This is a genomic window from Sphingorhabdus sp., assembly GCF_046596595.1.
Taxonomy (GTDB): domain Bacteria; phylum Pseudomonadota; class Alphaproteobacteria; order Sphingomonadales; family Sphingomonadaceae; genus Sphingorhabdus_B.
In genome coordinates, this window is the sequence record NZ_JBKJMB010000122.1 from 1 (window position 1) to 57,671 (window position 57,671).

The 57,671-nt window shown below is 55.9% G+C and carries 42 protein-coding genes (1 of these 42 running past the window's edge); 12 read left to right on the plus strand and 30 right to left on the minus strand.

Annotation, left to right across the window (positions count from 1 at the left end):
- The 5 genes from ACLL9E_RS12070 to ACLL9E_RS12090 form a co-directional block, all read right to left on the minus strand.
- Positions 1–428 (minus strand): CoA transferase (locus ACLL9E_RS12070; protein ID WP_411291984.1); only part of this gene is annotated, 428 nt, incomplete at its 3' end.
- Positions 425–2,299 carry a hydantoinase B/oxoprolinase family protein gene (locus ACLL9E_RS12075; RefSeq protein WP_411291985.1) on the minus strand — a complete coding sequence of 625 codons (1,875 nt, stop codon included), beginning with the start codon at positions 2,297–2,299 and terminating at the stop codon, positions 425–427. The genes ACLL9E_RS12075 and ACLL9E_RS12070, both read right to left, overlap by 4 nt.
- 13 nt (positions 2,300–2,312) lie before the next feature.
- Positions 2,313–4,361 (minus strand): hydantoinase/oxoprolinase family protein, encoded by a 2,049-nt coding sequence (locus tag ACLL9E_RS12080; protein ID WP_411291986.1) that lies wholly within the window; start codon positions 4,359–4,361, stop codon positions 2,313–2,315.
- A gap of 10 nt (positions 4,362–4,371) precedes the next feature.
- Positions 4,372–5,301, minus strand: a complete 930-nt coding sequence (locus tag ACLL9E_RS12085; protein ID WP_411291987.1) for a hydroxymethylglutaryl-CoA lyase — start codon at positions 5,299–5,301, stop codon at positions 4,372–4,374.
- Positions 5,302–5,325: 24 nt separating this feature from the next.
- A complete protein-coding gene (locus tag ACLL9E_RS12090) occupies positions 5,326–6,000 on the minus strand; it encodes a GntR family transcriptional regulator (protein WP_411291988.1) in 675 nt (224 codons plus the stop codon).
- Between the two features lie 87 nt (positions 6,001–6,087).
- On the opposite strand from ACLL9E_RS12090, the gene ACLL9E_RS12095 reads away from it, so the two are divergent.
- From ACLL9E_RS12095 to ACLL9E_RS12115, 5 genes are all read left to right on the plus strand, one after another.
- On the plus strand, positions 6,088–8,601 hold the full coding sequence (locus tag ACLL9E_RS12095) for a TonB-dependent receptor (protein ID WP_411291989.1): 2,514 nt from the start codon (positions 6,088–6,090) through the stop codon (positions 8,599–8,601).
- Between the two features lie 133 nt (positions 8,602–8,734).
- Positions 8,735–10,513, plus strand: a complete 1,779-nt coding sequence (locus ACLL9E_RS12100) for a hypothetical protein (RefSeq protein WP_411291990.1) — start codon at positions 8,735–8,737, stop codon at positions 10,511–10,513.
- A 267-nt stretch (positions 10,514–10,780) separates the two neighbouring features.
- The gene (locus ACLL9E_RS12105) at positions 10,781–16,204 is read left to right on the plus strand and encodes an AMP-binding protein (protein WP_411291991.1); all 5,424 of its coding nucleotides are present in this window, start codon (positions 10,781–10,783) and stop codon (positions 16,202–16,204) included.
- A gap of 22 nt (positions 16,205–16,226) precedes the next feature.
- A complete protein-coding gene (locus ACLL9E_RS12110; protein ID WP_411291992.1) occupies positions 16,227–19,907 on the plus strand; it encodes an SDR family NAD(P)-dependent oxidoreductase in 3,681 nt (1,226 codons plus the stop codon).
- On the plus strand, positions 19,904–20,845 hold the full coding sequence (locus tag ACLL9E_RS12115; RefSeq protein WP_411291993.1) for an acetyl-CoA carboxylase carboxyltransferase subunit alpha: 942 nt from the start codon (positions 19,904–19,906) through the stop codon (positions 20,843–20,845). Before ACLL9E_RS12110 ends, ACLL9E_RS12115 begins: the two co-directional genes overlap by 4 nt.
- 61 nt (positions 20,846–20,906) lie before the next feature.
- Here ACLL9E_RS12115 and ACLL9E_RS12120 read toward each other — a convergent pair whose 3' ends face one another.
- From ACLL9E_RS12120 to ACLL9E_RS12165, 10 genes are all read right to left on the minus strand, one after another.
- The gene (locus tag ACLL9E_RS12120; protein ID WP_411291994.1) at positions 20,907–22,157 is read right to left on the minus strand and encodes an ABC transporter permease; all 1,251 of its coding nucleotides are present in this window, start codon (positions 22,155–22,157) and stop codon (positions 20,907–20,909) included.
- Positions 22,154–22,867, minus strand: a complete 714-nt coding sequence (locus ACLL9E_RS12125) for an ABC transporter ATP-binding protein (RefSeq protein ID WP_411291995.1) — start codon at positions 22,865–22,867, stop codon at positions 22,154–22,156. The genes ACLL9E_RS12120 and ACLL9E_RS12125 overlap by 4 nt, the downstream gene beginning before the upstream one ends.
- Positions 22,848–24,128 (minus strand): efflux RND transporter periplasmic adaptor subunit, encoded by a 1,281-nt coding sequence (locus tag ACLL9E_RS12130; protein ID WP_411291996.1) that lies wholly within the window; start codon positions 24,126–24,128, stop codon positions 22,848–22,850. The genes ACLL9E_RS12125 and ACLL9E_RS12130 overlap by 20 nt, the downstream gene beginning before the upstream one ends.
- A 135-nt stretch (positions 24,129–24,263) precedes the next feature.
- Positions 24,264–25,160, minus strand: coding sequence for an alpha/beta hydrolase (locus ACLL9E_RS12135; RefSeq protein ID WP_411291997.1), 897 nt, complete (start codon positions 25,158–25,160; stop codon positions 24,264–24,266).
- Between the two features lie 110 nt (positions 25,161–25,270).
- Positions 25,271–26,587, minus strand: coding sequence for a PQQ-dependent sugar dehydrogenase (locus ACLL9E_RS12140; RefSeq protein WP_411291998.1), 1,317 nt, complete (start codon positions 26,585–26,587; stop codon positions 25,271–25,273).
- Positions 26,584–27,015 (minus strand): DUF2231 domain-containing protein, encoded by a 432-nt coding sequence (locus ACLL9E_RS12145; protein ID WP_411291999.1) that lies wholly within the window; start codon positions 27,013–27,015, stop codon positions 26,584–26,586. Before ACLL9E_RS12145 ends, ACLL9E_RS12140 begins: the two co-directional genes overlap by 4 nt.
- A 178-nt stretch (positions 27,016–27,193) precedes the next feature.
- Positions 27,194–27,940, minus strand: a complete 747-nt coding sequence (locus tag ACLL9E_RS12150; protein ID WP_411292000.1) for a sulfite exporter TauE/SafE family protein — start codon at positions 27,938–27,940, stop codon at positions 27,194–27,196.
- 24 nt (positions 27,941–27,964) lie between these two features.
- Positions 27,965–30,694, minus strand: coding sequence for a preprotein translocase subunit SecA (secA, locus tag ACLL9E_RS12155; RefSeq protein WP_411292001.1), 2,730 nt, complete (start codon positions 30,692–30,694; stop codon positions 27,965–27,967).
- Between the two features lie 86 nt (positions 30,695–30,780).
- Positions 30,781–31,056 carry a hypothetical protein gene (locus ACLL9E_RS12160; protein ID WP_411292002.1) on the minus strand — a complete coding sequence of 92 codons (276 nt, stop codon included), beginning with the start codon at positions 31,054–31,056 and terminating at the stop codon, positions 30,781–30,783.
- A 71-nt stretch (positions 31,057–31,127) separates the two neighbouring features.
- A complete protein-coding gene (locus ACLL9E_RS12165) occupies positions 31,128–32,099 on the minus strand; it encodes an energy transducer TonB (protein WP_411292003.1) in 972 nt (323 codons plus the stop codon).
- 48 nt (positions 32,100–32,147) lie between these two features.
- Between ACLL9E_RS12165 and argJ the strand changes: the two genes are divergently transcribed.
- Positions 32,148–33,371, plus strand: a complete 1,224-nt coding sequence (argJ, locus tag ACLL9E_RS12170) for a bifunctional glutamate N-acetyltransferase/amino-acid acetyltransferase ArgJ (protein ID WP_411292004.1) — start codon at positions 32,148–32,150, stop codon at positions 33,369–33,371.
- Here the strand turns inward: argJ and trxA are convergent.
- The 9 genes from trxA to ACLL9E_RS12215 form a co-directional block, all read right to left on the minus strand.
- A complete protein-coding gene (gene trxA / locus ACLL9E_RS12175; protein WP_411292005.1) occupies positions 33,368–33,688 on the minus strand; it encodes a thioredoxin in 321 nt (106 codons plus the stop codon). The two genes, argJ and trxA, sit on opposite strands and share 4 nt — an antisense overlap.
- Before the next feature lie 81 nt (positions 33,689–33,769).
- Positions 33,770–37,198 carry a double-strand break repair helicase AddA gene (addA, locus tag ACLL9E_RS12180; RefSeq protein ID WP_411292006.1) on the minus strand — a complete coding sequence of 1,143 codons (3,429 nt, stop codon included), beginning with the start codon at positions 37,196–37,198 and terminating at the stop codon, positions 33,770–33,772.
- Entirely contained in the window at positions 37,195–40,173 is a 2,979-nt protein-coding gene (gene addB, locus ACLL9E_RS12185; RefSeq protein WP_411292007.1) for a double-strand break repair protein AddB, read from the minus strand. The genes addA and addB overlap by 4 nt, the downstream gene beginning before the upstream one ends.
- Complete coding sequence (locus ACLL9E_RS12190; protein ID WP_411292008.1) at positions 40,163–40,891, minus strand: nucleotidyltransferase family protein; 729 nt, start codon at positions 40,889–40,891, stop codon at positions 40,163–40,165. The genes addB and ACLL9E_RS12190 overlap by 11 nt, the downstream gene beginning before the upstream one ends.
- Positions 40,884–41,861, minus strand: coding sequence for an aminoglycoside phosphotransferase family protein (locus tag ACLL9E_RS12195; RefSeq protein WP_411292038.1), 978 nt, complete (start codon positions 41,859–41,861; stop codon positions 40,884–40,886). The genes ACLL9E_RS12190 and ACLL9E_RS12195 overlap by 8 nt, the downstream gene beginning before the upstream one ends.
- Position 41,862: 1 nt before the next feature.
- The gene (gene tsaE / locus ACLL9E_RS12200) at positions 41,863–42,294 is read right to left on the minus strand and encodes a tRNA (adenosine(37)-N6)-threonylcarbamoyltransferase complex ATPase subunit type 1 TsaE (RefSeq protein ID WP_411292009.1); all 432 of its coding nucleotides are present in this window, start codon (positions 42,292–42,294) and stop codon (positions 41,863–41,865) included.
- On the minus strand, positions 42,291–44,603 hold the full coding sequence (locus tag ACLL9E_RS12205) for a PAS-domain containing protein (protein ID WP_411292010.1): 2,313 nt from the start codon (positions 44,601–44,603) through the stop codon (positions 42,291–42,293). Before ACLL9E_RS12205 ends, tsaE begins: the two co-directional genes overlap by 4 nt.
- 162 nt (positions 44,604–44,765) lie before the next feature.
- Positions 44,766–46,160 carry an adenosylhomocysteinase gene (gene ahcY / locus ACLL9E_RS12210; RefSeq protein ID WP_411292011.1) on the minus strand — a complete coding sequence of 465 codons (1,395 nt, stop codon included), beginning with the start codon at positions 46,158–46,160 and terminating at the stop codon, positions 44,766–44,768.
- Between the two features lie 96 nt (positions 46,161–46,256).
- Positions 46,257–46,745 (minus strand): hypothetical protein, encoded by a 489-nt coding sequence (locus ACLL9E_RS12215; protein ID WP_411292012.1) that lies wholly within the window; start codon positions 46,743–46,745, stop codon positions 46,257–46,259.
- A gap of 217 nt (positions 46,746–46,962) precedes the next feature.
- Between ACLL9E_RS12215 and ACLL9E_RS12220 the strand changes: the two genes are divergently transcribed.
- The 3 genes from ACLL9E_RS12220 to ACLL9E_RS12230 all read left to right on the plus strand — a co-directional run bounded on the left by ACLL9E_RS12220 (position 46,963) and on the right by ACLL9E_RS12230 (position 49,527).
- A complete protein-coding gene (locus ACLL9E_RS12220) occupies positions 46,963–47,442 on the plus strand; it encodes a peroxiredoxin (protein WP_411292013.1) in 480 nt (159 codons plus the stop codon).
- A 94-nt stretch (positions 47,443–47,536) separates the two neighbouring features.
- Positions 47,537–48,982 carry an AMP nucleosidase gene (locus ACLL9E_RS12225; RefSeq protein ID WP_411292014.1) on the plus strand — a complete coding sequence of 482 codons (1,446 nt, stop codon included), beginning with the start codon at positions 47,537–47,539 and terminating at the stop codon, positions 48,980–48,982.
- 65 nt (positions 48,983–49,047) lie between these two features.
- The gene (locus ACLL9E_RS12230; protein WP_411292015.1) at positions 49,048–49,527 is read left to right on the plus strand and encodes a hypothetical protein; all 480 of its coding nucleotides are present in this window, start codon (positions 49,048–49,050) and stop codon (positions 49,525–49,527) included.
- 48 nt (positions 49,528–49,575) lie between these two features.
- On the opposite strand, the gene ACLL9E_RS12235 is transcribed toward ACLL9E_RS12230, so the two are convergent.
- The 4 genes from ACLL9E_RS12235 to ACLL9E_RS12250 are packed head-to-tail and all read right to left on the minus strand — an operon-like array spanning position 49,576 to position 53,371.
- On the minus strand, positions 49,576–51,462 hold the full coding sequence (locus ACLL9E_RS12235; RefSeq protein ID WP_411292016.1) for a M2 family metallopeptidase: 1,887 nt from the start codon (positions 51,460–51,462) through the stop codon (positions 49,576–49,578).
- Positions 51,463–51,516: 54 nt separating this feature from the next.
- Entirely contained in the window at positions 51,517–52,047 is a 531-nt protein-coding gene (locus tag ACLL9E_RS12240; protein ID WP_411292017.1) for a hypothetical protein, read from the minus strand.
- Between the two features lie 2 nt (positions 52,048–52,049).
- The gene (locus ACLL9E_RS12245; RefSeq protein WP_411292018.1) at positions 52,050–52,616 is read right to left on the minus strand and encodes a GNAT family N-acetyltransferase; all 567 of its coding nucleotides are present in this window, start codon (positions 52,614–52,616) and stop codon (positions 52,050–52,052) included.
- Complete coding sequence (locus ACLL9E_RS12250) at positions 52,613–53,371, minus strand: alpha/beta fold hydrolase (protein WP_411292019.1); 759 nt, start codon at positions 53,369–53,371, stop codon at positions 52,613–52,615. The genes ACLL9E_RS12245 and ACLL9E_RS12250 overlap by 4 nt, the downstream gene beginning before the upstream one ends.
- A gap of 138 nt (positions 53,372–53,509) precedes the next feature.
- Here ACLL9E_RS12250 and ACLL9E_RS12255 point away from each other — a divergent pair, with 138 nt between their 5' ends.
- From ACLL9E_RS12255 to ACLL9E_RS12265, 3 genes are read left to right on the plus strand one after another with little or no spacing between them, the layout of a single operon-like run.
- A complete protein-coding gene (locus tag ACLL9E_RS12255; protein WP_411292020.1) occupies positions 53,510–53,950 on the plus strand; it encodes a MarR family winged helix-turn-helix transcriptional regulator in 441 nt (146 codons plus the stop codon).
- The gene (locus tag ACLL9E_RS12260) at positions 53,943–54,989 is read left to right on the plus strand and encodes an HlyD family secretion protein (RefSeq protein ID WP_411292021.1); all 1,047 of its coding nucleotides are present in this window, start codon (positions 53,943–53,945) and stop codon (positions 54,987–54,989) included. The genes ACLL9E_RS12255 and ACLL9E_RS12260 overlap by 8 nt, the downstream gene beginning before the upstream one ends.
- A complete protein-coding gene (locus ACLL9E_RS12265) occupies positions 54,964–56,520 on the plus strand; it encodes a DHA2 family efflux MFS transporter permease subunit (protein WP_411292022.1) in 1,557 nt (518 codons plus the stop codon). Before ACLL9E_RS12260 ends, ACLL9E_RS12265 begins: the two co-directional genes overlap by 26 nt.
- Positions 56,521–56,523: 3 nt before the next feature.
- Here the strand turns inward: ACLL9E_RS12265 and ACLL9E_RS12270 are convergent, their stop codons facing one another.
- Together ACLL9E_RS12270 and ACLL9E_RS12275 are read right to left on the minus strand one after the other, a co-directional pair.
- The gene (locus ACLL9E_RS12270) at positions 56,524–57,177 is read right to left on the minus strand and encodes a 2-hydroxychromene-2-carboxylate isomerase (RefSeq protein WP_411292023.1); all 654 of its coding nucleotides are present in this window, start codon (positions 57,175–57,177) and stop codon (positions 56,524–56,526) included.
- 3 nt (positions 57,178–57,180) lie between these two features.
- Positions 57,181–57,671 carry the final stretch of an aspartate-semialdehyde dehydrogenase gene (locus tag ACLL9E_RS12275; RefSeq protein WP_411292024.1) on the minus strand. Its footprint extends 535 nt past the window's final position, so the window shows 491 of its 1,026 coding nt (coding positions 536–1,026); its start codon lies beyond the right edge, outside the window; the stop codon is at positions 57,181–57,183.

Here is a 57,671-nt window from a genome sequence, read left to right on the forward strand (position 1 = left end):
CCCATCGCTTCGCCGATCCCGCCAAAGCCCGCGCGGTCGGAATAAGGTCCAGTCTGGCCATAGCCTGACATGCGTGCAATGATCAGTCCGGGTTGTTCGGCAAGCAGGCTGTCGGGCGAGAGACCCCATTTTTCCATCGTCCCCGGCTTGAAATTCTCAACCAATATATCGGCGGTTGCGATTAGCTTGCGGACCAGCATTTGACCTTCTTTGATGCGCAAATTCGCCGAGACGGATTTCTTGTTTCGCGCAACAACTTCCCACTGGACCTTTTCTTCGCCTTGCCCCCACACGCGCATGGGGTCGCCCGCGCCGGGAGGTTCGACCTTGATGATCTCCGCACCCATATCACCAAGCAACTGGCCGCAGAACGGCCCGGCCAATAGCTGGCCGAGTTCAATCACCCGCAGACCTTTTAATGCACTCACTCTGCCGCCTCCAAATTCGTCCAAACAGGCTGGACTGGCGCTGCCAAGCCGGTTTCTGCTGCACAATTTGTGCGTAGATTTTCGATCGTCGGGCCATAGTTGAACAACGGCAATGTGCCCCTCTCCGCCCGCAATTTGGAACGCAGCATTTCACTAGCCGCCAGATCGACAACGCCGTTTTCACTTGCAATAACGCCATAATCCCGGGCGCCGGTGACGGTAACAAGTCCCTGAATGATTTCCTTGCCCACCAATGCCGGATCGCGCTCAAGCGGGTCGCCCCAGCCGCCGCCGCCCCATGTAATGAAATGCAATTGGTCACCTTCATCGACATGCACATCCTCGACCTTGTTGCCGATAATATGCGTCGTGCCATCGGCCTTTTCGAGCAGCTTGCGTGCACGTTTGCCAGGTTCCCCGCCATTCACACCCCATGGCGGCACGAACCAGCGATCATCATGTATCGAGATCGTCCCGGCCGCAAGAAACCGGTAAGTCATATGAATGCCATTGCCGCCACGGTGCAGACCAGCGCCGCCGCTGTCGGGTTCGGTTTCATAACGCTCAATGATCAACGGGAAATAGCGTTCCAGAAATTCATTCGGCACATTTGTGAAGCCTGGCCATAAGGAATGGCCATCGGGACCATCGCCCATTGGACGCCCGGGAATGCCACCAAAGCCAATTTGGAACAGCTGAAACCAGTCACCCTTTTTATCGTTGCCCGAATAAAAAAGGTGGGGACTGGATGAAAAACCGGCCGCATTTAAGAATTCCGGTGTTTTTTGGCCCAACAGCCCACCTAGAATATCGAAAATGCGGCCCAGCGCATGCGTGCGACCCGAAAGCGCTGCTGGAAATTTCGGCTTGAGAAGTGATCCGTCCGGAATGCGGACATCAATCAAATCATAAAAGCCATCGTTGAACAAAATTTGGGGGTCAAAGACCATGATCATGTAAATGCCGAAGAACATTTTGAACATGTTTTCATTGAGGAAAAAGTTAATCGACGCTTGGCTTTGCGGGTCGGTCCCGGCAAAATCGAGCACGACCTTTTCGCCCTCACGCCACATGGTGCATTTGATCTTATATGGGCCAGCGCCCATGCCATCGTCACAAATATAATCTTCAAAGCTGACCGGTTCTTCACCAATCGCCATCGCGATAAGCGCCTTCATCGCGCGGTGGTTGCGGGCCAGCAGCTCCTGCGTGGCAGAGATGTAGACATCGTCACCGAAGCGCCCGGCCATTTCGATGACCCGGCGTGCGGCAACCCGGCATGATGCGATGAGCGCATTCAAATCCGCCTGACACCAATCGGGCTTGCGTGTCTGATGCATGACGAGCTTCATCAGATCATCATTATATTCGCCCTTTTTCCAGATTTTAACTGGCGGAATGCGGACGCCTTCTTCGAATATCGAACGCGCGTTGATGGGCATCGAACCGACGACCTTGCCGCCAATGTCCGACTGGTGGCCAAACATCGATGTATAAGCGATGAGCCGCCCGTCCTTGAACACCGGCAGAAGTACCAACCAGTCGTTCGAGTGGCTAACGGCCCCGGCGCATGAATAAGGGTCGGAGAGGAAGATCATGTCCCCGTCTTCAAGCGTGCCATCGAAATTATCGAGAAAGCCGCCAATGAAGCTGCCGAACTGGCCAACGATCATTTTGCCGGTGTGATCTGCGATTAACGGGAACGCATCCCCTTGTTCGCGAATGCCGGGCGACATGGCGGTGCGGACCAACGTCGCGTCCATCTCGATGCGCGCGTTGCGCAGCGCGTTTTCAATGATGTCGAGCGTTACCGGATCGATGGCAATCTTGTTAAAGGGCGTGTGGTTCGTTTCGATGATTACCGCAGGCATGTCGTTCGCCTCCTCAAGCCAGATTGATCAGGATGTTGCCGACCTTGTCGACGGTCGCGACACAGCCGGTTTCGATAAGCGTGGTCGAGTCCATTTCGACGACAATAGCTGGCCCGATTATGACGTCGCTTTGTCTTAACTTGGACCGGTCATAGATCACGGCCGCTTGTTCCTTGCCGTCCATCCACAAAACATGGTCGCGCATTTTGGCAGCCGCGGGGTTGCCATCACCTTTGGGGAGTTCAGCAGCCGGCAAATCAAGCGCCTGACCCAAGGCGACCGCACGCAAGTTCACAATCTCGTGCGGCGTATCCATGTTGAACGTGAACAGCCGTAAATGCTCCTCATCGAAACGTTTCAGTATGCCTTCGACACCATCACGTTCGAGCACATCAGGCGTAATGGTCAGCGGCACTTCAAAGGCTTGCCCGGCATAGCGGACATCGATTTCGAACTCGCTGCTGATATCGGCGTCGTTAATGCCGTCCGACTGCAGCTGCGCCCGGGTCTGCTCCGCCATCTCTTTCAATATGGCAATCAACTCAGCTGCATCGGTGGTGGTCGCCAAACGCGAGAAGCTGCGCGCCGTTTCGGTCCGCATCCGCGTCGTGGCATCACCCAGCGCACATAAGACGCCGGGTGACATCGGGGATATTGCTGGCCAGCTCCCCATCAACCGCGCCACCGCATTGACATGCAGCGGCCCAGCGCCGCCAAAGCCCATCAATGCGAAATGGCGCGGGTCATATCCCTGCTGCACCGAGATCATCCGCAGCGCACCGAACATATTCTCGTTCACGATATCGATGATACCGCGCGCCGCCGCCATCAGGTCGATACCAAGCGCGTCTGCAATAGTCTGCACCGCCCGTTTCGCACCCTCGCGGTCAAGCTGGAATGTACCGCCCAACAGATTTTCGGGCAAATATCCAAGCACGACATTGGCATCGGTCACCGTTGGGGCCTCGCCGCCCTTGCCATAGGCCACCGGCCCGGGGACCGCTCCCGCCGATTGCGGACCAACGCGCAAAGCCTTGGTCAGTTCGGGCACATACGCAATCGAACCGCCACCAGCGCCAACGGTCTTCACATCCAATGACGACGCCCGCACGGCCAAATGGCCGACCTCGGTCGTGCGCACGCGCCGCGGCTCAAGATTTTCAATGAGCGCGACGTCGGTGGAGGTACCGCCGACATCAAGTGTCAGGATATTCTTGATACCAGCGTTTTTGCCGACCCATAATGCGCCGGTGACCCCACCGGCTGGCCCCGACATCAATATGTCGACGGGATGCTCCTGCGCCTTTTGCGCGGACATTAATCCGCCATCCGAGCGTAACAGCGACAATTTGCCATTGAAACCAGCATCTGCCAGCTTGCTGCGCAAATTGGCGATATACTTGCCGACAACAGGGCGCACGGCCGCGTTAGCAACCGTGGTCAGCGTCCTTTCATACTCCTGCATTTCAGGCAGCACTTCGTGGCTCAGCGATACCGGCACGTTCGGCATCAGTTCGCGCGCAAGTTCGCCGACGCGGCTCTCGTGCGCGCCGTTTGTGTATGCGTTCATGAAGCTCACGGTAATCGCCTCGACGCCCTGTCCCTGAAGATAGGCCAAAGCTGCTCTGGCGGATGCTTCGTCCAACGGACGAACCTCCTCGCCTTGCGCATTCATCCGCCCGCCAACAGTCACTGTGTCTTCAAGCGCCGCCAACGGCGTCGGCTTTGGCCAGATAATCCATGCTGCAAGACCGCCCGGGACATAAGACCGCGCAATCTGCATGATGTCGCGATAGCCCTCCGTCACTATCAAGCCGACCCGCGCGCCTTTGCCTTCAAGTACCGCATTGGTGGCGACCGTCGTTCCGTGCAGAAAATATTCAATGCCCGTCGCATCGACGCCAGCATGTGCGCAAATGGCATGTACGCCGGTTAAGATACCCTCGCTGCTATCATGCGGGGTGGATGGCGTCTTGTGCCTCCAGAATGCGCCTGTGTCCGCGTTGAATAGCAACAGGTCGGTGAAAGTCCCCCCGACATCAACGCCCAAACGATACCCCATTCAACTCTCCTCACGCAGCTTTGGGAAATGATGGCGCCTGCGCCACCATGCCGGGCAGCTTTCTGCCCATGATATCCGATAACCAATGGCTTGCCTGTATAAGGCTGTCCAAATTCATCCCTGTAGACACGCCTGCCCGCTCGAGCATGTAAACGACGTCCTCGCTTGGCACGTTGCCTGCCGCACCCGGCGCAAACGGGCATCCGCCGAGTCCACCAATCGAGGCATCCACGACAGTTGCACCCGCGGTTACCGCCGCCCAGACATTGGCAAGGCCGGTATTTCGGGTGTTATGAAAATGGACACGCACCGGCAATGGCCCCATCTCCTTATGAACAAGCGCGATCAATCGTGCCACATGGGCAGGATCTCCGACGCCAATTGTATCCGCCAGTGCAATTTCAACAGGGCCCGCTTCTGCAATGGCTAATGCCATTTCCAGCACGCGCCGGTCAGGGACTTCGCCTTCAAACGGACAACCGAAAGATGCTGCGATCGTGCATTGTGCGGTCCGTCCTTCGGCTTGCGCTAACGCAATGATTGCACGTGCCGCCTCGACCGATTCGTCGCTGCTCTGGCCCTGATTGGCCATCGCAAAGCTGTCGGTTGCCACTGCAACAGCGCCAAGCTGATCAATTTTATTGGTTGCGATTGCCCGCTCCGCGCCCCGCTGGTTCATGACTAGACCAATATATGTGACGTCGTCGCGATCGGGCAGATTAGCACATACTGCCTCAGCATCTGCCATTTGCGGCACGCGCTTGGGATTAACAAAACTCGTCACTTCAATGCGGCGCGCACCTGCATCAATCGCGCGATTGATCAACGCATTTTTGTCGTCAGTGGAGATGAGCACAACCTCGTTTTGCAGGCCGTCGCGCGGGCCCACTTCAACAAATTCAATATGCTTCGGAATACTCATCGCTGACGGTGATGGCATAATTGTATACAAAATAAAACAGGATTATGCCGCCAAATTTGATTGTCCGATCCGTGTGTCGGTCGAATGTGCTTCGGCATAAGCATGAAAAGCGCGCCTGATATGTGCGGTCATAACCGCCGCAGCCCAGTCACCATCGCGATTTTCGAAGGCGATGAGCAGTTCGTCATGCTCGTGATGCGAACGTCGAAGATTTTCGAGGTCATATTGCCGCGCCGTGCGCAATATGACTGGCTGTTCAGTGACCTGAACAAGCATGTTAAATAGCCGCTCGGAGTTTGCCGCTTCAAGTATGATCGCGTGAAACTGGCGGTTGTGGTCCAGAAATCTCGGAACATCAGGGCTTTCAGCATCAATAGCCTGTTTCAATTGCGAATTGTGCATCCGCATGTGCGCGAGTTGTTCGCGGGTAATCCGCGCGGCTGCCCGCTTGGCAGCGTGCGATTCCAACATGCAACGTAACTGGAAGGCATCTTCAAGATCATCCAGCGACCAGTCTGCCACAAAACTGCGCTGTGAATCGTTGCGCCGAACGAACATTTCCGCCTCAAGCCGCCGAAGCGAATCGCGAACCGGTGTGCGCGACACACCACATAATTCCGCCAGCGCTTCTTCGCGAATTTGAGAGCCGGGCTGCAACTCTCCCGATAGGATCATGTTGCGAATGTGATGATATGCACGATCTGACGCCCGCGACATGACTTCAACGCTCCTCTTGACGGATGGTATTTGTATACAATAAGCTGTATACAAGGCAAGGTTGGGGTTAATTAGGGGGTAAGTTACATGCGTATTGGGAAAAGTGCACTCCTCTCATCGATTGCAGTCAGCGTTTTGTTGCCCACGACGGCGTTCGCTCAGACTGCTGATGAGGGCGCAGAGGGTGAAGAAATCATCGTAACCGCTCGCCGTCAGAATGAACGGCTGGTTGATGTTCCTGCCTCGGTATCGGTCATTGATGCGGACACACTTGCCAAGACAGGCGCTGATAACGCGCAAGGTTTTGCGCAACTTACCCCGGGTGTCACAATTGTCACTGGCACTGCGGAAGCAGGCGATACGCAAATTAACATCCGCGGCATTAACGGTGCCCGCGATGCGGAAAGCTCGGTCGCGTTGGTCGTCGATGGCATATTGAAGACCAACACAGCACAACTGAACCAAACGCAGGGTACGTTGCGTCAAATCGAAATCCTGAAAGGTCCTCAAGGCGCAATTTACGGCCGCAATGCGGCGGCTGGTGCAATTGTTATCTCTACGGTCAAGCCTGGCGATACGCTTGAGGGCGCGGTCAAATTAAGTTACGCCAATGAAAAGACAATCGAAGGGTCGGCCTATATTGCATCTCCCTTGGGCGACAATGCCGGGTTCGTCCTGTCGGGCAACTACCGCACCACTGACGGTTTTTACCGCAACCTGTTCCTTGACCGTAAAGTCGTCGATGATCAGGAAGTATATTCGATCGACGGCCGCTTCATGGCGCAACTGGGCGATGCTACAGACCTCGACGTCAAAGCCCGCTATTCAAAGCTGTCCGGTGCCTCGATCAACTTCAACTCGGTGTTTCATATTGAGGCTTTTGGTGGCGCATTCTTCGAAGACGTCGATGCCCATGAATTGCGCTACTACGGCAATATTCGGCCAACAAATGACCAACGCACTATCGATTTTTCGGCCAAGATTGATCATGATTTCGGTTCAACCCGCCTGACGGCTTGGGCATTATATTCTGATGTCGATCAAAGCTTGACTGCAGACGGGACATCCGCCGATTTCGCGCGTTATATATCGCCAGCTTTGGGTGCCCCGGCCAACGCAACAAATCTGGCTGTGCTAAACAAATGCTTTGCGACAACCGCTGCCTTGACTGGCTTTCCGGTAAATGCGCCGGGTTTTATCGGGCAAATTCCCGTTCCTTTCATTTTCGCCCCGGCAACGGGTTCAACTTTCGGTGCCTATAGCCCAACCACCTGCGACGGCACGCAACTGCAAATTCGCAATCAAAAGGATATCAGCGGCGAAATCCGCTTGGCCTCGAACGGTGATTCACCGCTCAATTGGCAGTTAGGCGTGTACGGTCTGCACATCGACCGGACGGTTGGCGTTAGCCTTGGCGCAGACTTGGGCCAAGGGGTAAGTGGTGCATTGTATAACGCGCCGGGCAGCAGCAACCCAACCTCGCAGCTTTTCAACGATAATTTCAAAACCGACGTTTACGCCGCCTTCGGCTCAGTCGACTATAAAATGTCTGATATGTTCAAGGCGGGTGTTGCCTTGCGCTATGACGTTGAAGACCGGACAACATCGAACCTAGTGCCAAACGTGTCCGACCCAATCACTGACGCAAAGATTAACCCGGGCCTGCCAGCGACAGGCGCGATTGCGGATAAATCTGCAAGCTTCAAACAGTTCCAGCCCAAGGTGACATTGAGTTTTACGCCAAACAGTTCGACGAACATCTACGCCAACTGGGGTATCGGATTTAAGTCGGGCGGCTTCAACAACACCGGTTCTTCGGCCCTCGTGAATGCCAACTTCAACATTCCGGCGATTGGTGCAGGCGTAACAATCAACGATCAATTCCGCAAGGAACGGTCAAGTTCGTTTGAAGCGGGGATCAAGGGATCATTGTTCGACAATCGCGTGACCTTTGACCTTGCCGGCTATTACACAAAAATTACCGACATGCAGTTTTTCGAATTCTTCGTAGGCTCCTTTGGATTGCTTCGGGTCGTATCGAACATCGACAAGGTCGACGTCAAAGGTGTTGAATTGAATACAACAGCGCGCATAGTCGATGGCTGGAAGATTTTTGGTTCGGTCAATGTCACCGACAGCGAAATCAAGAAAAATGCGTCGCGGCCTTACACCGTTGGTAACAAATCGCCGTACACGGCAGACTATACCATCAACTTGGGCAGCCAGATGGACGCGCCGCTGAATGACAGCATCGATCTGGTGATGCGCGCCGATTACCGCATTACTGGAGCAACATGGTTCCACACGGTTCAGGACCAGACCAGAGCGACAATCTTTAGCCAGTTGCTGCCGATTTCGGCTCTGGCTCTGCCCGGATTCGTCGGCAACGCAAACTACCGCGTCGCCAAACGTGACCCGTTCGGTGTTCTGAATTTGCGCTTTGGACTTGAAGGTGAGAGCTGGAACCTGACCGCTTTCGCAGACAATCTACTCGACCGCAAATATATCAACGAAGCCATTCCAGCTATCGAGTTTGGCGGATCATTCATCTCGCCGGGCGCACGACGCCTGATAGGCGTCGAGCTAGGCTATAAATTCTAGGCACGGACAGGGGCGGGGCGACCACATTTGAGAGGGCGCCCCGTTCTTTCAATCGATTGCGTTCTGGGCCTGCAAATGATAGAAAGTACATAATAACTGGGTCGCTACACCGCTGCGGATGGAGGAGAGCCCGATGTATTTGGTTTCACGCACGCTGTTGCTTACGGGAATGTCCGCTGCAATTTTGGGTTTGTCGCATTCGGCCAAGTCGGCTGACACCCCGTCGTTTCAAACAATCCGAATACCCGGATTTATTTGCGGCCAAGTTCCATCGCGTAGCATGGCCTTACCCAACCAATTGCTGATGGCTGCTATGAGCATGAAAACGGATTCGATTCCGGCGAATAATGGCGCTGTTCCGTTGATCGCGGGACTGAAAAACGTCGGCATGTCAGTCACGACATCCAGCACCAAAGCACAACAATATTTCAATCAGGGTCTAGCCCTGTCTTACGGCTTCAATCATGATGGCGCAATTCGCTCATTCCGCGCTGCGCAGGCCTTGGACCCCGAATGTGCGATGTGCTTTTGGGGAGAAGCGCTCGCCCATGGACCGAATATCAACGCGCCAATGGACCCTACAGCAAACGCCAAAGCCGTTGCGGCGGCCAGCCGCGCAATGACGCTGCGCAATAAGGCCTCGCCGTGGGAACGTGATCTGATCGGCGCGATTGCTGTGCGCTATAGCGATACCGACGCCGACCGGCCCACACTCGACCTTGGTTATGCCAATGCCATGCAACGGGTTGCAGCCGCTCACCCCGACAATAATGACGTGGCCGTGCTCGCCGCTGAAGCCATTATGGACACGCGTCCATGGGATTATTGGGAAGCGGACCGGCAGACACCTAAAGGTCAGATCGGCACGGCTGTGAAAATGGTAGAGGGTGTTCTGTCGCGTACGCCCTACCATCCGCAAGCCATCCATCTCTACATCCATTTAATGGAAGCCTCGGCAACACCTCAAAAGGCCGAAGCTCCGGCTGACAGGCTGGCAAAACCACTTATGCCGGGGGCCGGTCATCTCGTGCACATGCCGGCGCATCTTTATCATGTGCTCGGGCGTTACCGCGATTCAATGAAAGCCAATATTGCCGCAGCCAAAGCAGATGAGGCTTGGCTATCGCAATCCGATGAGGCGGGCGTCTACCGATACGGCTATTATCCGCACAATGTGCATTTCATTGTTACCGCAGCGCAGCTTGGCGGTGACAAGGCAACCGCTCTCGATCAATCAGCGAGGCTTCAACGCATTCTGGGCGTAGATGTTGCGACCGCATTGCCATGGGTTCAGGTCATCTATGCTGCACCCTATTTTGCGCATGCCCAATTTAGTTCTCCAGCCGAGATATTGGCGCAACCCGCTCCCGACCAACGACTGCCATATGCAACAGGCATGTGGCACTACTCCCGCGCGGTTGCCGCTGCATTGAAAAACGACGCGGCCGGTACCGAGCGGGAAATCTCGGCGCTGCACAAGCTGCGCACGGAAACTGATTTCAAGTCTATGGTCGATGCGGGTGTTCCAGCCACTGACCTGCTTGAACTCGCCGAGGAGGTTGCATTCGGACGGATAGCTTATGCACAGAACCGTTATAGCGACGCAGCCGAACATTTTACGCGAGCCGCTGCTATCGAAGATCGTATCCCATATATGGAACCATCTTTTTGGTACTATCCTGTGCGCCAGTCACTTGGAGCTGCTCAACTGGCGATGGGCCAGCCCGATGCCGCGCGGCAGAACTTTATGGCAGCACTTGCGCGCACGCCAAACAACGGCTGGGCTCTATATGGGCTAGCAGAATCTCAACGGCAGATGAAAGACCGCTCGGCATTACGAAGTACAATGGCGGCCCTAGAGCGGGCATGGCTTGGTGACGATCGTAGCGCACTTAAACTTACCCGTCTGTAAAAGACGCGATAACATTCTGAGCTTATCCCCGCGACGCAAATCGCGGTAATGTGCGGCCATTCGTGTGTTCAACTGGGCGTTTGCACATGATGTGGCATCACAAACGCGCCCTGCATGTTTTATTGTTGCGCTCAGGCATAATTTGCACTTTATATCTGTCTTGGAGAGTCCGTTAAAAGACCAAAAATAAAACGGCAGAGGTGTCTATACTTGGTTCAGCCTGAAAATTTAAATGTCGCGCCTGCGGATACTCCTTTGGCAAACCCTGTGAAGTCCGCTGAGGATTGGCATGCGATGCGTAATGCGTGCGTCGATGATCCCGGCACTTTCCATGGAGAAATCGCAAGCAGGACCATTCACTGGTTCGTCCCTGACGTGGGAACAGATGGTGCGTGGCTGATTTGTGGCGAAGACGGCATATGGAGCGGTTGGGATGCCGCGACTGGCGAAACTGTTTTGCCGGAGCTGCCGAAGGGCTTCACGCCTTGGACCCGGGCGTTCGACGCCGATGACGCGCCGCATTGGCGTTGGTTTACAGGTGCCAGAACCAACGCGGCCTTCAATGAAATCGATCGCCATGTTCTGGCCGGACATGGCGCCGAGGCAGCGTTTATTTTCGAGGGCGACCGTTGGGACATGTCGTCCAATGGCGGGCTTGGTGCGCCAGTCGACTGCTTTACGGTTTCGCGCAAGCAATTGCTGCTTGAGACAGCAAAATGCGCGGTGGCGCTCAAAAATCTCGGGTTGAAAGCTGGCGACCGGATCGCGCTTAATATGCCGAGCATCATGGGACAGATTTACTGGACCGAAGCGGCAAAGCGCCTTGGCATAGTCTACACGGCGGTGTTCGGCGGCTTTAGCGACAAGACATTATCCGACCGTATTGCCGATGCAGGCGCGAGAGTGATTGTCACATCAGACGGCAGCTATCGCAATGCGCAGGTTGCAGCATTTAAAACCGCGTATACCGACCCTGCGCTCGATAATTATGTGCCCGTTCAGGTGGCACTGGCGACCATTGCCGCGACCGACCTCGGGATCGACGCAAGCGCCGCGGAAACCATTCACCTAACCGTTGCGCAGTCGCTAGCGGGTGAAGTGACCGTCGAGCGGTCTGACGTCATGCGCGGCGTTGGGCGAGCGTTAAGCTTGCTTGGAAGCGAAGGGCGTCTTGACCCAGCAGATGCCGCGCGCGTTCGTGTTGCCATCGCCTCTAGCCTGGTCAACGTGCCGCCACGGGTCGATACCGTCATTGTCGTTAAACATACCGGCCAGCCCGATATCGTCTGGCGGCCAGAGCGTGACCGGTGGAGCCACGACCTTACCGATGCGGCACTTGCCTCCATATTGGAAGCCGCGGGCCTTGCATCGGAAGCCGAGCTCATGGCACTCCCGGATGAAGCCTTCGTTCGGGCGATCTGGGCGTCCTCCGCGCCGCTTCCCGTTGACGCCGAATATCCGATGTTTTTCATCTACACATCGGGGTCGACGGGCAAACCCAAGGGTATTGTTCATGTGCATGGCGGCTATACCGCCGGCATAGCGCACACCATGAAAGTGTCGTTCGACGCGCGACCGGGCGATGTCATGTATGTCGTGGCCGACCCCGGCTGGATCACCGGACAAAGCTATCTGATTTCGGCTGCATTGCTTAGCCGGGTGACGAGCGTGATCGCGGAAGGCTCGCCTGTCTTCCCGCATGCGGGCCGGTTCGCTTCAATGATCGAGCGGCACAATGTGTCGATTTTCAAAGCTGGCGTGACCTTTTTGAAATCAGTTATGGCGGACCCGTCCAACCTTGCCGATGTCGAGAGATATGATATCTCGAGCCTGCGCGTTGCGACATTCTGCGCAGAACCAACATCTCCATCAGTCCAGCAATTCGGCATGGACCATGTCACGCCGCAATATATCAACAGTTATTGGGCGACCGAGCATGGCGGCATCGCGTGGACCCATTTCTATGGCAATACAGACTTTCCGCTGAAGGCAGATGCGCACGCGTATCCTCTGCCGTGGATCGTTGGCGAAGTTTGGGTCGAGGACGCCGACGCGGCCCCGAGCCTAGCACCCTTTGTGCGCACGGACACGGGGGGCCTCGGCTGGCGCCGTGCCGAACCAGGCGAAAAGGGGGAAATCGTCATCGCCGCGCCTTACCCTTATCTCGCGCGGACGATCTGGGGCGATGTCGAAAATTTCAAAGTCGAACATGGTAGCGTTGCGACAAATTGGCGCGGGGACTCTGACCGCTGGATCAACGGCTACTGGACGCGCTGGCGCGGCGTTTGGGGATACACCCAAGGCGACTTTGCGATCTGCCATGAAGACAGCTCCTTTTCGTTTCATGGTCGAAGCGACGATGTCATCAACGTCTCCGGTCACCGCATGGGGACTGAGGAAATCGAAGGCGCGATATTGCGCGATAAGGCGCTTGATCCGGACTCGCCCGTTGGCAATGTTCTGGTCGTCGGCGCACCGCATCGTGAAAAGGGTCTCACCCCGCTTGCCCTTGTTGTGCCGGTTGCCGGACGGAAACTCACGCAGGATGACCGCCGCCGATTATTAGAACTTGTGCGCACCGAAAAAGGCGCGGTCGCTGTCCCGGCGGATTTTATCGAAGTTACGCAATTCCCGGAAACACGCAGCGGCAAATATATGCGGCGCATGGTGCGCGCTTTAGTCGAGGGCGGCGATCTTGGCGATGTCACGACCTTGCGCAACCCGGAGTCCTTGACAGAGCTCAAGACGGTTATCGACGACTGGCAACGCAAACAGCGGCTATCAGAAGCCCAGTCGCTGTTCGACCGCTATCGATATTTCCTCGTCCAATATAACACTGTCGCACCCGGCAAGCGCGTCGCCACGGTGACAGTTACCAATCCGCCCGTAAATGCTTTGAACGAGCGCGCAATCGACGAACTTGTGATCGTTGTCGATCACCTGTCGCGCAAGGACGATGTGGTGGCCGTGGTCTTTACTGGGCAAGGCACGTCATCCTTTGTGGCAGGCGCTGATATCCGGCAAATGCTCGAGGAAATCCACAGCCTTGACGAAGCCATGGTGCTTCCAAACAACGCGCAACTTGCGTTCCGAAAAATTGAAAATATGGGCAAGCCATGCATCGCCGCGGTTCAGGGTGTTGCCCTTGGCGGCGGGATGGAATTCGCGCTTGCCTGCCATCACCGAATTGCCGAACCGACAGCGCGGTTTGGCCAGCCTGAAATCCGCCTCCGATTGTTGCCGGGCTATGGCGGCACGCAACGCTTGCCGCGTTTGCTGGCAGATAAAAACGGTGCGGTCGGGGTCCGCGATGCGCTCGATCTGATTTTGGGTGGGCGTTCGATTGATAGCGCGGCTGCACTCGAAATTGGTCTCGTTGATGCCGTTATCGGTTCTGGGGATGCAGAGGGCGGTGATGTCCTGTCGGCTGCGCATGCAATGGTCCGCGCCTTTGTGCGCGACGGCGAAAGCAGCCCGCTTGGCCAAGCATGGGCAAAGCGCCAGCGTATAACGCAGGAATGGGAGCAGCCATCCGCTGTTGATCTGGACTCGGTTATGGCCGACGATTTCCTCCAGCGGATTTTAAAACAGCTCGAATGGGCTGGACGCAAGGTCGCAGGAGAGCGTGCGCTTGATGCCATCCGCACTGGTTTGGAGCAGGGAATGTCTGCTGGCATGGAGCGCGAGGCAGCGGTGTTTGCGCAGGCTATCGTCGATCCCGAAGGCGGCAAGACCGGCATTCGGCAGTTTATGGACAAGACGAGTCCCCCCCTTCCCGTTCGCCGCAATGGCGTTTGGATTGATGACGAGCACGCACCGCGCGCGCGATTCTTGGAAGCGTCTGGCGACTTGCTGCCGCTTGGCGCACCTTTTTTCCCGGGCGTTACCGCGATTCCGCCCTATCAATATGCTTATGGCATTGCCCGCGACCCAGACACCGGTGCGCCGCGTTTCGGCCCGCCAGCGACGCATGAACGCGAATTGATCGTTGAGGTGCCCGCGCCAGCGCCCAATGAAGCTTTGGTCTACATGTTGACGTCCGAGGTCAACTTTAACGACATCTGGGCGCTAACGGGCATTCCAGTGTCGCCGTTCGATGGCCATGAAGAAGATGTGCAAATTACCGGCTCGGGCGGCATTGCGCTTATCGCGGCTTTGGGAAGCGAAGCCAGAGCGCAGGGCCGCCTGAAGGTGGGCGACATGGTCGCGGTATATTCGGGCACCAATGACCTGCTTAGCCCACAAGTTGGCAATGACCCGATGTATGCCGGCTTTGCCATTCAGGGATATGAAACCGAAACCGGAAGCCATGCGCAGTTTTTGATCACGCAGGCACCGCAATTGCATTCGATCCCGGGCGACCTGACACTTGAGCAAGCCGGAAGCTATGTCCTGAACCTGGGCACAATCAGCCGCTGCCTGTTCACGACGCTGCAAATCGCGCCCGGCCGAACCTTGTTCGTCGAAGGCGCTGCAACGGGCACGGGGCTTGATGCGCTTCGCTCGTCGGTCCGTACGGGGCTTCAAGTGACTGGATTGGTTTCAAGCCAAACGCGCGCCGAATTCATTATCAATCAAGGCGCGGTCGGTGCGTTGGACCGAAAAGATCCGCGCTTTGCTAACTTGTTCAGCATCGTCCCCGATGACCCCAACGAAGCGCGTGCATGGGAAGTCTCTGGGCAACCGCTGATTGAGGCTTACAAGGCGCTGAATAACGGCAAAGGCGCCGACTATATCGTGAGCCATGCGGGCGAAACAGCCTTCCCGCGCAGCTTTCAGCTTTTGGCCGAGGGCGGGACGCTTGCTTTTTACGGCGCGTCCTCAGGCTATCATTTTAGCTTCATGGGCAAGCCTGGATATGCCAATCCGCAGACTATGCTGCGCAAAGCGGCGCTCAACGGGGGCGAGGCTGTCCTTATCTATTATGGCCCACGGTCCGCCGATTTGCTTGATGAAGCAGGGCTCGAGATGATTGAGGCAGCGCGGCAATTCAATGCCCGCACGGTGGTGGCCACAACCACCGATGGCCAGCGCGAGTTCCTGCAATCGCTTGGACTGGAGGATGCAATTGCGGGCATTGTGAGCCTTGAGAGCATTCGCCGCCGCGAGGGTGATAATTTCGACTGGCCCGACACGATGCCGCGCCTGCCCGACGCAAAAACTGACATCGAGAGTTTTAAGGCTGCGGTGCGGGATTATCAGGACCGTGTCATGAAGCCGTTCGGATCAGCCGTCGGACGGATCCTTCGGTCACCCGACAATCCACGCGGCGCGCCAGACCTGATTATCGAACGCGCAAATCAGGACACGCTTGGCATATCGACATCTTTGGTGAAGCCCTTCACGGGCCGGGTCGTCTTCGCCGAGGATCTGACGGGCCAACGTTTTACCTTTTACGCGCCACAAGTCTGGACCCGGCAGCGTAAGATATTGATGCCGACCGCGTCGATCCTTGGCACCCATTTGTGCAACGCATTCGAAGTTGCCCGCATGAACGACATGATTTCGGCAGGATTGTTGGACGTAACCGAGCCGCAGGTTGTGGCATGGAATGACTTGCCAGAAGCGCATCAAGCAATGTGGGAAAACCGTCATACAGGCGCAACTTATGTGGTGAACCATGCGCTGCCCGCGCTTGGTTTGCGCAGCCGCGATGCGTTGTTGGAATATTGGGCGTCACAAACGAACTAATTTTTGAATGGGAAGAGTGACTATGGCGAAGACTAAAACCCCTGTTGCGACTGGCCCAGGCCGTCTGGCCGGAAAGATTGCCGTTGTTACCGGCGCTGCCGGCAATTTGGGTGGAGAAATCGTCCGTCACTATCTCTCAGAAGGCGCAACGGTCGTCATGACGGGTCGAACCGCCGCGCGAACCGATGCCGCAGCGAAAGCCATTATCGCCGACACCGGCGCCGACCCTGATCGCCTGATGACAGTGGAACTGGATGGGGCCGATGCACAGTCCGTGCGCGACGGGATTGCGAAAGTCGTCGCGCGCTTTGGTCGGATCGATATTCTGGTGAACAATGCAGGGTCTGCCGGGCCAAAGCAGACATTGGGCAGCCTGCCACTCGACGCAAAGGAACTGGCTGCGCTTCAAAAGGCCGGATCGGCGGATAATGAAACTGTGGGCGATGCCATCCGCAACATCTTCGGCGTTACCTGGAATCTCGTTCGCGTCGCCGCGCCCAGCATGGGCGAAGGCGCGTCAATTATCAACGTGTCGACGATTTTTTCGCGGACAATCTATTACGCCCGCACGGCCTATGTCGTACCAAAAGCAGCTTTGAACGCGCTGTCACGCGAATTGTCGCTCGAGCTCGGCGCGCGCGGCATTCGTGTAAACCTGCTTTTCCCCGGCCCCATCGCCAGCGAACGCATTCGCACCGTCTTTGCGGCAATGGACAAGGCGCGCGGCGATGACGCGGGAACGACGGCCAACCAGTTTTTCGACATGATGGCATTGGAGCGCAGCGTCGATGGCGCTCCCCGCGCTAAAACATTCCCCACCCCGTCGGACATCGCGTCGACTTGCGTGTTTTTGGGTAGTGACGAGTCTGCGGCTTTCTCAGGTCATGACTTTGAAGTGACGCATGGCATGACCGTTCGAAAAGAAGAACGGTCGATTTATCTTGCCCGACCGACGATGCGGTCGATGGACGGGGCTGGTCTTGCGGTCCTGATAGCGGCTGGCGACTGTTGGGAAGAGGCGCTCGAAATCGCCAACATCCAGATCGCATGCGGCGCGCAAGTTTTGCTTGGACTTTCGCGGCAAGCCGATGTCGCAGTCGCACAGGCGCGTGCCAAGGCGGAGAACGCGACTGACCGGCTAACGATTGTCAGGTTCAACCGTAAAGAGCCTGCGGCGATGGAAACCGCGCTTGAGGAATATACGAAGGCACAGGTTCCAGTCACCGGCGCAATTTTCATGCCGGTTCGCGCACCGGGAGAATTCCAGGGCGATTTGGTCGACGCGGACGATGCCGATGTCGAGGCATTTATGGACGAGGAATTGATGGGTGCGATTGCATTGGCGCGCACGCTCGGCCGCTACTGGAAACGGCACGACACATTGTTGCAAGACCCGCGCTTTGTCTTCATTTCTAACGCAGGCGACGGCAAAGGCGACATCTACGCAAATATGCTGCGCGCCGCGACGGAACAGCTCGTGCGTATCTGGCGCGAAGAATCCGAAGTCGACGTCAAGCATGGCCGCAGGCGGCAAGCCGAGTGGGGCAACCAAATTATCCGGTATGGCAACAATGAGCCCGAGAATACGCGCTTTACGGGTGGGCACGCGGCCCGCATTTTGCTGAAAGAAAGCAAAATACGCGAAGTGACGCTGTATCTGCCGACGAATATCGGAGAGGCGACGGGCGCGCGCAAGGTCATGCCCGGCTTCAGCGAGAACATCACTGGGCTGCATTTGGGCAAGGTTGCGCTCATTACTGGTGGATCGGCTGGCATTGGCGGTCAGGTCGCCCGTCTACTGGCGCTGGCTGGCGGCAAGGTCATGATGGTCGCGCGGCGTGAGAGCGAACTTGCGCTGGCACGCGCCCGGATCGTCAGCGAACTTGAAGACGTAGGCTTCGCGGGTGTTGAACGCCGTGTCCAGACCTTGGGCGGTGTTGACGTAAGTAACCTCGATTCTTTGAAAACTGCGGTGGATGCGACGATTAAGGCCTTTGGGCGGATCGACTATCTCATCAACAATGCAGGTGTGGCTGGCGCCGAGGACATGGTGGTCGACATGGACATCGATGCATGGCGCTACACGCTCGATGCCAATCTGGTGTCGAACTACCTTCTGATGCACCATGTCGTGCCGTTGATGAAGGCTCAGGGGTCGGGCTATGTCCTGAATGTTTCATCCTACTTTGGCGGTGAAAAGTTCCTTGCGGTCGCTTATCCAAACCGCGCGGATTATGCTGTATCAAAGGCCGGACAGCGCGCGATGGTTGAGGCCATGTCCCGTTATTTGGGTCCTGAGGTCCAGTTCAATGCAATCGCCCCCGGTCCCGTCGATGGCGACAGGCTTGCCGGAACGGGCGGCAAGCCCGGACTGTTTGAGCGGCGCGGGAAATTGATCCTCGAGAACAAGCGCCTCAACGCTATTCATGCCGCAACCGTCAAAGCCCTCCGGCGCGGTGTGCGTGTTGAAGCCGTACTGACGCGACTTGCGCGCAACGATACGGTCCGCATGTCGCACGACACCAATAACCCCCGCGAGTTGCGCGATGTTGCGCTTGAATGCGCACGCGAGGGGGACGGCGTATGCACGTGGGACCGCTATCTGCTGACGCGCGCTATTGCCGCACGCCTTGTTTCGCGTCTGCGCAAGGCTGGATATTTCATCGACTCTCCAGGATGGAAAGACCGCCCCGATACGGAAGAAGCCAATGGCGCTTGGCTGTTGCGCGTGCCGCCAGACGACATACCCTTTCTGCCCGCCGAAAAAATTGCGATTGAGGCCAAAAAAGTTGGCGGCGGCGTGCTCAAGCAACTGCATCTGGGCAAAATGCCAACCGAAAGCGAGGTCGCACAGGCCACCGTTTTCTTCTTGGCCGACCGCGCGGTAAGCGGCGAGACCTTCATGCCGTCAGGCGGCTTAAGCGTCGAGCGGTCGACGACCGAGCGCGAATTGTTCGGCAGTCCGAAGCAAGAGCGGATCGACCAGATGCGCGGACGCACCGTGTGGATGATTGGAGAGCATCTTGATGACTATCTTGCCGAGGCTGCACGGCAATTCGTTGAGGACTGCCATGTCGAACGCGTTGTGTTGCTGACCGCAACTTCGGCCGGTGACGCGGCCATCCGCGCGCAGCTGACCGATCTGGACGCGAACAAAATTGTCACGATTTCGTGTGATATTGGGCTTGAAGAAGCAATGGATCAGGCGTTGGAAAACTGGGGCCGTCCGACCACCGTTGTATCCACACCATTCGCCCCGCTGCCCGATCAGTTGTTTGAGCTTGAAGACCCGTTGACGCCCGAAGCATTCCGCGACGTTATCGAGAACAATTTGACGCACCATTTCCGCGTGGCGCGCAAGGCATCTTTATATGATGATTGCCAGCTTGTTCTGGTCTCGCCAGATGTTCCGATGGGCAGCACAAGCCCGGCCTTTGCTCTTGCAAACTTCGTCAAGACCACGCTGCACGCCTTCACTGTGACACTAGCGGTCGAGAATGAGCGGTTAGTCCACGATGTGCCAATCAACCAGATTAACCTCACGCGCCGTGTGCGTTCGGAAGAACCGCGAAACTTTGATGAGCATGTCGAAGAAGTGAAGCGTTTTGCAAGAGCGGTCCTTTTGCTAGGAGCACCGCTTCCAGACGCCGAAGATTCCCGTTACCGCGCACGCATCTATCGCGGCATGGCGATGACAGTTTGAACCAGTATCTCTCGTTTGAAAAATCAATCGAGATTCTGGAATCGCGGGTTTCAGAATTGCGCCTTTCCGGTGACGTCGGCGGCGGCGCAGATATGTTGGAGGAACGCGCGCGCCGGCAGCTTAATGACCTCTATAGCCGGCTTGAACCATGGCAACGTGTGCTGGTTGCCCGTCATCCGCTTCGTCCCCATTTTCCGCAGCTTGTAGAGGGGCTGTTTGAAGACTTTATGCCGCTGGCGGGAGACCGGGAGTTCGCCGATGATCAGGCCATATTGGGCGGCCTGGCGAGGTTTGCAGGCCGTTCGGTCATGGTCATTGGCCATGCCAAGGGCGAGGATACGCAGTCCCGGCTAAAGCATAATTTCGGCATGGCGAAGCCAGAGGGATACCGAAAGGCCATCCGCTTGATGGACCTCGCCGACCGCTTCAACCTGCCCGTCATCACCTTTGTCGACACGCCGGGTGCCTTTCCCGGGATTGATGCCGAAGAGCGAGGTCAGGCCGAAGCGATTGCGCGCAGCACCGAAAAATGCCTGTCGCTTGGGGTGCCGCTCATCGCGTTGATTGTCGGCGAAGGCGGATCCGGTGGCGCGGTTGCGCTGGCCGCAGCAAACCGCGTGTTAATGATGGAGCACGCAATCTATTCCGTTATCTCGCCCGAAGGCTGTGCTTCTATCCTGTGGCGAAGTGCGCATAATGTTGCCGATGCAGCTCAGGCGATGAAAATCACGGCGAGTGAATTATTGCGGTTAAATATCATCGACCAGATTATTTACGAGCCAACCGGCGGCGCACATCGTGATCCCGAACTCGCAATCAGCCGCATTGCAGTGGCCTTGTCGTCAGCGCTCGCATCGCTTTCAGCTATGACGGAAGAACAGTTACGAACCGATCGCCGGAACAAATTTCTGCGCATGGGGCAGCTGCCTGACAGTTGAACCGAAGAGCCCTAAAAGATGCCTCTGCACTGACCCAAATCTTTTTGCAGGTTAGCGCCTGCTATTCGCTTCTAAGCGCTTCAATCGGTGAAAGCCGCGACGCCCTGATGGCTGGATAGCATCCAAAAAGCAAACCGATGACGGCAGAAAAGGCCACCGCCAATATCGCTGTATCCAGCCCAATTGGAGCGGGAAATTCAGCTACCCGTTCGAAAACCACCGCAGCTATCATCGCCAATGTCAGGCCGATAGCACCACCGATTACGCACAGTACCGCCGCTTCCACGAGAAACTGGTTTCGAATATCGCTTCTTTTTGCACCCAATGCCATGCGAAGACCAATTTCGCGCGTACGTTCGGTGACGCTGACCAGCATGATGTTCATGATACCAATCCCGCCAACGAGCAACGAAATCGATGCGATTGCGACGAGTACCGCCTGAAATATTTGTGTCACCTGACCCGTGGTTTCGGCGATCTCGGTCGTCGTGCGGACAGTGAACGGGTTGATCTTGCCTTTTGCGACACGATAGCGATCGCGCAACAGGCTTTTGATCTCCCTTTGCCCGGCGAGCAGCGCATCTTCGTCCTCAAAGCCGACAAATAACAAAGTGACATCATCGGGGCCCTGCGTCGGTGTATTTAACAAACGCTGGCGCAGCGTTGTGATCGGCACGACGATTTGGTCGTCATTGTCATTGCCAAGATTACTTCCCTTGCTTTCCAACACGCCTATGACTGTAAAAGGAACCCGGTTAATCCGGACGGTTTCACCCACGGGGTTTGTTTCCGGGAACAGCTTATTGGCAACGGTTTCCCCGATCACAGCGACGCGCGCGGCCGCGCTGATATCGCTTAGCGTAAGAAACCGTCCTTCAGCCGCAGTGATGTTGGAAACAATGCCGAATTCGGGTGTTGCGCCCGTCGCTTGGGTTGTCGCACTTCGCCCCGGCGCCACAATCTGAACGCTGTTGCGGATTTGCGGGGCCACTGCGCTCACGCCGGAAACCTCGCGAAGTATTGCCTGACCGTCGCGTTCGGTCAGCCTCCCCCGATCGCTTGGCCGTGGTGGGCCACTTCCACTGTCCGGCTGCGGCACCACGATTGCCATGTTCGATCCCAAGGTGGCAATTTGCTGCGAAACCGAAACCTGCGCGCCATTTCCGACCGCGACTGCCAATATGACGGAAAAGACGCCAATCATGACGCCTAAGGTCGTCAGGATCGACCGCATCAAATTGGTGCGAAGGGCCGTAAGCGCAATCGCGACATTGACACCCCATCCCGCAAGTGACGCGAGCAATTCCTTCATGCGGCGGCGGCCCGGCGTCGCGATTTTACCGCAGCGTCTTCAATCACCGATCCATCGCGAAAGACAATCCGGCGTTCGGCATATTCGGCGATATCGGGTTCGTGCGTGACGACCACGACGGTGATACCGTCATCGTTCAATTTCTGGAATATCCCCATGATGTCCAATGATGTTTGCGTATCAAGCGCGCCTGTCGGTTCGTCGGCCAGCAGCATCAGCGGGTCGGTAACCAATGCGCGGGCGATGGCGACACGCTGTTGCTGTCCGCCCGAAAGCTTGGCCGGCGTATTCTGCAGCCGGTTGGCAAGGCCCATTGCCTCAAGCTTTTCCTGCGCCCGCTGGCGACGCTCGGCATATCCCAACCCGGCATAGATCAAGGGCACCGCAACATTATCAAGGGCGCTTGTTCGCGCCAGCAAATTGAACTGCTGAAATACGAACCCGATTTTGCGGTTGCGGATTTCAGCCAGCGCGTCGCTATCCAGCGATTTTGTGTCTATCCCGTCGAGCAACAAGGTTCCCGATGTGGGTATATCCAGACAGCCAATCATGTTCATGAAGGTCGACTTGCCCGACCCGCTTGCGCCCATGATCGCAACAAATTCGCCCCGCGAAATGGACAGCGAAACATTGTTGACGGCATGCACAACTTCGCCGCCGATCACATAATCTTTCACCAGTTCATGTGTTTCAAGGAGCGGCGTTGTCATCTTCATCCGCGCTTTCGTCGGCCTCTTTCTTGGGTTTCAGGGATTTGGTGCGCACCAGCACCTTATTGCCAGCCTTTATCCCCGAGACGACCTCGGTATATTCTTCACCCTGCAATCCTGTCCGGATGATCGTCCGTGTAGGCCGATAGGGGTCGTCCCCCTGCAGATAGACATGGGAACTTGGAACGGCTTTTTTAGGCGTTGCAGCCGCTGGCTTGTCAGCATTTGGCTTAGGGCGGTCGGCAGCGCGTGGTCGAAAGCGCATCGCGTTGGTAGGCACCCGGACCACATTTGTTCTGACATCGGTAATGATTTCAACATTGGCCGTCATGCCGGGAAGCAGCCTGCCATTTATGTTGTCGACATCGATAATCACAAGATAGCTGACAACATTCTGCGCCTCCACGGGCGCTTGCCGCACTTGCCGAACCTTTGCCTGAAAGACATCTTGAGGATAGCTATCGACGGTGAAGCTGACATTTTGGCCTTCCCGAACTTGTCCGATATCCGCCTCATCAACTGACGCCTCGACTTGCATCTTGGTCGTGTCAGCGGCTATTTCGAAAAGGTTTGGGGTCTGAAAGCTTGCTGCGACCGTCGTTCCCGGCTCCACCAGCTTGTTGATAATGACGCCGCTCGCCGGTGCGACGATCACGGTCCGACTAAGATCAAGCGTCGCGGACGAAAGTTCGGCATTGCCCTGCCGGATTTGCGCACCGCCGCTCTGGGTTTGCGCCAATGCGACCTGTAACGCGTTGCGTGCGCTGTTCAGCTTGCTCTGCGCGATGTCCAGGCCCGCTTTTGAAACGAACCCGCGATCGGCCAGCGCCTTTTGCCGCGCAAAGTCGCGTTCTTGTATTTCCAGCTCGGATCGCGCGCGCGACACATTGGCTAAAGTTTGCTGAAGATTGGCACGCGCCAGAGCCACCTGCGCCTCGGATTGCTCGACCCGCGCGCGGACCCGCGTTGGGTCAATCTCGGCAAGAACCTGCCCCGCCCGTACGCGCGAATTGAAATCAACATAAACCTTGGTGATTTGCCCCGAAACTTCCGTACCGACCTTTATTGTGTTCAATGCCCTTACTTTGCCGCTGGCGGAAACCTTGCGCACCACATCGCCGCGCGTCACCACCTCACTGATATATTCATAGTCATGTGGTTTTGGGCGAACCACCCGATAAACGATGAATAGCAGCACAATAGCGATGAGGATCGACCAAACAGGGTGCCGCTTTGTCCATGAAATCAACGTCGTCAGCATATGGTCCCGCCCGGTGTTCTGTGTTGGGTAGCTCTATATGGGGTATCAGATGCTTACCAGCTTTTATCTGATGCCCTTGTGCTGCGGCGCGGGAAAGCCAGGACAACGTGACATATATATGAATTCACGAATGAGCTATTTTGCAAGTGCTCGGGTCACGATAAACTCGATTGCCTTGTCTCCGTTGGGAAGGCCGGGCGTCACCATGTCGAAATGATCATTGGGGTCGGTTTGCAGGACCTCTACCACATCGCCGCTTGCGCGCGCACCCTCAGCATATGGTTTCATAAAATCGGTAAATGCACCCTGCACCAACAGCTGCTTCATACCGAGCGGCAGATGCGCCGCCGGTGACGCCGCGTTATAATCCGCTGGCTTTTCGGCAGGCGTCCCGCCCATCAACTGGACAATCACAGGCTTTCCACAGACTTGCGCGTCGATGCCGACAAACGGAGCAAGCGCAGCGGGCCCATCAATCATCACCAAAGACACTGGACTGACTTTCGGCTTCCATTTGGCGTCCAGCTTGGCACGCGATGCTACCCATGCTGCCAAATGCGCACCCGCAGAATGTCCGACAAGAATTACGCGTGACAAATCGAGTGGATAGGTTTGCGCGAGCGTCGTCAAATAATCCGTACCTGCGGACACGTCTTCGAAAGTCCCCGGCCAACCAGCACCAGCGTTGACGATTCGCCGATACTCGATATTCCACGTGGCGATCCCCCGAGCGGTCAAAGCCTCAGCAACAGCCTGCGTACCGAGCAGCGTATCAAAATCTGCCCGCCAGCAACCACCATGAATAACTACCGCAACTGGAAAAGGCCCCTCGCCCTTGGGCAGACGGAGTTGGCCACTTCGTAAGTCGTCTTCTCCATAACGAACTGTCAGCGTGGGTGCTGTTGCTTGTGCAGCGCGATCTTTATAACGCTGTTCGGGATTAGGGGGTGCAGGCACGGCTTGGGCTGATGCGGTTGAAACCGCCATGAAGTTCATGACAACAACACCGGCTAACAAAAATAAACGCTTCATTCGCGCCCCCTCTCAACATCTGCGCATCGATCATTCCGGTATGCACAGGCCCAACCGCAATCCCCAACACGGTGATTTAGTTATCAGCGATATTGTCGCAATAGCAATGTCTATTTGACGCTTTTCAAGCCATCCGATTGGGCTCCGCTGCGCGTTATCCGCCAGATGATATTGGACAAATCGTCAGCCACTATCAAAGCGCCGCGCGGATCGACGGTCACACCGACGGGGCGTCCGAAGGTTTTGCCATCGGCCTGGAATCCTGTGACAAAATCAACCGGGTTTCCGCTCGGGCGGCCTGCGCTGAATGGAATGAACATGACTTTATAACCAACGGGCTTTTCCCGGTTCCAGCTGCCATGCATTCCTACAAATACCCCGCTGGCGAATTGCCCGCCCATCGAAGCATCGGAAAAGGAAAGCCCGAGTGGCGCGGTGTGCGATCCAAGCGCATAATCCGGCCTGACGGTACGCCCCACCATTTCCTGCTTAAATGGTTGAACCCTGCGGTCGGCATTTGGACCCCAATATGCGTAGGGCCATCCATAAAAAGCGCCCTGCCGGACGGACGTTAGGTAATCCGGCACCAGGTCCGGACCAAGCTCGTCTCGTTCATTTACAACAGACCATAATTGTCCCGTACCTGGCTGGATCGCCAGCGCAGTTGGATTGCGCAGTCCTGTTGCGAAATGCCGCGAAGCTCCGGTTGCAGCATCTATTTGCAAAACCAGCGCCCTGTTTTCCTCGACAGCCATGCCGCGCTCGCCAATATTGCTGTTGGAGCCAACGCCCACATAAAGAAAACGTCCGTCAGGGCTCGCCGCAAGCGACTTGGTCCAATGGTGGTTGATGGCTGCTGGCAATGGCGTCACTACCGTTGCCGGGCCGGTTGCGCGGGTCTGCCCATTTTTATAGCCAAGACGCACCAGCGAATCCTGATTGGCGACATAAATATAGCCACCAGAAAGCGCGAGGCCATAAGGTGCGTTGAGATTCTCTGCAAACACCGTGCGGCCTTCATAAGTGCCGTCGCCGTCGGCATCGCGTAATAATGTGAGACGATTTCCTCCCTTCACCGGACTCGTTCCCTTTTTCTTCAAGAAGCCGGCAATGACGTCCTTTGGGCGCATGATGGGCGTTTCGTTCCCGCCTTTACCTTCTGCAACCAAAATGTCGCCATTGGGCAGGACGAGCGTCTGACGCGGAATTTTCAAGTCGGTGGCAATCGCTTTAACCGAATAGCCTGCCGGTACAACCGGTCGCCGGTCACCCCAGCCAGCAGGGTCGGCAATGGTCATGCTGGGCAGCAACCCGCGTTGCGTTGCCGGCAAATCGGGGTTTGAGCCATAACGTGTGACGTCGGATGCATTTTCACAGGAGACCAGCAATATCGCCGTCGCTGTCAAAATTAAGATTTCGCGCTTCATGTTGGCTCTCCCACCCGTGTCGCGACAAAGCCGTAACCTATCGAGACCACCGACAAGATGAACACAACAACCGACAAGGTTAGCCCGACTGGCATAGTCGCACCGGCATCTTTTGCGTGTTGAAGCGCGTTTACAAAGCCGACCAGTAATGTCGCCATCACGAGGCCGAACAGCGCCCAGGCCGGACGCCGATGCGGCGATTTTGCAGCTATCGCCTGTATAAATGTCCACAGCAAGGCCGCACCTAACAACACCAACGCACCGGCAATGAGCCAAGACGCGAAGTTTAGCCACTGGACTTGGTAAGAAACGGTGTACGCCCAATCACTTAACAGCGCCCCGAAAAAAAGCGGGAGGGTCGAAACGAGGAGTATAATATGCAGCGGGTGGGTTAATGGCCGATGCTGTCTCATTTGTGCGGATGCCACAGTTCATTCCTCATTTTAACAATCGTGATTGGGTGCATTTGTCTGCGAGACAGCGTTGTAATTGGTCAACCACGATGGATTCACATCGTTCCAATGTTTTTGGGGAATACAGCCTCGCGCAATGCGCAGGTTAAACCGGCGCTGATATGTGCGGCCGCTGTCTTATAGCCTTAAAGGGTTAAAACAGGCCGTTCGCTTGCCCCAGCAAACGCAGTGCGGCATAACCAACCAAGACTGCCGTCAACCTGCGTAAAAGACGCGGTGACAGATAACGCATGCCGAAGATGCTACCCAATTGCCCACCAATGAGTACCGCACCCAGCAACACGCCATATTGCAAAACTGGCGCAGCGAGCGCGTGCGACCCCGACTTGATAATTTGCCCGAGCAATCCTGCCGCCGAATTGATGAGAATATAAAGCGATGCAAACGCCGCTATCCGGCGCGGTTCTGCCCAGCGAATGAGGTGCAACACGGGCGCCATGAAAATGCCGCCACCAATGCCCGAGAGCCCAGCCAGCAATCCAACTCCGCCTGAAATGGCCAATAAAAGCGGTTTCGGAAGTACGCGCGGCGTCATCTTGTCGGGCTGCACCAGAAGCGCAATCGCAGATACGAATAATGCGCCACCCAATATGGTCAGGAAAAAATATTGCTTGAGCGGCACCAGCCCGCCCACAAAGGCAAGCGGCGCTGACACAAGAAGCAAGGGCATGACCTGCGGCCAAGATATCAGGCCCGCGCGCACAAAGCGGATGCTGCCCCCGGTAACCACAATGATATTGCACAAGAGGGCAATCACCGGGATCAGCCGGTAATCGACGCCCCATAATGCCAATATCGCCGTATAAGTCGACCCACCGCCAAAGCCGACCGAAGCATAGATAAATGCGACGAGGGCGAAGAGGCCGGCCAACCAGATCATCTTCGCCCTGCCCTTACGCCCTTATCAATATGCGCCGTGACAATGCTTGTATTTTTGTCCTGATCCGCACGGACACGGGTCGTTACGCCGCAAGTCGGGGTCGCCGGCATAAGGGTCATTGGTACCCGATGCGAGTGCTGGACGGGGTATCGTTGTCGTTACCAGCCCAAGCGAACCTGCATCGATATCGTCGCTGTTATCTTCGCCGGTAAATGGATCGATATGCGTGGTCAGGAAATCGGGCAGTTCCGGCAAATCCTGCGGAACAAATTCTTCCTCGGCCCGGAAATCATTGGTGGCGATTGTTTTGGTGACGCCCTCCCGAATGGCCGACAACATCCGCTCGAACAAGCCGAATGCTTCCTGCTTATATTCGTTTACAGGATTTTTTTGGGCGTAAGCACGCAAGTAAATCACCTGCCGCAAGGCATCGAGCGTCGACAAATGCTCTTTCCAATGATGATCAAGCGTTTGCAGCAATATGCTCTTTTCAACCTGACGCCAGACGGATTCCTCGAGGGCCGCGCCCTTTGCCTTGAACTTGGCAACCGCCATGTCAGCTATCCGGGTTTCAATGATCTCGGGTTCAAGTCCATCTTCCTGAAGCCAGCTGTCAACGTCCGGCGCAAGTCCGAGTATTTCGGCACATTTTTGCTTGAGACCGTCTACGTCCCATTGCTCGGGATAAGTGCCCTCCGGACAGTAGCTTCCAACAAGATTATTGACTGTGTCGTTCAGCATGTCTTCGATGATGTCGTCGACGGCTTCGGCGTCCATGATATCGCTGCGCTGGTCATAGATGACCTTGCGCTGGTCATTCATGACATCATCATATTCCACGAGCTGCTTACGAATATCGTAGTTACGCGCTTCAACCTTTTTCTGGGCAGTTTCGATGGCCTTTGACAGCCATTTTCCACCTATGGCTTCGCCGTCCTCCAGACTTGAATTCATCATCCGCGAAAACAAGGTTTCAGAACCAAAAATGCGCAGCAGATCGTCGTCGAGCGAGAGATAGAAACGCGACAGGCCAGGGTCACCCTGGCGACCGGAACGACCGCGCAGCTGATTGTCGATACGGCGGCTTTCGTGCCGTTCTGTCGCAAGCACGAACAGACCACCTGCGTCTACAACCTTTGCCTTTTCGGCTGCAATTTCGGCCTTGAGTGCCTCGATAGCGGCATCGCGCTCGGGGCCTTCGGGCATATCGCGCAGTTCATCATCCAACCGGAATTCAAAGTTACCGCCGAGCTGAATGTCAGTACCGCGTCCGGCCATGTTCGTGGCAATCGTAACGCTACCTAAACGACCTGCCTGCGCTACAATATGCGCTTCGCTTTCATGGAAACGGGCATTCAGGACACTGTGCTGTACATTTTCTTTTTCGAGAAATTCGGAAAGGAGCTCCGATTTTTCGATCGACACGGTGCCAACAAGAACTGGCTGCCCGCGATCATTTGCTTCTCGGATGGTCTTGGCAATAGCACCAAATTTGTCTTGCGTATTTTTATAGAACTGGTCGTCCTCATCGACGCGCAGCACGGGCACGTTGGTTGGAATTTCTACAACGTTGAGTTTGTAAATTTCGTAAAATTCGCCTGCCTCGGTGGCAGCGGTTCCGGTCATGCCCGACAATTTGGGGTACATCCGGAAATAATTCTGGAAGGTAATTGTCGCCAGCGTTTGGTTTTCTGGCTCAATCTCGACACCTTCTTTGGCCTCGACCGCCTGATGCAGCCCATTGGACCAGCGGCGACCGTCCATCATACGACCGGTGAATTCGTCGATAATGATGACTTTTCCCTCTTTGACAATGTAATCAATGTCCCGTTTGAACATCACATTGGCTTTGAGCGCCTGGTCGAGATGGTGCACGACCAACGTGTTTTCATAATCATACAGGTTTGAGCCCGTCAAATGTCCGGCGCTTTCAAGCAGACGTTCAACTTTTTCAGTGCCATCTTCAGTAAGCGTCACATTGCGACTTTTTTCGTCTTTCTCATAATCAGCTTCGTCTAGCTGAAGCACGACGGCATGCACTTGCATGTACAGTTCTGATTTGTCGTCAGTCGGACCGGAGATAATCAAAGGCGTCCGCGCTTCGTCGACGAGGATCGAGTCCACTTCATCGACGATTGCAAAGTTAAACGGGCGCTGCACCATCTGGTCGCGCTCATATTTCATATTGTCGCGTAAATAGTCGAAGCCAAGTTCGTTGTTCGTTGCGTAAGTGATATCATTTTCATACGCAGCGCGGCGTTCATGCTCGGGAATGTTCGGCACTACAACGCCTGTGGTAAGCCCAAGAAATCCGTAGATCCGGCCCATCCATTCGGCGTCACGGCGGGCGAGATAGTCGTTGACGGTCACAACATGGACGCCTTTGCCTTCAAGCGCATTCAGATAGCATGCCAGCGTTTCTGTCAGCGTTTTACCTTCACCGGTTCGCATTTCGGCAATTTCGCCGCGATGCAGGACGATTCCGCCGACCATCTGCACGTCGAAATGCCGCATGCCCATGACGCGCTTCGATGTTTCGCGGACCGTCGCAAACGCCTCGGGCAAAATATCATCGAGCGTTTCACCGGCCGCCAGTCGATCCCGGAAAAGCTGCGTTTGCGCTTTTAACCGCTCGTCATCCATGACTGCGATTTCGTCTTCAAGAGCGTTGATCTGATCGACGATCTTCATAATTGATTTAACATATCGGTCGTTGGACGACCCGAATAAAGATTTGGCAAAGCCGCCGAGCATACATAATTCCTTTGAAATTTTGGAAGACACGCAAATGTTGCGCGAAGTTGGTAGGTATGAAATGCACCCCGCAGGGCGCAGCGAACCTAGCCTAAAATGATATCGTGCCGGTCAACCGGCGTATCGGTTGATAAGGCAATGAATATTGCAGCACCGAAAGCAGGTACAAGTGGCACGCGCGAAATCGTGGCGTCACGGACCGGCGGTTCAAAAGCGGCGGATACGGCCTCAAACGCTGCAACGGAAACATAGGCCTGCGCGACCGCTGAATCCACCGATGCTGACGTTGAAGAAACGGGGCGTGCAGCCTCCGCAGCGGAAAATCCGCTCAACATCGCAAGTAGGTAAATCAGTAAACGCATGTTTCGCCTTGTTAGGTCGTGGCACGCATATAGGGACACAAAGCCTGCGCGTCTATCCTGAAGCGACTTGCCTATTTAACATCTTCGACTTGGACTGTCGTTTTTGTTGTGACGCGGCGTGCGATTGGCTTGCCAGTGGCATCGGTGAAAGGTTCGAATCTGAGTTTCATTTTGCAGATGGAACCGGGTGTGATTGGTCCCGTTTCCAACGTGGTTTGCCCGGTGCAATCCACCAAGCTGCCGTCGGCTGCCACCGTGAAAGACACGCTTGAAGTCCCTGCTTTTGGCAACATCCTTTTCGGCATGATGGGGGTTATTGTTGGAACGAGAGAAGTTGCTGAAGCACCTTCGCCGGGAAGACGCCAATTAACTTCAGTCTGCACGCGACCGTTTGTTGGCAATCCTTGGATATCAAGTGCCGGTGTAAAAGCGGCGCGACTGGACGCTATTTTGCATGCCTCATTATCTAGATCCGGGTGCATGCTCGTTTCGAGAATTTTGCAGCCAGAAACCACACCTCCAGACGAAATGCTCAGCTCAATCTTAGCCCTTCCCTGGCGCTTTTCAGTTAGGGCTTTCGAAGGATAATCTTCTCGCGAGAGCCGCATCCAGGAACCGTTTAGCATTGCTGGACCTCGGGGGAAGCTTATGACGGGCGTCGTATTCGGTATCTGCCAGCGAATACGGTTGGCATAGTTGCCAATCGTCGGATTGCCCTGCGGATCAAGTGCAGGTTCAAACCGCGCGCGTCGGCTAACGTTGGTACATGTGGCAGCGTCGAGTTCCGCTGATCCGCTGCTCGACACAATTGTGCAATCGGTTACTCTCCCATCCGGGCTGACAGTGACACGAAAGCCGGTGGTCCCCTCCATCTCTCTTTGTAACGCCACACTGGGATAGTCATTTGTATTTGCCCAATTGCCCGGATTTCCTCTTGGGATGGGATCAGGCCTGCTCTGTGATGTCGGCAAAGAGCCGTCGTTGGTCGTCGGCGCATTGCCGGTTGCACCAATTGCAGCCAACAGATAAACGAAACTAACCATGCAAGCGCCTTCCAATTAATTTTCGTTTTTCTACAGGAATTCAGTAGTTTGTCCAGCTCTTCTCCACTCGCCGTCCCATTTCCCAACATGCCCGATATCGCTGGCGCAATGCCGCGTGTCGCGCGGGCGGGTTACAAGGAATGGGGCCGCTGCGACCTGAGCTATATCGCGTTTGACGCAGGCACAACGGTTGCTGGCGTAACGACGCGTAACATCTGCTGCTCGGCTGAGGTTGAACTGTGCCGCGCGCATTTACCGCATGGCCGCGCCCGGGCGCTGGTCGTGAATGCGGGCAACAGCAACGCCTTTACTGGGCAGCGTGGCAAGCATGCGGTTGACGTTATCACCGCGCAGGTTGCCGAACATCTGAACTGCGATGTCACCGACATTTTCGTGTCGTCGACAGGTGTGATTGGCGTTCCCTTGCCCGTTGACAAGGCGCAAGCCGGTCTGCGCGCGGCTTTTGACGCTGCGCCTTGCGGGTGGGTAGATGTCGCAAATGGCATTGGCACCACCGACACCTTTGCCAAGGGCGCAACGGCAACCGCCGTAGTCGATGGCCGCAAGGTTCAGATTGTCGGTATCATCAAGGGCTCAGGCATGATTGCACCCGACATGGCGACAATGCTGGGCTATATCTTCACTAATGCAGATGTGGAGGCACCATTTTTGCAGCAGCTTTTATCCACCGCCAATCAAGAGAGCTTTAGCTGCATCACCGTCGATAGCGACACCTCGACAAGCGACACGGTACTCGCCTTTGCGACGGGCAAGGCGGGCAATGCGCGGCTTACGTCGTTCGTTGACGCGGGTGCTTATGCCTTTGCAGCGGCGCTGAACGATGTCTGCCGTCAGCTTGCACATTTGGTCGTCCGCGATGGCGAAGGCGCGCAAAAATTCATCGAAATTGATGTATCGGGTGCCGCCAGCGACGAAAGCGCGCGGCGTATCGGCCTTGCGATTGCGAATTCGCCCTTGGTCAAAACTGCGATTGCGGGTGAGGACGCCAATTGGGGCCGCGTGGTTATGGCGGTCGGCAAGGCAGGCGAGCCTGCGAACCGTGACACGCTCTCGATCCGTTTTGGATCAACAATTGTCGCGCGCAACGGCCTCGCCGTTGCCGACTATGATGAAGCGCCGGTTGCGCGCCATTTACAGCAACAGGAAATCGAAATCGGCGTTGATCTTGGCCTTGGGGCCGGCCGCGCGACAGTATGGACGTGCGACCTGACCCATGGTTATATCAGCATCAACGCCGATTACCGGAGTTAAAGAGCGGCCTCGAGCCAGCTTTTGAGTTGCGCCTTGGGCGCTGCGCCAACCTTCGTGTCTGCGATTTCGCCGTTCTTGAACAGGATCATCGTCGGAATGCCGCGCACACCATATTTGGCAGGCGTATCGGGGTGGTCGTCGATGTTCAGCTTGACGATTTCCACCTGTCCGGCGAGCTCTTCGCTGATTTCTTCAAGGCTTGGGCCAATCATTTTGCAGGGGCCGCACCATTCGGCCCAGAAATCGACCAAAACGGGTTTGCCCGATGCCAGTACTTCTGAAGCGAAATCATTATCGCCTACGGATTTGGTAGCCATATGTGTCTCCTTTGTTGGGTCCAATGTATGCGTGGTGCCAGATGCTGGCAAGGACCGAGCGGGATAGAATTGCTTATAAGCTCAAGAGGCTGGATTGTGCGGTGCCAGGATAGCGTCGGAAAGGGCGATGAAACGCGGCGCATGCGTGAACAGCAACGACACCTCAATACGTGATTCCGGAAAGATCGTCTGCAAAGCTGCGCGATAATGCGCCATTTGCCGCAGATAGGGCACAACGACCTCAGTCTCGTCATTAGGAACCTGACGCCCCGTTTTGAAATCGATCGCACGCACAAGCCCCGGCTCCACGACCAACCTGTCAATGCGGCCATTGATGACGGTCTCACCCACGACAGCAACCAAGGGAATCTCGGCACGCGCGGAAGGGCCGAAAAATGCAGCCCATTGCGGGTCGTTCACAATATCACGGACCTCATTGAGCAACTGCACCGGGTCGATATCCGCGTCGGCTGTTTGCAAACGCAACCATTGCTCTGCCCGCTGCAGCGACACATCGTCCGTAATCCGTTCAAGCAACGCATGGACCAACTTGCCCCGCTCAGCAGCTTTTTGCATCGCTGCACTCGCCGGCGCGTCCCCATAATCGTCATCATCAAGACGTGAGGGAACCAATGGCCGCGGGGGGCGCTGTTCCTGCGGCGCAGGCGTAAAGAGCCAATGCGGCGGATTGAAAGGCGCGGCACTTACCAAAGTGGCGGCCTCATCCGCCACCGTCAAAGACGCTCCTTGTGCACCAATATGGCGCATCACCTTGCCCCAGCGTGCGTCCTCTTCCCAAACGCAGCCAAGGGCCGACATCCCTTTTTCAATCGCGCTGCACCAGCTTTCGGCTGGCGGCTCACCCTTCCGGCTAATCCCAAGCGACCCCGCCATGATCAGCCGCTCCTCGGCGCGGGTGATGGCCACATACAACAACCGTTTATGTTCCTGAAGCTCGCGCGTTTTCTGCAGCGTCACAATTTCCTGCAACCGTCCCGATTGCTCGGACTTGCGGATCGGCAACAGCATCAGCCGCTGCCCTTCGTCCATCACCAGCTCAACCGACTGGTCCGGCTTCTTGGTCGGGTCGGAGGTAATATCCGCCAAGATGACCACCGGTGCCTGCAAGCCTTTTGCACCATGGACGGTCATGATCCTGACCTCTTTGCTGCTATTGTCGCCCTCGCGCTTGATTTCGGTGTCGCCCCGGTCAAACCAGCCAATGAACTTTTGCAAGCCGCCGCCATATTGCTGTTCAAATTGCAAAGCGGCATTCAGCATCTCTTCGATGGGAACCAGAACCTCGCTCCCCAGACGCGCAGTGAATTTTCGCCGCGCACCAATTGGACCCGACAATATCTGCTCGAGGAAATGATAGACCGTCGTAAAGTCCGCCATGGCGAGCATGTCACGAAGCGGGGCGATCTGCTCGGCAATTTCGGGCCGGTCGCGGATATGCTGCCACAGACTGCCTTTGCGGTCGCCAACATAGCCATATTGAAGCAATTTTTCCTGAGTCCAGCCAATGATCGGCGAAACCAGCACACAGGCAAGGCTGAAATCGTCATTGGGTTGAAGCACGAACTTCATCGCGGCCAACAGGTCCTGAACCACCAATGGCTGCAACAGACGGAGCCGGTCAATGCCCGCAACCGGAACATTACGCTCGTGCAATTGCGCCACCAGCATCGACGCCATTTCGCCGCGGCTGCGCAAAAGGAACATGACGTCGCCGGGTTGAAGGTGCCGCCCCTGACTGACCAGCCACGGTTTTGACTCGATCAGCGCCTTGACATGATCCGCCAGCTTTTCGGCCAACGCGCGTTTTTCGTCGCTGAACCAATCCTCTTCTTCTTCGGAAGTGGCGCTCTCGTCTTGAGTGCTTGGCTTTGCACAAATAGGTTCGAACAGCTCGACCATGCCGATTTGCGGCTTCTCGCTATAATGCGCAGCTATCTCCCCGCTAACCCCGAAATGTTCGGCGCCGGTCTCCTCGATGAGCGCATTTACGAAATCCAATATTGGCGCTGTCGAACGAAAGCTCTGCGAGAGTTCCAGCCCGTGCAGCTGCGAACCAGAAGCTTCGATTTTTTCGCCAAACGCTTCCCCGGCTGCGGCATAACGTTCGGGCGCAGTCCCTTGGAACCCGTAAATCGCCTGTTTGAAATCCCCCACGGAAAACAAGGTGCGCGTCTTGCCAGGCTTCACGCCCATGCCGCTGTAAAAATCGTCGCTAAGCGCACGGATGATATCCCACTGCGCCGCATTGGTATCCTGCGCTTCGTCGACCAGGATATGGTCGATCTGAAGGTCGAGTTTGAAACGCACCCAGTCCGCCATCTGGCTGCGCTGAAGCAAGGCCGCTGTTCGCCGGATCATATCGTCAAAATCGACTGCGCCGATGGCATGTTTGGCGTTGCTATATTGCGCAGCAAATTCCTTGCCGACGTAAAGCGCGCGCGCCAGCCTGTCGGCATATTGGGCGCGCGCGACCTCACCCAAAAGCTGGTCAGTCCATTGGAACATCTCGAGCGCTTGCGCTGCGTAGGCCTCCGTCACGGGCGTAAACCCTTTTGACGTGACCATCGGTTCGCCCTTTGCGTTCGACCAGCAGCGATGCAGATCAATCACTTGCTTCGCCCGTTCCGCAGGCGCGCGTGACAACCAATCCTGCAATGCCGCCGCCCTTTTGCCGCCACGGCTGTCGGGCTTATTGCCGCACCACAAAAGGTTGGCATCGATAATCGCTTGCATCGCCGCACGCGGGACATTTTCGTCAGCGAAGGCAGTCTCAAGCATGTCGTCAGCCGAACCGGCAAAACCAACCCCCGCCACGCGCCGCGCCCAAATAAACGCGCCCGCATCATCGGGGATCGACGCCATGACATCAGGCGAAGCTGCGGTGCGATACAAAAAGCGTAAAGCAGCATCCTCGCCCATGCTAAGGCTGAGTTCCTGAAGGTTGGCGATCATCCTGGCGTCACCGCGTTCTTCGGCATTGATGACGAGATTAGTGAGGGCAGCGTTCAATAGCTCCTGCTGCTCACGACCCTCGACAGGTTTAAAGCCCGGAACGAGGCCGGCCTCTTCAGGAAAGCTGCCCAATAATGACTGGCAAAAGCTGTGGATCGTCAGGATCTGCAACCCGCCGCCGGGCGCATCCAGAACCTTTGCAAATAACTGACGCGCTTTCCGGCGCGCTTCGGAATTTGAAACCGCGCCAATTGCTTCGAGATCATGGAACAGAAGTTTGTCGTCCAGCTGAACCCACGAAGCCAAAAGCTGGTTTATGCGGTCCGCCATTTCGGACGCACCTGCCTTCGTGAAGGTAATGCACAGCAAATTTTCAGGCTCGACGTTGCTTTCCAGCAACAACCGGATCACCCGTGCCGTCAGTACCTGCGTTTTGCCTGTTCCTGCTGATGCGCTAAGCCAGATATTGTCGTACGGAATGACGGCGCTTCTCTGCGCCGGAATGAGCGGGTGCAATTTTTTGGGTTCAGCGGTCATTCCCCGTTCCCCGAAATCGACTGACGCCCATTCCATTCCTGCAATCGCATTAACTGGTCATAGTCACCGTAAAGCGCAAATTCGGGATGCAGCTTTGCGGTGAAGGGCGCAGTACCCAATATCCATTTGCTGATGGCCGCCTCGGCCTGCGCGACAGCGAACGCTACAAATTCTGCTTTGTCAGGCTTATTGTCGCTGGGCTTAGTACTGGTGGGCACAGCGATATAGCCAAACTCCTTGTCCTTATTCTTGGCGAGGCTCCAATACTCAAAATTCGTGGCTGCGCCCGAGACACCCTTGATTGCGAGCTCCTCCGCCATGTAGCCAATCAGCCCAAGCTGAAGCGCAAAGCCGGCATTTATCTGCTTGGTCGATGGCGGCATGCCGGTTTTATAATCGATGATCACAAGATCGCCTTCTGCCGTCCGGTCAATCCGGTCGACGCGTCCCCGGATGTTAATGCCCTTGATCGTAACAGTGCCAGGCTGCTCGGCAACGGCGACGACGCGGCCTTCCTGTATCATCAGGCGCTTGGTTTCGTCCGCCACCCAGCGCAGGCCAGCGGCGATACGCGGCTGCCATAATGCCCGAAGCAACGGGTCAGTTGCCTCTTGAGCCAGCAGGTCGTCCGCGCGTTCCACCAGTCTATCGACAGCGCAACTGTCCTGCGTGAACCATTTTTCCAATATGTCGTGAACGAGGCTGCCGCGCCAGGCATAGCTGGGTTCAGCGTCGACCTTTTCAAGCACCGGAAGACCAAGGATTCTCTTGGCATAAAAGGAATATGGATCGGATTTTAGTTGGTCAAAGTCAGTGACCGACAACGACACCAGACGTTGCTCTGCGTTGGGCATGGGCAATGGGCGGCTCGCGAATGGAACCTTGTCCGCTGGGGGACGGTCCAGAGCGTTCGCCAAAGACAACAGTTCATTATCGGCCTCAAGCGTGGCCTTCGTGAGCGCCTTGATCCGGAGCAGGAAACGCGACGCGACGGTTGGGCCGCCACGGTCACGGCGTGCGCGCGTTAAGAGCACCTCTTGTGCGCCAAGTGCTGTTGCCAGATCATGCGCCGAAAGGCCGATATTGCGGTCCAGCGTTGGCAGTTTCAGGTGTCGCCGGATGGCGGGGGCCAACCACGGATCGGGCTGCGCAATTTGCGGCCAAGTACCCTCGTTCAGGCCAGCACAGATGAGCAAATCGGCTTGCTGAAGCCGTGCCTCCAACAACCCATAAATCGCAACGCGCGGGTGACCGCCATAGGGGGGTCGCACAACTGCGCAGGAAAAAATTTCGTTAAACGTCGCAACCAACCCTGTTGGGTCGACACGACCAAGGCTTGAAAGATCACCGCTCGTCACCTCTTCCCACATGCGCGAAAGCTCACGCCCGCTCGCACCCCGCCACACTGCTCCATCGGTTAAAGTGGTTGCCACGTCGCGGATGTTGGCGAGAACATCACCGAGCGTTTGGCCGCCCGCTTGCTCCAGCGGGGCCAACATCGATGCAAAGCTTGCCCAAAAATCAACGAGTTCAGCGTTGACCTTTCGCGCCATTTTCAACCGTGTGGTAATCGCCGAAAGCCCAAGGCCATTGGCCGTGCCCCGTAAGGCCAGATCAAGCAGGCGCACCTTGTCCAGCCATTCAAGCCGCGGTTCGCCTGCAAACACCAACGGATGTTTGGCAATCGCCAATATGCTTGATGCAGAAAACCGGCTGGAGATGGCATCAACCAGCGCAAGCGCAAGCGTGCCCGGCGGGGTTTGCAGCAAGGGGATGCCTGCGCTGTCGTCAACTTCGATGCCCCAACGCCGCAATTGTGCGGCTACGCGCACGGCGAGTTCGCGGTCGGGCGTTATAAGCGCAATGCGCTTTTGCGGCACTTCCAATGCGCCGCGGATTCGCACCGCAATCGCCTTGGCCTCTTGCGCGTTATCCTCTGCCTCCAACCATTTTGCGTGCGGCAGGCTTTTGCGCAATGCCGGCAAGCCCTGCCACATGACGCTATGTTCAGGCAGGCAAAATATCTCGGAAATTGCTGCGCCCTTTGGCTCCGCGCGGGCAGTCGGCAAAACATCTATCTCGCTGCAGTCGACACCCATGAGATCAAGCAGATGTTTTAAATGGAACTGCGGATGAACCTCGACATTGCGGCGGCGGCCAAAACCCTGCTTTTCGTCATCGCCCTCTGGCGAAAGGTCATTCCACCGCGCTTCAGACAGATCAAGGTCAACACCCGGCAAGATAACTTGCCCGTTGGCGCTAAACGCTACACGGCGAAGCACACGTGCCACGGCCTTGGCAGACGATGTAATCCCGACGGCGATGATTGGGAGCGTGTTCCCATGTTCAGCCAGACGCCGCTCCAGCGCACCAAGCAGATGGTTGCGTCGTTCGGCTGGTCCCATTAGCTTGCGCGCTACCAATGCCGTTCGATAGGCAGGAAGGATCTGCAGAAGCTGCCCATAAGCGCTTTGCCAGTGCCCGGCCAAATCGGTCTCGTCAGCAATTCCGGCGATTTGGGTGAAATCGATCAGGTCGACTTCCAGCGCATCAATCAGGTCAGCGAGCTTGCGCGCGAGCCGCAAGGCTTCTGCTGGTGACAAATAGGCATCGGGCGGTCTGTGGTCGTTGACCAGCTTTGCCAGCAACATCAGCCGGTCAAACGATCCAATGGCTGGCAAAATCGCCGTATCGGCGTCGATGGGGTCAAGCAATGGGCCCAAGGCCTCGTCCAGCGCCATGTCGCCCACCGCAACCATGCGCGGCAAAAGCATTCCCGGCGCGGCTTGCCGGACAAATGCCTCAGTCATCGCCTTTATGGCGCGGTTATTGGGCAGCAGAAGAATGTTGCTGGCAATCGCAAGCGGGTCTGAACCGGCAGACTGCAATATCCATTGGGCCGTGACATCGCACAGGTCGTTGCCCAGCGGGACGTTGAACACGCGCGCGCGCGGGGCGGAAATTTTATCCTCCATGCGCTTCTGCCAAGCGCTTCTCCGTCGCGGCTATCGCTGCTGGATAGCCGACATCGAACCAAAGCCCTTCATGCACGATACCCCTGCAGCGGCCCTCAGCAATTGCGCGGTCCCAAAACACGTTCGTCGAGAAGACGTCAGAAGGCGGGTCGATAATGAGGCGCTTCGAAAGCATCTGGATTCCCGTCCACACATATTCGGCGGCCACATCGCCTTGGCGTCGGGACAGTTGGCCTTGTTCATCCATGTTGAAGTCGCCGCTGCCTTGGGTGTTATAGGCAGTCTCAAATGGGACGAGGAGCATGAGAACGTCCATGCACGCGTCATCCCAAGCGTCCACCAGCCGCGATATCGCGTTTTCTCCGGCATTGGTCCACCAATTGTCGGCGTTCACACAAATGAACGGATCATCCGAAATCAGCGGCAAAGCCTGCACCAATCCGCCGCCGGTGTCGCGCAACAAGGCGCGTTCATCCGAAATCCGCACGTCCAGATCGGACGCGGACGACGCCAGATGCTGCTCCACCTGATCCCCGCGATAATGCACGTTGACGACGATCCTGCCGACCCCTGCATCGCGCAAATGGTCAAGCACATGATCAAGCAAAGCGACCCCCCCGACTTCAATCAGCGGCTTTGGCCGATCGGCGGTCAGCGGCATCATCCGCGTCCCCTTGCCAGCCGCCATGATCATTGCGGTATCGACATGCTTACCCATTTTTGTTCAGGTCCACCGGCGAACTTCTGCGCGCTTCAGGCGGGATATGCGTATCAAACCAAGCCTTCACCGGCGCGAGCGCGGGATGGGCCAGATCGCGCTCCAGCAAGCCCCACATACGCGGCAGGAACGACAAATAGCGTTCCTTGCCATCCCGTTTCCAAAGGCGCGTAAAAATGCCGATGACCTTCGTGTTCCGCTGCGCACCCAGCAACGCGTAAGCCGCATCGAAGTCCGCGTCCGTGCCGACAGCCGCGCGGTAATATACCAGCATTTCGGCCTCAAGCTCCGGCGAAACGTCGCGCCGCGCGTCTTGGAGCAGGGACACCAGATCATAAGCCGGATGCCCAACCAACGCGTCCTGAAAATCGATTATCCCCTGCTGCCCGTCGTCCAGCAGCATGATGTTTTCGGCGTGGTAATCGCGCAGCACGGTCACTTTCTGATATTCAGCGAGTGGAGACAGCGCCTGTGTCCATATCGCATGATATTCCGCTGCGTCGAATGTCAGGCCCATGGCGGGCATATAATATTCGGACAAGAGCTGCACTTCGCGCAAATAAGTCGCCATGTCATAAGGCTGGGACTCGACAGGCGGCGTAGCGGAGAGCCGCACAATTGCGTCGATCGCGGCGCGATACACAGCAACCTCATCTTGCGGGTTCATATCCAGATGCTCGCGCATGCGCCGGTCGCCAAAATCTTCCAACAACACGAGACCGCACGCAAGATCAGTGGCGAAGATTTCCGGAGCACGGAACTGATTTCCGTTCAGATATTGCGCAATATGAATGAATGGACGCGGGTCCTCATGCGGCGGTGGTGCGTCCATCAATATCGCCTTGCCGCGCGTATCAGACTCGACACGGAAATAGCGCCGAAACGAAGCATCACCTGCAACGGGCAATACGCGCGCTTCAGTCCAACCATGCGCCGCTAGAAATGCATCGAGTCCCTCGGGCGGGGCCATATCAATAAGGGGTGTCATTCTGTTCCATTTTTAATGTCAAAATCCGGCTTCCATCTGTCTGCGGCACAATGTCGATGATATGGCTCGGCACCACATAACCGGAACCAAAACGCTCCGCCCATTCGACCAACGTGATGCGCTCTGCGCGCTCGTTCGAAAGCCCCAATTCATCGAGTTCATCCGCATTATTCAAGCGGTAGTAATCGACATGCGCCACCGCAACAGAAACCTCCGGCGGCTCATAGCTGTGGACGATAGCATAAGAGGGGCTGGCAACTTCGCCTGTATAACCAAGGCCTGACAATATCCCTGCGCACAGCACCGTCTTTCCTGCGCCAAGCGGACCGTTAATCGCAACCCAGTCGGACGCCTTCAAACCCTGCGCAAACGACCGGCCAAAATCGCGCATGTCTCGGTCAGTCGCGATGATCATTTCTTCGGCAAGGCCATGATGACCGTAGTCCCCTGCCCGACTTCCGAATGCAGATGAAACGCGCCGCCGTGCGATTCAATAATCTGCCGCGCCAGCGGCATTCCGAGCCCGCGCGTCATCGTGCCCGCATCGTCACCGCCACGCGCATGCACACTGTCCGGCGACTGGCGCTGAACGTCGGTATCATTTATCCCCGGGCCATCGTCCGACACGACAAGCTCGAGAATGTCACCCTGCCACCGGGCCAGAAACAGCACTTCGCCGCCCTGACGATTATAACGGATGGCGTTGTCGAGCACTTGCCCGACCGCCTGGCCGATCCGTTTGGCGTCAAGCAACATGACCCCTTCGGCATCTCCGGATTCCACCTGCAGCTTAATGCCAGCGGCTTGCGCCATTTGCACCTTGGTTTCGGCGATTTGCGCGACGAGAGCTGGAATACCAACGGTCTCAAGCGCAAGCGGCAGTGCGCCCGCCTCAATCTGGCTATAATCGAGCACAGTGTTTATCTGTTCGGAAAGCCGGTCTGCCGACTGCAATATGGCATCGACATAGTCCATCGCCTGCGGCCCGAGATCACCGGCGATCCCCGCCTTGAGCAAGTCCGCAAAGCCGCTGATCGATGTCAATGGCGTGCGGAATTCGTAGCTCATATTGGCCAAAAACTTGCCTTTAATGGCATCTGCGTCCTGCAGCGCACTGTTCCGTTCACGCAAAGCCTGTTCGATCTTCAAGGTATCGGACATGTCTAGCATAGTAAAAAGCGTATTGCCGTCAGGCAGTGGTATCGTCGCAATTTGGAACATGCGCCCGTCGGCAAAAATGGCCTTACTTTTGCGCTGTGCCCGATTGGACGACGTCATCCGTATAAGCTCGCCCAATATGGAAATCTGTGTCGGCTTTTTCAGATGCCCGGCGAGCAACGGCAACAGCTCGTCTAACCGTGGATGCTTGATCAGTTGATCGTCGCTTAGCTTCCACGTCTCTGCAAACAACCGGTTCCAGATGCTCAACCTGCCATCGGCGGAGAATACGGCGATGGCTTCAAACAAATTGTCAAAAGTCGCGGTCCGCACGCGCAGCAATATGTCCCGCGCGCTCGCGAGTTGCGCTTGCTCGGTGCGGTCCTCAAAAATCATCAGCAGTCCGCCATCCGGAATTGGCTGGGCCAACACCCGCAAATGGGTGCCGTCGGGCAAGAGCCAGTTCTCTTCCGTCGGGTCAGACGCTCTAAACCATTCCTCCCGCTCCTTGCGCCATATCGGAAAATCGCGCACTTCCGGGAGCTTGCCGTTCTCGCGCATCCGGTCAAGTACCCGGGCAAATTCGGGTTTTTCGGACAACCACTGATCGCGAAATGCAAAAAGGCTTTGAAATGGCAGGTTTGCAAAACTCAAGACATGCCGGGAGTCGAACTGGGCAACGCCCGAAGACATCAGGTTCAGCAGGTCTCTTTGTGCCTCGGATAGCTCGCGTACTTCGGATTTGGTGTCGATTAAATCCTGCACGTCAATTGCAAGGCCAGCGACGCCTGACGCGCCGAGGGGAATGTCGTAAACCCGAAGCTGCCGCCGTTCGCCGTTTAAAGTTGCCGATACAATCCGGTCTTTCTGCCTATCTTCCGCGACAGCGTCCGCGGCATAATCTGCCGCGCTTTTGCCGTTTTCGGGTTCAAGCAGTTCAACACCCTCTTCGACAACCTGCAATCCGTTTGTCGCGCCCACCGCCTCGACGTATGCATGATTCACAAAATGGAGGTTCATGTCGGGACGCCGGTGCCACATAGGTATTGGCGCAGCCTCGATGAGCCCAGCCAGAGCAGAAAAAGCGGATCGCGCTTCATCGGATTCCTGCGCGCGTTTTTCCAGTTCGCGCAAGCTTTCGGTCGAATCAAAAAACCACAATAATGCAGCGCCATTGGGATAAATGATGGCATCTGCGATATTCCCGATAACCGTCAATCGCCGATTAGAACCTTCAATTGCCAAAGGAAGCGTAAAGCCTTTCCCGGTGCGCTGCGTCTCGCGCACCTTGGCCTCGAGCTCCGCAAGGTCGGCGATAGCCAGACCGGCATCGACACGCCCGCCAAGTTCGGAAAGCGACGCCGCAGCCTCGTTAAGGCCAAGCAGCCGCGCAAATCGCTCAGGTGCTTCAATGCGGCCGTCACCTTTTACCACGACCGGGAAAGCCGGAGCAGTTTCAAGGAGACGCCCCAGACGAGCAGTGTGCCGCAACATCTTGTTGGACCGGCTTCGCATGGACAGCCCTATCCAAATGGCAACACTGGCTGCAACAAGCCAGAGCGCCATCAAAATCCCTATCAGTGCAATGGGCAGGCCAGTGCCTGTCATCGTCATGCGCCCTTTATGTTGCCGCGGACATTCTAATGCCCAATTGCTTGCCACGCGCAATGAAAAAAGCCTGCTACGTCTCCGCAGCAGGCTCTTTTTATAATTGAAACTGACGTTTAATTAATAGCGATAATGGTCTGGCTTGAACGGACCTTCGGTCGATACGCCAATATATCCAGCCTGCTTGTCGGTCAGCTTGGTAAGCTTTACGCCCAGCTTTTCGAGGTGCAGCGTCGCGACCTTCTCATCGAGATGCTTTGGCAGAACATAGACTTGGTTCTTGTAGTTCGCACCGTTCGTCCAAAGCTCGATTTGCGCGAGCACCTGGTTGGTAAAGCTTGCCGACATCACAAAGCTTGGATGTCCGGTTGCACAACCCAAATTGACCAAGCGGCCTTTTGCAAGGACGATTATCTGTTTTCCGTCAGGAAATTGCACCAGGTCAGTGCCCGGCTTTACTTCAGTCCAATTGTAGTTGGACAAAGCTGCGATCTGGATTTCGCTGTCGAAATGGCCGATATTGCACACGATGCTCATAGGCTTCATGTTCATCATATGCTCGGCGGTGATGACGTCGGCGTTGCCGGTTGCAGTGCAGAAGATATCCGCGCGCTGCACGGCTTCTTCCATCGTTACAACTTCAAAGCCTTCCATTGCGGCCTGCAAAGCACAGATTGGATCGACTTCGGTTACCATCACGCGTGCGCCGCCATTACGCAGCGATTGGGCTGAGCCCTTGCCAACATCGCCGAAGCCCGCAACGCAGGCAACCTTGCCGGCCAGCATCACGTCCGTCGCGCGGCGAATGGCGTCAACGAGTGATTCCTTGCAACCATATAGATTGTCGAACTTCGACTTGGTCACGCTGTCATTGACGTTGATTGCAGGAAAAGGCAGTTCGCCCTTCTTCGCGATTTCATACAAGCGATGAACGCCAGTGGTGGTTTCTTCCGAAACGCCCTTCAGGTTCTTGACGGTTGCCGTCAGATATCCGGGCTTCTTGGCAATAAATGCCTTCAATGCGCGCTGGAATTCAACTTCTTCTTCATTCTCCGGCTCGGCAAAAGTTTCGCCGCGCTCAAGCTTCGCGCCCCACAAAGCGAACATCGTCGCATCGCCGCCATCATCGAGAATGATATTTGCGGTGGTGTCGTCACCCCAATCGAAGATACGACCGACATAGTCCCAATAATCCGCAAGGCTTTCGCCCTTTACTGCGAACACAGGAATATCGCTGGCGGCAATAGCTGCAGCGGCGTGGTCTTGCGTCGAAAAGATGTTGCAGGTCGCCCAGCGCACATCTGCGCCAAGCGCAGTCAGCGTTTCAATCAGCACTGCAGTCTGAATGGTCATGTGCAGCGAACCGACGATCCGTGCACCCTTCAGCGGCTGTGACGCTCCAAATTCGTTGCGCAGTGCCATAAGGCCAGGCATTTCGGTTTCGGCAATATTGATCTCTTTACGGCCAAAATCGGCCTCGCCAATATCGGCAATGACATAATCGTTAAAAGCCACAGGCTCATTCTCCGGGAGGTTTTTGAAGACCCGCCCTTAACCGCGCACCGCGCCAAAATCAAATATAAAGATTGCTTTATATGCTGTAGGCTACCGCTAGGGGCGATTGGCCATGCGCGATGGGCAGACTGGTCCATTCCATGACTGCCCGGTGACTGTCGCGTCGGCAACAGCGGCCATCGTCACAACACCATGTGGCTCGGTCGCCAGTTTGGTCGTCAGTTCGCGCAGCTGGCGGCAGTCCATCGCTCTGTGCCCTGTTCCATAGCTGTTGGCGTAGCCAATCGACATGCGATCTAACGCACCCTCGGCTCCACGCGCGCCATAAGTGGCCGACAAATGGTTTCGCAACTCGGCATTTTGCGCGCCAATCAAGCTATTATGACGGGCAACAAACTGGTTATATTGGGGAAGGAAGTTTTCTGCTGTCCCTCGGCACCGTAATGCTGTCACCATGAGCATTGTGTTGAGATGCTTGATCTTCGCGGCGTCCTGCGCGGCGTCTGTCCAGCATGCCTGCGCTGGCTGGACGGATACCGAAACCAGCAATATCGCAAGCGCCGTCTTCCTTAAAAAATGTGCCATTCCCCCAACCCCCGTCAGTGTGTTTAACCCGCCAAAGATTGGCCCAGTTGGTTACAAAATTCTGAACAGGGGCGGTTAAGGAAAATTAAACACCATCCGCCGAGCCTTTGGCCGTCATTCGCCTTGTCGCATCGCAGCAATAGCGAACGCTTACTTGACTTGGGATAACGGGTCCCGGATGAAGCAGTCATCCCCTCTCTCAGAAAAGGAAACAGTCATGAGTATTTCTGTTGGCGACAAAATCCCTGATGTCAAACTGGTCAAGGCAACCGCCGAAGGCCCACAGCCGGTTCAATCAAGCGAGTATTTTGCCGGACGCCGTGTTGCATTGTTCTCGGTCCCCGGTGCGTTTACGCCGACCTGCTCGGCGCGTCATCTCCCCGGTTTTGTCGAAAAATCCGATGAACTCGCCGCCAAGGGCATCGACGAAATTGCCTGTACTGCCGTGAACGATGCCTTTGTATTGGGTGCCTGGAACAAATCAGGTGGCTCGGACGCGATCACTATGCTGGCGGACGGCAATGGCGACTTTGCCGCCGCGCTTGGCCTTGAAATGGACGGAAGCGCATTTGGCATGGGCAAACGCGGCCAGCGTTTCTCGCTCGTTGTAAATGATGGCGTCGTTGAGCAGGTCAATGTTGAAGCACCTGGCGATTTCAATGTCAGCTCCGCCGAATATATGCTCGGACAGCTTTAAAAATCGATTGGGCCTGACCCGTCAGCATGCGAGAGGGAGGGGCAACCCTCCCTTTTTTGTTGCCAAAAGTCCAAAAATTCGGTGAAGCGTGTTTATGCCAAGTGAACAAACCCAAAACATCATTAATCAACTTGTTACAGAATATGACGCTTCGGTAAAACGGCTTCAAGTCGCGCTTGCAGCGTATTTGAAGGACAATATCGTCCCGTCGGCGGACCAACGCGCAAGCAACGATTTTTGCTATCCCGAACTCGTCATCACATATGCCGGCAAGACGCGCGAGACAAAGTCCAACCTTGCTTTTGGCAAGCTGGAGAAAATAGGCACATTCCGGACGACCTTTACCAAGCCGGATTTGTTTGCAGACTATATCGCAGAGCAACTCGACCTTTTGGTCGAACAATATGAACTCGACATCTCGGTTGGTCGAAGCAAGCAGGAAATCCCATTTCCATATGTGCTTGACGGGTCTGCGGATCTGGAAGTTGGCACTGTCAGCCCGAACGAATTGGCGCGCTATTTCCCTACGACCGAGCTTGCGGATATTGGCGATGAAATCGCCGATGGTCTGCTGCGTATCAAGGGAAACAGCCAGTCTCCACTCGCGTTGTTTGATGGACTGCGCACGGATTTTTCGCTTGCGCGGCTGCGCCATTATACCGGCGCACCTGCCGAACATGTACAGCACTATATACTTTTCACCAATTATCACCGCTATGTTGACGAGTTTGTTAGCTGGGCATGCACCCAAGTGGGCAATGGGCGCTATACCGCCTTGTCGGGCGCAGGTGGGTTATATGTCGACCAACCCACTGATAATGCAGCGCAACTTGTCGCAGACAGCACTTGGCGTCGCCACCAAATGCCCGCCTATCACCTGATCGCGCCAGACAGGACAGGCATCACCTTAGTCAACATCGGCGTAGGCCCTTCCAACGCCAAGACAATCTGCGATCATCTGGCAGTTTTGCGCCCCGAGGCTTGGCTGATGATCGGCCATTGCGGCGGTTTGCGGGAAACACAGCGCATCGGCGATTACGTCCTTGCACACGCTTATTTGCGCGATGACCACATTCTCGACGAAGTCCTCCCGCCCGAAATTCCGATCCCGCCAATTGCCGAAGTCCAGCAGGCTCTGGCCACCGCAGCAGAGTTTGTATCGGGCACGAGCGGTGCAGATCTCAAGCGGCGCATGCGGACTGGCACTGTTGTTACGACGGACGACCGAAACTGGGAATTACGCTATTCCGCCTCCGCGCTCCGCTTCTCGCAAAGCCGCGCAATTGCTATCGATATGGAGTCCGCGACAATCGCGGCACAGGGCTATCGTTTCCGCGTGCCTTATGGTACATTGTTATGTGTTTCGGATAAGCCGCTCCACGGCGAGATTAAGTTGCCGGGTCAGGCCAACCGATTTTACGAAGAAGCCATTGCTTCGCATTTACAGATTGGCATTCAGACGTGCGAATTGCTTCGCGAGGCAGGAAACAGCCTGCACAGCCGCAAGCTTCGCGCATTTAACGAACCACCGTTCCGATAGGCGAATAGGAACCAAACCGACGCCAGATGATTATTATCGCAGTGTAACCCAAGGAGGAACGGCCCATGCCGAAAAAGCTCGAAGAAACCGGAACGTTCGATAAAGTCATGAACAAACTGCGCAGTTTGGCAGATGAACTCACCGGTACTGCCCGCTCAGCGGCTGAGACAGCGACTAATACGGCCAAGTCGGCTGTTGATAGCGCCTCCACTGCGGCAGCTACTGCCGGAACCGCCATCAAGGATAATCCAGGCAAAACTGCGGCGGTTGCCGGCGCAGTTATCGCAACAGCGGCGGCTGCTGTTGCTGGGAAGAAAGTCTATGATCGCAAAACTGCAAGCAGCAAGAAGCCCACAGCCAAAAAGCCTGCAGCAACGAAGGCGGCCGTAAAAAAGCCGGTGGCCAGAAAGCCAGTCGCGAAAAAGCCAGCACCAAAGGCCGCTGCAAAACCCGCTGCCGGGCCCACGGCCTCGGCAAAACCAGCCTCCAAGCCAGCAGCCAAGAAGACTGCTCAGGCAAAACCGGCACCTAAGGCTAGCAGCTAACAAATGTGATAATATTCGCCCCGCCCGTTAAAGGCGGGGCGATCATATTTACCAACCTTTTTTCGCGCCCTTGTTCTGGATTTTGAGCCATTTCATCAGCGGGGCAAAATATTCGAGCATTGGCTTGCCCGACATTTCGCGGCTGCCCGTAAATGCCTGTAGCGCATCGGGCCAAGGCTTCGACGCACCCATTTCAAGCATTGCGTTTAACCGCGTGCCGACGTCCTTGTTGCCGTAAAAGGAACAGCGGTGAAGCGGCCCCTTCCAACCCGAGATATCGCAAGCCGCCTTGTAGAATTGGAACTGCAAAATGCGCGCCAGGAAATAGCGGGTATAAGGTGTAGTCGCCGGAATATGGTATTTGGCACCTGCATCAAAGCTGCCGACCGGACGTTCAACAGGCGGCACGATACCTTGATATTGGAGGCGCAAGTCCGTCCAACCCTTGTTATAGTTTGCAGGCGAAATCGACCCGTTGAAGACCCCCCAACGCCATTTATCGATCAGCAGACCGAAGGGCAAAAACGCCACTTTGTCCATCGCCTGACGCAGCAAAAGGCCATTGTCCTTGTCGGCACCCGGAACCTTGGCAGCATCTAACAAGCCAATCTGAACCAAATAATTCGGGGTGATAGACAAAGCAATGGCGTCACCAATTGCCTCATGAAAGCCATCGTTCGCCCCGTTTAAATACAGATAGGGCTGCTTGTTATAAGCGCGCTGATAATAATTGTGCCCCAGCTCATGGTGGATGGTCACAAAGTCGTCGGTGTTGACCTTGATGCACATTTTAATGCGCAAATCATCGACATTGTTGATGTCCCAAGCGGAGGCATGACAAACGACCTCTCGATCGGTTGGTTTGATAAACTGTGATCGGTCCCAAAAGGTCTTGGGCAACGGGTCAAAACCGAGAGACGAAAAGAAGCCTTCGCCGACTTTAACCATGTCCTTTTCAGCCTTGCCACGGATGTTGCTAAAGTCGGCGACTTCGGTTTGTTTATATCCCTTGGCGACCAATAGTTCACCAATATCATAACCAATGTCACCCGACCCAGCGGGCGCAACAACGTCGTAGATGTTGCCCCATTCCTGTGCCCACATATTGCCCAGCAAGTCGGCCCTGATCGGACCTGTTTTGGACTGCACCCCATCACCATATTTCTTGTTCAGCTGCGTGCGGACATAGGTGTGCAGTTCGTCATAAAGTGGCTTAACTTCAAACCATAATTTGTCGGTCAGCTTGGCGAAGTCATCGGCAGGCATGTCATATCCTGACCGCCACATTGCCCCCACATCGGCGTAACCAAGCTCGGTCGCACCCTGATTGGCAATCTCCACCATCCGGGTGTAATCCTTGCCCATGGGCGCGCCAACATTGTCGTGCCAGCTTACCCACATTTCCTTGAGTTCTTCAGGGTTCCGGTTCGATCCCATTTCGGCTTCGATATCGGATCCGTTGATTTCTTTGCCGCGCAGCGTGCCGCGGCCCTTGCCATAGGCAGACTGCAATTTGGTAGAGATTGTAGCCAATTCCGCAGCAGCGCCGGGCGTTGTCGGCGCAGGCAATACAATTCCCCCGCGCAGGATATCCAGCTTGCGCTTGGTATCATAAGTCAGACCCGGGAGCGCCTGATATTTGGCAGCCTCCAATGCATAAAGCACTGACTTTTCCGTTCCGATTTCGCCATAACGCGCGGCAAGTGCGTCGGTATCGTCAGTAATGTGCGTAGCATTGATCCACGCGACCCGGCCACCTTCTACCGAGAAATCAAACAGGTCTTTTTCGGCAGCGGCTACAAAGGCATCGGCGTCGGCAACGGTCGGTGCAGCGGTTGGGACAGAGCTTGTGGTTGGCATGCCCTGTGCCAAGGCAATATGTGGCACAGAGAGCGAAGCGAAAGCCAAAGCGGCTACGGATACAAGATTTTTCATGTTGGGTTCCTGGCAAATATAATATCGCAATGGTGAAACTTTCGGTCTCCGCCGTCAAGCTGTCCCGCGAGTCATTCGTCGAATGACCAAGGCCAATAGCAGTCCGAAAAAGGTTACAAGGAACAGCACCATTTTTAAGGGACGCACTTGGGCGGCGATACCCGCAAGCCTATCGTTTCCGCCAATGACTGCCACCTGAACAATTTGGCATATGGTTTCGATATAATCTGCCAGGACAAATCCCGCGGCGGCTAGCAAGATGATCGTCCCGAGACGCGCCAGCATCGCGTGCGGCGATTTCGCAAACATCTTTCCGCCTGCCCACGCCCCCCAAGAATAAACGCCAATGAATATCAGGTCCACACCCATGCTGATAACGGCCAAGTCGATCACCCCGGCCCTAACCCAGCCTGCCTGAATGGCATTGACGCGTGCAGCAGTTCCGGCAGCCTGATGATCGCTAATGCCTAAGGGCGAGGCATCTGTCATGAGCCAGACGTTCATGACGATCTGCATTGCGAGGAGTAAGAGGCCAATCAGCCAGAACCTCCAGAAATGCCTCTCCAGTGCAGTTTCGCGGTGCATGCTTACACTGGGTCCAATAAAGACGCCAACGCGCCTGACAGGGCATCCTGGCGCGTCAAATGATAGCTTGTATAGTCTTGCCACCGCCCGCCCTGGTCACGCTGATATTCGCGGACGAGCCGACCGCCTATTCGCTCTACGGCTTTGCGTGATCGCACATTCGCTGCGCCCACTTGGAACACGACCGTGTGCACAAAATGAAAGATATGATTAAGCATCAACGCTTTCACCTCACGATTGACGCCAGTGCGCCAATATCTGGTCGCGAAGAAGGTATAACCAATTTCTATCTGGTCGGCAAAGGCATCGTAATTGACGTAACGGGTGCCGCCAATCACTTCGTTATTTGCCTTGTCTAAAATGGCGAGGGCACCCCCTGACGCAATGGCGTCGGCAAAAAAAACGTCAAAAACGACTTTTTCATGACGGTCTGGTGCCGGATGCATCGCCCATATGTCGGGATCGGCTGCGACAGCATATAAAGCGTCATAGTCGCCGGAGACCAAGGGTCGAAGCAGCACCATATTGCCGCTAAGAGTTGGCTGAATATCAAATGGCGGCGATGTCACCAAATGTCCCCTGTCAGCGCCTTGACCAGTGCCTGCCCCAACTCAGGTTTGATAACCGCGCTCATATGGTTGCCGGGCACCGTAAAGAGCTTTCCGCGTTTTAAGAGCGCAGCTAGCGCAGCGGCCGAACCATTGTCATCATCCTGCTCTCCGCACACAACAGCGACCGGTACGGTCCAGCATGCAATGTCGGCTTCGCTCGTATCGACAAAAGTATCAAGGACAAGCCGCAAGGCTGCCGGATCGCCGCCTGTTGTTTTCAGAAAAGCTTCAGCCATCCAGGCAGCCGTTCCGCGTTCATGATTGCCAAGATTGTCAAAGACCTCGCGAAAATATGCGCCGCGGTTGCCGGTGTGGGTAAGGCCTTCCAAGCCCATGCCTGAAATGATCGCCCTGCCCGGCTTTGCCTGCCGCGCGAGCATCCGTGACACCGTCCGTCCGCCCAGCGAGTATCCAGCGAGGTCGTAATTCCTAATATTCAGATATGTAAGCAATGCGAACTGGTCATCAGCCAGCACATCGGGTGGATAATGTTCAGCCGCACGTGGCTTGCCGCTGCGACCATGTGCGCGCAGATCGGGCATGATCACGCGGTATCCGGCGTCGGCTAGCACAGCAGCATGGCCATGTTTTATCCAGTTGGTGTCCGCTTCCGACATAAAGCCATGGATGAGTAATAACGGGCGTCCCTGCCCCGTTTCACGCCAAGCAATATCGATGCCATCAACTGTCTTAAAGCTATCGGATACCATCATGAGGCTGCTCTTTTTGCGTAAGGAAATTCACATGCGCTACTGCCACGCGATCTTCGGTTCTAAAAGTGGTTTTCCATTTTTGATCGGAACTACTCAAAAAATGTTGCACATAATAAGCATAGCTATTATATCGAAAGCATGAGCGATGACATCGGTTTTCTTTTAGGTGATGCGGCCCGATTGCTTCGGCGATCTTTTGACGAGCGCGCCCGCGTCATGGGGGTTACGCGTCCCCAATGGCGCGTGCTCGCCTTGCTCAAGCGCTTTGACGGCAGCACGCAAGTCACAGTAGCAGATATGCTTGATGTAGAGCCAATCACGCTCGGCAGGATGATCGACCGGTTGCAGGACGCTGGTTTAGTCGAACGTCGCGCTGATCCTTCGGACCGGCGGATGTGGCGTTTACATCTAACCCCCGAAGGCCAACAAAAAATCGTGGCCTTACGCCCCACCGCCCTCGCTTTGTTTGACGATGCGCTGGCTGGCCTGGATGACGCCCAGCGTTTGGAATTGGAAGCTATGTTGAATGTTATCCGTGCGAATTTGACTCGCCGCCCGCCTGAGGTGTCGCATGGCTGATGCTGATCCACAAATTGACGTTAGGACGCATACCCCTGCCAAGCCTCGGCGATTTGCGCGTCTGGTACTTTTGGGTTCTGTGCCACTTGTTCTCGTTGGTGCCGCAACGGCTTATTACATCGTAAACGATCACTATGTCTCGACGGACAATGCGTATGTTCAACAGGACAAGGTATCCATTTCGGCGGAAGTTGGAGGACGCATCACCGAAGTTGCCGTCCACGAAAATGACGTGGTAAAAGAGGGCGATCTTCTATTCCGGATTGACCCTGCGCCTTATCGCATTGCCATTGATCAAGCCGACGCAGCCATCGCAGCTGCGCAGGTTCGGGTCACCGCATTGCAGACAGAATATCAAACCACGGGTGTCGATATTGAAAGCGCGCGCGAAGATGTCGCCTTTTACGAAAAAGAATATGGGCGCCAGTCATCTTTGATGCAGGACGGGTTCACAACACGCGCACGTTTGCAGGCGGCCGAGCATGCGCTTTCCGATGCGCGCAGCCGTGTTGCCACGGCGCAGGCTGATGCCACCAAAGCACGCGCCGCGCTGGCCACAGGATCAGCCGCGCCCGGCATCAACCCAGCAATCAAGGCAGGGCAAGCCCAGCGTGAGCAGGCGATGCTTAACTTGTCCCGCACTGAAGTGCGTGCGCCCGTCGCCGGTGTTGTAAGTCAGGCCGACCGGCTACAGCCTGGTCAGATGATGGTGCAGGGCTTGCCCGGCGTGACCATCGTTGCCAGCAATAAAAGCTGGATCGAGGCCAACTTCAAAGAAACCGACTTGGCGCATATGCGCGTTGGCCAACCCGCCGAGATTACCTTCGATGCATATCCGGATTTGAAGGTACGCGGTAAAGTGTCGAGCATCGGAGCCGGGACCGGATCGGAATTCTCCGTTCTTCCGGCGCAAAATGCCAACGGCAATTGGGTAAAGGTAACGCAGCGCGTTCCGGTTCGGATATCCATCACCGATAAGCCAAAGCGGGCCATGATTGCAGGGTTATCGGCACATGTCCGCATCGACACCGATAAGTAATCCGCTCGATCAGCCGGCCTATCCGGTCAAGAACAAGGGGCTGCTGACACTTGCGGTCATGGGCGCGACGATTATCCAGATACTGGATTCGACCATCGCGAACGTCGCCATCCCGCATATGCAGACAAGCCTTGGTGCCACAATGGACACCATCACTTGGGTTCTGACAAGCTACATTGTCGCGAGCGCCGTCGCCATGCCAATCACCGGCTGGCTTGCCGACCGCATAGGTTCGCGAAATCTGTTTCTGGGTGCGGTTGCCGGGTTTATCCTGGCGTCCATGTTGTGCGGAATTGCCACAAGCCTCACGGAAATGGTCGCCTTTCGCGTATTCCAGGGCGTGTGCGCAGCCTTCATTGGCCCGCTGTCACAAGCCATCATGCTCGATATCAACAAGCCATCAGACGCACCGCGTGCGATGTCGATTTGGGGCATGGGAATAATGATCGCGCCCATTCTGGGTCCGATGATCGGGGGCTGGTTGACCGAGAACTACAACTGGCGCTGGGTGTTCTACATCAATCTGCCCATCGGCATCCCGACGCTCGTCATCTTGTGGTGGCTGTTGCCATCCCGGCCAATCAACCGCCGCGAGCTAGACCGCTTCGGCTTTGCGATGCTCGCGATTGGCCTTGCGACATTACAATTGTTGCTTGATCGCGGGCAGCAGGAAGACTGGCTGCAGAGCTGGGAAATCATCGTTGAGCTGGTCATTGTTCTGTGCGCGCTCTGGCTGTTTGCGATGCACCAGCTTACGACCCGTCGCCCGATGTTTGAACGTCTGCTGGTGACCGACCGCAATTTCTTCATTTCGCTCAACATGATGCTGCTCGTCGGTATGATGATGTTCGGCATTTTCGCCTTGCTGCCGCCCATGCTTCAGAATTTGTACGGTTACAGCGTCTATGACACCGGCGTGCTGCTTGCGCCGCGCGGTGTGGGCATTTTGCTTGCAATGTTCATTGCGGCAAAGCCGGGCAAAAGGGTCGACCCGCGCATCTTGATCTTTGGCGGGTTCCTGATGACCGCTGCGTCGATGTGGATCATGACCAGCTGGTCGCTCAACATGGACTGGCACCTCGTCGTCTATACTGGCCTGTTTCAGGGCTTCGGCATGGGCTTCGTTTTCATTCCGCTAAATGGCGTTGCGTTTTCCACGCTGCCCATGCGGATGCGAACCGACGGGTCAAGCCTTCTATATCTCTTCCGCAGCTTGGGCGGCAGTTTCGGGATTTCTGTGATGACAACAATGCTGGCGCGCAACATGCAGACCAGCCACGAAGATTTGGCCTCGCATATCACTGCGTCTTCCATGAGCGCGGTTGACCCGTCGACTGCGGACCGGTTGGGTTCTGTCGGCGAGGCGGCGCTGCAGATGATGAACCTTGAGATTAGTCGGCAAGCCGCGATGATTGCCTATCTCGACGACTTCAAGTTGATGATGATCATGTTGATCATCATCAGTCCATTGGTCTTCTTTTTGAAACCCGGGAAAGCACAATCTGGACAGCAAACGGTAATAGCCGACTGACGGTCAGGCGATGCGTTCCTTCAATCCTTTTTGCTGCATTCGCCACACCGCCATATCGATGCGGTCTTGACCGAAAAAAGGTTCGCCATCGAAAACCAGCGTTGGGACACCCCAATGCCCAGCGGCCTCCAGCGCAGACTGGTTTGCCGCGATTTCGACGTCGAGTGCCTCAGCATCGCCAGTGGCTTCGGCATCAAGTTCACTCAGGTCCAATCCCGCCCGTGTTGCAGCGCCCGAAAGATGGTCGCCCTCGTGCCAGTTTTCCGCACCACCCCAGATGAGTTGCGAGACTTCATCACAAAAGGCGAGGCTTTTGCCACGCCGCGCTGCCGTTTGGCCCAAGCGTGTTAAACGAAAAATATAAGGTTGCTCTTCGGCGATCTTCCGGGTCCGAATGTCCTGCACAATCGGGTCCGGACGCGGCGGGCCAAACGGAATGCCATGAAATTGCGCAACACGAAACATGTCAGTAAACGTGTAGCGCAACCAGTTCGCGTGGCTGCGTTCGAAAAAGTCAGGCTCACGGATCGCCAGCGGATAGACCGGACGCAAGTTGATCGCGAGATCATAATCCTGCGCCAGTGCCCGGTACCGCCGTGTAGCAAGGTAACTATACGGGCTGCGAAACGACCAGAAAACATCCGCTTGCAGCCCCATGACTTACCCCTTTTTCAAATGCCGCCGCCCAAGCAATTCGGCAATCTGCACCGCATTCAGCGCTGCCCCCTTGCGCAAGTTATCCGACACGCACCAGAAGGCAAGGCCATTGTCCACGGTCGGATCTTCACGCACGCGGCTGACATAAGTGGCATCATCCCCCGCAGCTTCGATAGGGGTCGTGTAACCGCCATCCTCACGCTTATCGATCAGCATGATGCCTGGCGCTTCCCGTAAGATATTCTGCGCAGTTTCTGCCGACATCTCGCGCTCATATTCAATGTTCACCGCTTCGCTATGGCCTACAAATACAGGCACGCGCACGCAAGTCGCGGTAAGCTTGATTTTAGGATCAAGTATCTTCTTGACCTCAACCATCATTTTCCACTCTTCCTTGGTATAGCCATCTTCCAGAAAGCTATCGATATGCGGAATGACGTTGAAAGCGATTTGCTTGGTAAACTTCTTGGCGTCAGCACTGTCGCCGACAAAGA

Excerpts from the sequence above, each read along its gene's own strand:
- ACLL9E_RS12075 (WP_411291985.1), bottom strand. The coding sequence starts at position 2,299 with ATGCCTGCGGTAATCATCGAAACGAACCACACGCCCTTTAACAAGATT.
- ACLL9E_RS12080 (WP_411291986.1), bottom strand. The coding sequence starts at position 4,361 with ATGGGGTATCGTTTGGGCGTTGATGTCGGGGGGACTTTCACCGACCTG.
- ACLL9E_RS12085 (WP_411291987.1), bottom strand. The coding sequence starts at position 5,301 with ATGCCATCACCGTCAGCGATGAGTATTCCGAAGCATATTGAATTTGTT.
- ACLL9E_RS12090 (WP_411291988.1), bottom strand. The coding sequence starts at position 6,000 with ATGTCGCGGGCGTCAGATCGTGCATATCATCACATTCGCAACATGATC.
- ACLL9E_RS12095 (WP_411291989.1), top strand. The coding sequence starts at position 6,088 with ATGCGTATTGGGAAAAGTGCACTCCTCTCATCGATTGCAGTCAGCGTT.
- ACLL9E_RS12100 (WP_411291990.1), top strand. The coding sequence starts at position 8,735 with ATGTATTTGGTTTCACGCACGCTGTTGCTTACGGGAATGTCCGCTGCA.
- ACLL9E_RS12110 (WP_411291992.1), top strand. The coding sequence starts at position 16,227 with ATGGCGAAGACTAAAACCCCTGTTGCGACTGGCCCAGGCCGTCTGGCC.
- ACLL9E_RS12120 (WP_411291994.1), bottom strand. The coding sequence starts at position 22,157 with ATGAAGGAATTGCTCGCGTCACTTGCGGGATGGGGTGTCAATGTCGCG.
- ACLL9E_RS12125 (WP_411291995.1), bottom strand. The coding sequence starts at position 22,867 with ATGACAACGCCGCTCCTTGAAACACATGAACTGGTGAAAGATTATGTG.
- ACLL9E_RS12130 (WP_411291996.1), bottom strand. The coding sequence starts at position 24,128 with ATGCTGACGACGTTGATTTCATGGACAAAGCGGCACCCTGTTTGGTCG.
- ACLL9E_RS12135 (WP_411291997.1), bottom strand. The coding sequence starts at position 25,160 with ATGAAGCGTTTATTTTTGTTAGCCGGTGTTGTTGTCATGAACTTCATG.
- ACLL9E_RS12140 (WP_411291998.1), bottom strand. The coding sequence starts at position 26,587 with ATGAAGCGCGAAATCTTAATTTTGACAGCGACGGCGATATTGCTGGTC.
- ACLL9E_RS12150 (WP_411292000.1), bottom strand. The coding sequence starts at position 27,940 with ATGATCTGGTTGGCCGGCCTCTTCGCCCTCGTCGCATTTATCTATGCT.
- secA (WP_411292001.1), bottom strand. The coding sequence starts at position 30,694 with ATGCTCGGCGGCTTTGCCAAATCTTTATTCGGGTCGTCCAACGACCGA.
- ACLL9E_RS12160 (WP_411292002.1), bottom strand. The coding sequence starts at position 31,056 with ATGCGTTTACTGATTTACCTACTTGCGATGTTGAGCGGATTTTCCGCT.
- ACLL9E_RS12165 (WP_411292003.1), bottom strand. The coding sequence starts at position 32,099 with ATGGTTAGTTTCGTTTATCTGTTGGCTGCAATTGGTGCAACCGGCAAT.
- trxA (WP_411292005.1), bottom strand. The coding sequence starts at position 33,688 with ATGGCTACCAAATCCGTAGGCGATAATGATTTCGCTTCAGAAGTACTG.
- addA (WP_411292006.1), bottom strand. The coding sequence starts at position 37,198 with ATGACCGCTGAACCCAAAAAATTGCACCCGCTCATTCCGGCGCAGAGA.
- addB (WP_411292007.1), bottom strand. The coding sequence starts at position 40,173 with ATGGAGGATAAAATTTCCGCCCCGCGCGCGCGCGTGTTCAACGTCCCG.
- ACLL9E_RS12190 (WP_411292008.1), bottom strand. The coding sequence starts at position 40,891 with ATGGGTAAGCATGTCGATACCGCAATGATCATGGCGGCTGGCAAGGGG.
- ACLL9E_RS12195 (WP_411292038.1), bottom strand. The coding sequence starts at position 41,861 with ATGGCCCCGCCCGAGGGACTCGATGCATTTCTAGCGGCGCATGGTTGG.
- tsaE (WP_411292009.1), bottom strand. The coding sequence starts at position 42,294 with ATGATCATCGCGACTGACCGAGACATGCGCGATTTTGGCCGGTCGTTT.
- ACLL9E_RS12205 (WP_411292010.1), bottom strand. The coding sequence starts at position 44,603 with ATGGCGCTCTGGCTTGTTGCAGCCAGTGTTGCCATTTGGATAGGGCTG.
- ACLL9E_RS12215 (WP_411292012.1), bottom strand. The coding sequence starts at position 46,745 with ATGGCACATTTTTTAAGGAAGACGGCGCTTGCGATATTGCTGGTTTCG.
- ACLL9E_RS12220 (WP_411292013.1), top strand. The coding sequence starts at position 46,963 with ATGAGTATTTCTGTTGGCGACAAAATCCCTGATGTCAAACTGGTCAAG.
- ACLL9E_RS12225 (WP_411292014.1), top strand. The coding sequence starts at position 47,537 with ATGCCAAGTGAACAAACCCAAAACATCATTAATCAACTTGTTACAGAA.
- ACLL9E_RS12230 (WP_411292015.1), top strand. The coding sequence starts at position 49,048 with ATGCCGAAAAAGCTCGAAGAAACCGGAACGTTCGATAAAGTCATGAAC.
- ACLL9E_RS12235 (WP_411292016.1), bottom strand. The coding sequence starts at position 51,462 with ATGAAAAATCTTGTATCCGTAGCCGCTTTGGCTTTCGCTTCGCTCTCT.
- ACLL9E_RS12240 (WP_411292017.1), bottom strand. The coding sequence starts at position 52,047 with ATGCACCGCGAAACTGCACTGGAGAGGCATTTCTGGAGGTTCTGGCTG.
- ACLL9E_RS12250 (WP_411292019.1), bottom strand. The coding sequence starts at position 53,371 with ATGATGGTATCCGATAGCTTTAAGACAGTTGATGGCATCGATATTGCT.
- ACLL9E_RS12255 (WP_411292020.1), top strand. The coding sequence starts at position 53,510 with ATGAGCGATGACATCGGTTTTCTTTTAGGTGATGCGGCCCGATTGCTT.
- ACLL9E_RS12260 (WP_411292021.1), top strand. The coding sequence starts at position 53,943 with ATGGCTGATGCTGATCCACAAATTGACGTTAGGACGCATACCCCTGCC.
- ACLL9E_RS12265 (WP_411292022.1), top strand. The coding sequence starts at position 54,964 with ATGTCCGCATCGACACCGATAAGTAATCCGCTCGATCAGCCGGCCTAT.
- ACLL9E_RS12270 (WP_411292023.1), bottom strand. The coding sequence starts at position 57,177 with ATGGGGCTGCAAGCGGATGTTTTCTGGTCGTTTCGCAGCCCGTATAGT.